Origin of the sequence: uncultured Tessaracoccus sp. (genome assembly GCF_947286155.1) — a bacterium.
GTDB lineage: Bacteria > Actinomycetota > Actinomycetes > Propionibacteriales > Propionibacteriaceae > Arachnia.
Genome location: NZ_CAMYPD010000007.1, coordinates 1 through 57671, shown reverse-complemented (window position 1 = coordinate 57671; position 57671 = coordinate 1). Strand labels below are relative to the sequence as shown.

The window sequence follows — 57671 nt, the reverse complement described above, 5'->3', positions numbered from 1 at the left end:
ACCATCTCCGGCGGCGCCAGCTCCTACACCTTCGAGCAGTGGCAGCAGGCCATGTGGGTGCAGATTCCGATGTTCGCCTTCGGGCTGCTCGGCATCTACATCACCCGCACGCGCCTCCGTCGCCAAATGCGGGCCCAAGGCGTGACCGTGCCCACGTGGCGGGAGGCGATCGGCCGGCAGTGGCGCAACCGGCGGCAGCGCCGTCGGTGATAACGCGCCAGATCTCGTACCGGCGGCCGGGACAGGCTGACCTCCAGGCACCACGTCGCTAGACTGACCGCGTGCTGACGATGCAAGATGCCCTCCGCAAGCTTTCGGACTACTGGACTTCCAAGGGATGCCTCACGTGGCAGCCCTTCAACACGGAGGTCGGTGCCGGCACCATGAACCAGGCGACGGTGCTGCGCGTGCTCGGCCCTGAGCCGTGGGACGTGGCGTACGTCGAGCCTTCGGTGCGCCCCGACGACTCCCGCTACGGCGAGAACCCGAACCGGCTCCAGACGCACACGCAGTTCCAGGTGATCCTGAAGCCCGAGCCGGGCAACCCGCAGGAACTGTATCTCGGCTCGCTCGAGGCGCTCGGCATCGACCTCGACGCCCACGACGTGCGCTTCGTCGAAGACAACTGGCAGCAGCCGGCCATCGGCGCGTGGGGGCTGGGCTGGGAGGTCTGGCTCGACGGCATGGAGATCACGCAGTTCACCTACTTCCAGCAGGTGGGCGGGCAGAACCTCGACCCGATCCCCGTCGAACTCACCTACGGCATCGAGCGCATTTTGATGGCCCTACAAGGCAAAACGCACTTCAAGGACATCGTCTACGCCGTCGCAGCCGACGGTCGTGAGGTTACCTACGGCGAGGCGTACGGCCAGCAAGAGTACGAGATGAGCCGGTACTATCTCGACGACGCCAACGTCGACGCGAACCGCTCGCTGTACGAGGCGTACGTCTCGGAGGCGACGCGCATGGTCGAGGCTCGCCTCCCCGTGCCGGCGCACATCTACATTCTGAAATCGTCGCACGCGTTCAACGTGCTCGACGCTCGCGGCGCCATCTCCACGACGGAGCGTGCCAAGGCGTTCGCGACGATGCGCCGCCTCATGCGCGACACCGCCGCGCTCTGGGTCGAGCGGCGCGAGGAGCTCGGCTTCCCACTGCTACGCGAGGCGCAGCCCGTCGAGGCTCAGCCCGTTGTCGAGGGCGATCTGCCGACGTCCGCGCAGACCCTTGCCGTGGAGATCGGCGTCGAAGAGCTGCCCCCGCATGTGGTGGCGCCCACCGTCGATTTCGTGCGCTCGCAGCTCACCGAGAAGCTGGCGGGCACGCGCTTGGAGCACGGCGAGGTACGGGTTGAGGGCACGCCGCGACGCATCGTCGCCACCGTGGCCGACGTCGCCCCCGCCGAGCCGGACGCGAAGCAGCTGCGCAAGGGCCCGAAGTGGGCGGCGGCGTTCGACGGCGACGGCAACCCGACGAAGGCGCTGCAGGGCTTCGCTCGCGGGCAAGGTGTGGACGTCGATGCCGTAGTCAAGGCTGAGATCGGCGGGAACGAGCACGCTGCCGTCGAGGTCGAGGTGACCGGGCGCGACGTGCGCACCGTCGTGGCTGAGATCGTCGCCGATATTGTCTCAGGGTTGCGCGCCGAGAAGAACATGCGCTGGTGCGACGAGAAGCTGTCATTCTCGCGCGCTATCCGCTGGCTGGTGGCGCTGTGGGGCACCGCGGTGGTGCCGGTGGAGGTCTCGGGCGTGCGCGCAGGCCGCACCACCTACCTGCAGCGGGTGACGGCGAGCACCGCTGAGTCCAGCACGCGCGCCGACGGGGTCCCCGTCGGGTTCCGCGACGTCGCCTCCGCTGACGAGCTCATCCCCACCCTCGCTGCGGGCAAGGTGTTGCTCGCGCCGGATGAGCGCCGGGCGAGTGTCGTCGAGCAGGCTGAGCGGCTGGCGACGTCGGTGGGCGGCGTCATCGACTTCGACGCGAACGCCGCGCTGGTGGATGAGATCACCAACCTCGTGGAGGAGCCCGTCGGCATTCTCGGCACCTTCGACGAGCGGTATCTGGAGTTGCCAGAGCGCATTTTGACCTCCGTCATGGCGAAGCACCAGCGCTACCTGCCGGTGCGCGATGCCGACGGCAAACTCATGGCCTACTTCGTCACGATGGCCAACGGCACCTGCGACGAGCAGCTCGTCGCGGCCGGCAATGAGTCGGTGCTGCGCGCCCGCTACGAGGACGCGCTGTTCTTCTGGAACCAAGACCTGGCCGAGGAGCGCGTCGACGCCTTCGTGCCCGGTCTCGACAAGCTCACCTTCGAGGATCGACTCGGCTCGGTGGGCCAACGCGCGCGTCGCATCGCCGACGTCGCAGGGGGGCTGGCGGACATCGTCGGGCTGGAAGATCGAGCGACGCTGCAGCGCGCCGGCGAGCTCGCAAAGTTCGACCTGGCTACCAATCTTGTTGTGGAGATGAGCTCCCTGGCGGGCTTCGTCGCGCGCGAATATGCGGTGCGCAAGGGCGAGACGCAGGCCGTCGCCGATGCCCTGTACGAGATGGAGCAGCCGCACACGTCCGCCGACGATGTGCCCTCGACGGTGCCCGGCGCGCTGCTGGCGTTGGGCGACCGCCTCGACCTCCTGGCCGCCATGTTCGCGCTCGGCGTGAAACCGACTGGTTCGTCAGACCCGTTCGGGCTGCGACGCGCCGCGCTCGGCGTCGTGCGGGTCCTGCGTGAGGTGCCCGGCGTCGAAGCAATAACGATCCGACAAGGCCTCGAGGCGGCCGTCGCGCGCATCGCCGAGCAGGGCGTTGACGTGGTCGACGGCGCAGTCGATGCCGCGGAGGAGTTCACCGTTGGACGCTTCGCGCAGCTGCTGCGCGACGAGGGCCACTCGGCTGAGATCGTCGCCGCGGTGCTGCCTGCGGCGAATGCCCCTGGCCGCGCCGCGCGTCTGCTGCGCGAGATCGTTGATGCCGGCGACTCGGTGAAACCCCTTGTCGCGGCGCTCGTGCGCATTCAGCGGATCCTCCCCGACGACGCACCCGCCAGCTACGACGCGGCCCTGCTCACCGAGCCAGCCGAGGTGGCGCTGCGCGAACAGCTCGAGGCACTGCCCGACGGACTCCCCGACGTGCCGCTGGCGGAACTCGTGCAGTGCACGGCACCGCTCGTCGACGCCGCGCAGCGGTTCTTCGATGACATCCTCGTGAACGCCGACGACGACGCCGTCCGCGCGTCGCGCCAGGGGCTGCTCGCCAGCGTGCTGGCAGTGGCACCGTCGGATATCGACTGGAAAGCCCTCGACGTCGCGCTGGGCTGATGAAGCGTGTGTGGGGGGCAACTGTCGTTCCTGGCCCCATATCTATGTGGGGGCACCGACCTTCGTGTCATGCAGACTTCGACGCACCCACGGAAATGATGGTCGCCGCCTCCAACGACCCTGAGTTTCGCCCTGTCCGTACCTGCCGAGATCATGACCCCAAAATTTGAAGATTCCTTTGAGCCACGCATTGAAATGGGTTGGAACAGTGCTCGCAGATGCCACGCCGGCCAATGTGTTGTAAGCGAGACGGGCAGCCATTGAGCACTCACGTGAAACGAGGAAACAGCGCGGAGTCCAGATCGGACTGTAGTACCTGGATCGCTCTCCCTGGGAAGGCCTTAGACGAGCTCCACAACGAAAAAGGGTAGCCATGAGCACAAGCAACCATGAGCACAGGTATCTGATCCTATGCGAATACGAGTATGAGACAGCCCTCGAGCTCTGGCTGGACAAGGGCTTGTAGAGGCGCTGGCATTGTTGGCTTGCCGCCGATGCCGGCTGAAGCTTGACAGGACGAGACCTAAGTCAGTGCAAAGATTCCGCACATGCATTCGAGAGTATGTCCGAGCCTGCCTCAGCGCCAACCCGGGCACGAATGGATTGACTGCCCGACCTATGCGGGCAGCACGGCCAGGAGGCTCGGAAGGTACAGCGAAATGGCCCAATCCGAGCCACTCGCCTCTTCGCTGACGTCGTGTGACACGCTCCGTTCTATGCACTCCCCGCCCACCATTTGGTGCCCTCTGCGCTATTCTCAGATGAGGTAACGTTCCTACAAGGAGGACAAGGTTGTTCGCAGCATATCTCCCCGGCGGAAGCCGAGTTGAGCTCAAGGAAGTTCCAGACCCCACCCCCGGCCCAGGTCAGGTTCGCATCGCCATGCGCGCTTCGACCATTTGCGGTAGCGACCTCAGGGCGATCTACCGAGAGCATCTCGGCGAAGGACCAGAGGCATACCAAGGCGTCATCAGCGGCCACGAGCCATCGGGCCGTGTCGAGTCCGTCGGCGAAGGCGTCGACCGGATCAAGCCGGGCGACCGTGTGGTGGTCTATCACATCAGCGGCTGCGGCCAATGCGCCGAATGCCGCAAGGGCTACCAGATCTCGTGTCTCTCCCCAAAGCGCGCAGCATACGGCTGGCAGCGTGACGGTGGCCACTCCGACTATCTCATCGCCGACGAAGCCGACTGCCTCACCCTACCCGATAGCCTGACGTTCGTCGACGGTGCCTGCATCGCCTGCGGCTTCGGGACTGCTTATGAGGCACTCCGTCGCATCGACATCAGCGGCCGCGACTATGTGCTGATCACTGGTCTCGGCCCGGTCGGTCTGGCTGCAGGGCTCTTGGCCAAGAGGCTCGGCGCCGCGCGGATTGTCGGTGTTGACCTCAACCCGGACCGTCGCGAACTCGCCGAACAGCTCGGTGCGGTCGACTTTGCCATCGAGGCGGGATCACCCCGACTGGCCGAGTTGCTGCCCGATGGTGCCGACGCCGGCATCGACTGCTCGGGGAGCAGCGCCGGGCAGGTTGCGACGATCCATGCCACCAGGGCGTGGGGCCGCGTCGCACTCGTCGGCGAGGGCAGCATCATAAACGACCTCGATGTGAGCCACGCGTTGATCCACAAGCAGCTCACTGTCTATGGCTCGTGGGTGACGTCCACCGGCCACATGATGGAGCTCCTGCAGCTGTTGGACCGCTGGGGGCTGCATCCCGAGCGAGTCGTCACGGAGCGATTCCTGATCACGGAAGCGGCCAAGGCCTACGCGACAGCAGATGCTGCCCAGGCAGGCAAGGTGGCCATTGTTTGGGAGGACTGAGCCAGACGGTATAAAGACGCTGTGAGGGGGAGGCTGATCGTCCTCCTCCTCACTTTTCGCCACCACCGTGAGTCAACGCTCACGGAGCATTCTCAACAGATTCTCGGTCGACGTCACCGCCATCCGCTCCACGGCCTCACCCGTGAAGGCACCCAAATGCGGCGTCAACACGAAGTTCGGCAACTGCAGCAGCGGGTGATCCGCCGATGGCGGTTCCTGCGAGAAGACGTCCTGACCGGCAAACCCGAGTGCGCCTTCCCGAAGCGCGCAGTGCAGCGCGTCCTCGTCCACAAGCTCGCCACGCGCCGTATTGATGAGTATCGCAGTGGGCTTCATCGTCGCTAAGCGTTCGGCATTGACGAGGTGTCGCGTCTCGTCGGTCACCGGCAGGTGCAGGCTCACGACGTCGGACTCCGAAAATAGCGCGTCGAGGTCTTCCGTACAAGTGGCACCGATGGCACGGATCGATGCGTCGTCGGGCAAGAACGGATCATAGACTTGCACGTCCATCGCGAGCCCAACACACCGCTCAGCCACCGCTCGGCCAATCTGTCCACCGCCAACAATCCCGACCCGTTTCCCGGTCAGCTCGGCACCCATCGTGCGTCCCCACCCGCCGTTCCGCACGACACGGATATGCTCGGACATACGTCGCGCACCCTCGAACATGAGTCCTACTGCCAATTCAGCCACGGAGATGCTGTTCGTGCCACGGGCATTGTCGACGGCGATTCCCTTGGCCTTGCATGCGGGAAGATCGATGTTATCCATCCCCACGCCGTACTTGGACACGGCGCGAAGGTCCGCACAGGCGTCGACAACAGCCTGACTGATGGGATCTACTCCGACGATGATCCCGACAACCCCATTGCTTGCCCGCTCGATGAGCTCCTCTGCGCTCAGGGTGTGGCCGGTCTCATTGAATTCAATGTCATATCCCGCGTCTTCGAGCATCTGAACTGGCACGGCCTTGTACTTTGTGAATGACTTGGGCGTGATGAGAATTCTTTGGTTCATTGGCGTTCCTTGTCCTGAAAGAGGGGCTACTTGACAGCACCACGTGCTCCCGTGGCGGGCGAATATGCGGGGTCGGGGTTAATCAGATCAGCGCTCGGCATCGCCTAAATCGACGTAGACCTTCATGAGGCTGTTCCGCTCGGTATCTGCGATGCGGTAGGCATCGGGATACTGCTCGAACGGCACTACCCGCGACACCAGGACCTTGAGGTTGACCTTTCCCTCAGCCACCAGCTTCGATGCGGCAACGAAATCTTGGTCCTGATACATGGCGCTGCCGAAGATCGTCAGTTCGTGGTCTTGGACAAAGCCCATGTTCATGGGCACCAGTTCTCCCACGACTCCGACAACGACGACCGTGCCGCCCTTGCGCACCAGATCGAGAGTTCCTGCGACGGTGGGCATGGCTCCCACACATTCGAACACGATGTCTGCGAGTACTCCGCCAAAGGCGTCACGCACCTGATCCGGGGTGGCTGGCGCCGAACCATCACCAACGAGAGCGATGTCGCATTCCGCCGCCTTATCACGACGATAGGGGCTCAGCTCGCTAAGAATGACTTTGCTCGCGCCCATAGCTCGGGCGACCTGGGCTGTGAGATTGCCCACAGGTCCGCCACCGATCACCAACACTGCCTTGCCTTCCACCGTCAGGACACGGTCAACGGCATGCACGGCGACTGCGAGCGGCTCCAGTGCTGCTGCCTCGAATCTGTCGGTGCCTTCGGGCACGACAGTGACTCGTTGGGCGGGGAGCACGTAGAAATCGCTGCCGAGACCAACGGTCTGGAAACCCATCACCTTAAGCTCATCACAGATGTGATAGAGCCCTGCCACGCACTGCTCACACGTGCCGCACGCAACCTGGGGCTGGACGACCACACGGTCGCCCACCTTGGGCCCGCGCACGTCGGGGGCCACCTCGACGATGTCGCCGCAGACCTCGTGGCCTTGAACCACGGGGTAGCCCGTGTACGGGTGGGTGCCGTGGAAGACGTGGATGTCCGAGCCGCAGATGCCCAGGGCACGAATGCGGAGCTTGACCTCTCCGGGGCCCACGGATGGGATCTCCGCCTCGCGGAATTCAACCTTGCCCGGCTCGGGCATGATCATCTGACGCATGGTCATGTGCTGAGTCCTTTCAGTGCTCGAACTTGAAAATGATCTTCTTCTGGGTGCCTCCGGTCAGGTACTGCTGCTGGAGGTAGGTGGGGGCGTCGGCGATCGGCACCACCGCAGAAACGAAGTCCTCGAGCTGCAGGCGCCCCTCGCGGATCCACTGGATGACCTGTTCGTGGCAGGCACCTTCTTCGTCCTTGCGGGGCATCTGCTGGAACTTGAGGGTCCAGTTGTAGGGGGCGGCACTCCAGTCGAGCTGCATGGCGTTGCTCTTGGGCACCCCGTAGGCGAAGACGACACCGCGGTCACGGATCAGGCCGAGGGCCTCGTTGATGATCTCCGGCTTGCCCACGGCGTCGACCACACCACCCAGCCCATCGGGAGTAGCAGTACGGATGGCCTCCGCGAGATCCTCGACGGACGTGTCGATGCAGCGATCGGCACCGAAGCTGCTCATCAGCTCCGCCTTGGCTTGGCTCCGCACGACGACGGTGACGTCCTCGGCACCCAACAGCTTCAGCAACTTGGTGAAGGTCATGGCGACCGGCCCCGAGCCGTACACACACAGCGGTGCGTCGAGTGGCAGGCCACTGACCTGGATGCTGCTCAGCACCTCACGGAGGGTGACCATCACCGGAGCGAGCACCGGGTCGATGTCCGCGGGCACGATGGACTGCGCCGGCGCCACCTCGGCAGCGCCCGGCACGGCAGCGTCGTCGACGAGCCCGTACTCACTGAAGGCGCCCCACGCTGACCCGAGTACTTGGTCGTTGGCCACCGGCTCGCCAACGACGGGCAGCATGACGACGTCGCCCACCTGGTAGGACACCACTTGATCGCCGACCTCGACGACGCGGCCGACGGACTCATGTCCGATCACCAACGGATACTGGTCGGGGTCAACGCCCTTGAAGCACTGGTGGACCAACGTGTTGTCCGTGCCGCAGACACCACCGCTGATGATCTGCACGAGTGCCTGCCAAGGCTGCGGCTTGGGCACGTCGACATCCCAGAGTTCGAGAGTGCCGTCGGGTTGGACGACGAGTGACTGCATGGTGCGACTCATTGCTGCTCCTGTTGGATGTGGGCGGTCTAGACGGTTCGTTCTTGCTTGCTGGTCATGACCTGGAGAAGCACGGCGGCGATGATGATGACGCCCTTGATGATGTCCTGAGGGTACGAGGGCACCGCCATGAGGTTCATGATGTTGCCGATGAGGCCGAGGATGAGCGCGCCGGCGACGGTGTTCATGACGAAGCCACGACCACCGGCAAGGCTCGCTCCACCGATGACGACGGCGGCGATGGCGTCGAGCTCCTGTCCGAGACCCACCGTCGCGCTACCCGTCGACGACCGGGCTGCGACGTAGACGCCGGCCATGGCCGCGAGCACACCGGAGAGGGCGTACGTCGACAAGACGTAGCGCTTCGTGGGCACGCCAGCGAGCTGGAGAGCGGTCTCGTTGCTGCCGATGGCGATGACCTTGCGGCCATAGCCGGTGAAGCGATGGACGATCATGAGCAGGACGATCACGATGAGGGTGATCCAGATGATCGGGTAGAAGAGGTGTGCCGAGACGAGCTCGCTCAGGGTCCCGGACGTCACCTTGATCGGCCGGCCGTTGGTGATGACGAAGGCCACGCCTCTCGCGATGGTCATGGTCGCCAACGTCGCGACGAAGCCTTGGATCCCGAAATAGGCCACGAACACACCGGACATGACGCCGAAAGCCAGACCGATGAAGAGCGTCACGAGGATGGACACCGAATAGTGCATCCCGAACTCCATGATCATGGTGGCGGACACCGTCGCACCGACCGCCATCACGGACCCGACCGAGAGGTCGATGCCGCCAGTGAGGATGACGAACAGCAGACCGAGGGCCACCATGATGGGGCCTGCCTGCTGCAACAGGATGTTGCGGAAGTTCATCGCGGTCAGGAAGTTGTCCGAAAGGAATGCGCTCACGATCACCAAAATCAGGAGGATGATGAACGTGTTGTTGCGAATCAACGCGCCCTTCCAGTTGAAGGACCGTGCTGCAGACTCTGTAGCCATGTGGATCACACACCCATAGAAAGCTTGATGAGGTTGTCTTCGGTGAGGTCTTCCTTCGCGACTTCACCGGCGATCGCGCCATCCCGCATGACGATCGTCCGATCGCAGATGCCGATGATCTCGATCATTTCCGACGAGATCACGATGACCCCGACGCCCGCCTCCGCCAGCTGGTTGATGAGGCGATAGATCTCCACCTTTGCCCCGACGTCAACGCCGCGGGTGGGCTCGTCGAGGATGATGAGCTCGGTGTCGACAGCGAGCCACTTGGCGAGGGAGACCTTCTGCTGGTTGCCACCGCTGAGGCTGTTGACCGGGTCGTCGACCTTGCCGTACTTGGTGGTCAGGCTGTCGAGCAGTTCGGTGACGAACGCCCGCTCCTTCTTGGCATTGATGAACCCATCGCCCACCTGCGACACCAGCGTCGAGTTGATACGGATGGGTTCGGGCAGCACCAGCCCTTGGGACTTCCGATCCTCCGGCAAGAGGCCGATGCCCATTCGGATGGCTGCGCGGGGGTTCTTGGGCGCGATTTCCTTGCCCTTCCAGATCACGGTGCCGCCGGTACGCCTATCCGCGCCGAACAGGGCGCGCATCGTCTCCGTGCGGCCGGAACCGACGAGGCCGCTGAAGCCGACGACTTCCCCGCGTCGCACGTTGAAGCTTACGTCGTGGATGCGATCACCAGCGCACAGACCTTCAACCTTGAGCAGTTCATCGCCGATCTCCGCATGCCGTTCGGGGAACATCTGCATGATGTCGCGCCCAACCATCAGTTTCACGAGTTGGGCTTGCGTGATGTCGTCGACGTTGACGGTGTCGACGTAGGCACCGTCCTTGAGGACGGTGATGCGGTCCGCGATCGCGAACAGCTCCTCGAGACGGTGCGAGATGTAGAGGATGGTGACGCCCTCGTCGCGCAGCTTCCTGATGAGTTCGAGGAGCACCTGGGTCTCGTTGTGCGTCAGCACGGCCGTGGGCTCGTCGAAGACGATGATCTTGGAGTTGCGGGCGATGGACTTGGAGATCTCGACGATCTGCTGGTAGCCGACGCTGAGATCACGGACGGTGGTGGTGGGGCGGATCTGCCCGAAACCGAGCCGCTCGAGCTGCTCGGCTGCCTGACGGTTGAGTTCCCGCCAGTTGATGAAGATGCTCTTCTTCGAGCCCAGCGTGTCGATGAAGATGTTCTCGGCGACGGTGAGATCTGGAGCGAGCATGAACTCCTGGTAGATCACGGAGACGCCACGATCGAGGATATCGCGAGGCGAGCTGGGCTCGACCTGCTCACCGTCGATGGTGATCGTTCCCGAATCCTTCATGTAAGCGCCCGCGAGGATCTTCATGAGCGTGGACTTGCCAGCGCCGTTCTCGCCGATGAGTGCGTGGACCTCGCCGCGACGCACGTCGAGTGACACGTCCTTGAGCGCATGCACACCGCCAAATCGCTTGGAGATGTTGCGCATCTGGATGATCGAGTCCTCGGTCACGTTGACCTCACTTCACTTCGTGGTTGCTCTGGGGGGAATGTGGGGTGGGCCCGTCACTCAGTGGCGGGCCCACCCGCGCGGTCAGAAGCCGAACTCGTAGTACTTGTCGACGTTGTCCTTCACGACGGCAACGGGCTCGGTCAGCGTGATCCGGTCGTAGCTCTCCGGGTCCTTGCCATCGACCAGGATCTCCTTGGCGATCTCGACGCCCTTCTCAGCGACGAGCGACGGGCTGTTCAGGCCGGTGCCGAAGTACTTGTCCTCCTTGATGAGGTCCATGGCACGGTGGGCACCATCGGCAGCGGCGACGAGTTCGACCTTGTCGAGACCGGAGTTCGCAAGCGCAGTCATGGCGCCGAACAGCATCTGATCGTTCTCACCGAGCACGGCGGTCAAATCGGGGTTCGCGGTGATGAGGTCCTCGGCAGCGGCCAGGCCGTCGGCCTCGGTCCACGAGCCCCAGCCCTGACCGACGACGCTGAACTTCGCGTCGGCGTTGGAGGCCTTGCCCTTCGAGGTGAGCTCCTGCTCGAACTCCTCAGCCTTCTTCCAGGCCTCCTCGGCGCTCAGGCCGGTCTTGCCCTCGATGATGCCGGCGAAGAGGCCGGTACGACGCTCGAGGCCAGCGACGTTGCCCTGCATGCCGCTGAGGATCACGGACTTGATCTGCTTGTCACCGACGTGCTTCGCGTAGGCGAGCCCGACGAGACGGCCGTTCCCCTTGTTGTCGGAGTACACGGTGGTGATGTCCTGAGCTTCCTCGCCCACACCGGAGTCGAGGTTGATGACCGGGATGCCGGCTTCATGAGCCTTGTTGATGCTGGGCACGATGGCGTCGGGCTCGACCGAGTCGACGAAGATAAGGTCCTTGCCCTGGGCGATGAAGGTCTCCATATTCTCGGCTTCCTTGGCGGTATCGCCGTTGGCGTCGAGAATCGTGAGCTCCCAGCCGTTCGCCTCCGAGAACTTGGTCACGTTCTCTGCGAGCGAGATGAAGTACGGGGAGTCCTGGACCTTGAGCGCGAAGCCGACGGAGATCTTCTCGCCGGCCTTGTCGCCACCGGCCTTGTCGCCTCCGTCGCCGCAACCGGTGAGAGCGATGGCGCTGACCGCGGTCAGAGTGATGACCTTGAGTGCCTTTGACTTGATTGACATTGTGCTTCCTTGTCATTTGTCGGCCGTAGCCACTCCATGCGGGTACGGGTCAGTGGATCGTTGGTCGGGAGCGGCATCGGTGCCGATCCCCATATGTGGCGGTGGCCGGCAGCCACCGCGGTTGTTCTTTGCCGGGACCAGCACTGGCTGGCTCGGCTGAATCTTGGGTCAGACGATGGTGAAGCCACCGTCGATCACGAGCTCAGCGCCCGTGGTGAAGCTGGCGGAGTCGGAGAGCAGGTAAAGGACGCCACTGGCGAGTTCCTCGGGACGTCCCAGACGCTTCATCGGCGTCCAATCCGCCCACTTGTCGCGCCAATCCTCACGGACGAACGACGTGAGCTCGGTGAAGATGTAGCCGGGGCTGATGCAGTTCACCCGGATGCCGTATTCGGCCCACTCGTAGGCGAGGCTCTTGGTCAGGTGCACGACACCGGCCTTGGACGTGTTGTATGAGGCCTGCAGCTGCGGGTAGTTGACGATGATCGCGGACATGGAACCCGTGTTGACGATCGACCCCTTGAGTCTGCCCTTGATCAACTTGCGGCCGAAGGCTTGGGCGACGTTGAACACACCGTGGAGGTTGACGTCGATGACACGCCGCCACTCCTCGGGCTCGAGATCGATCACCGGCTTCTGCAGGACGATACCGGCGTTGTTGTGCAGCAGGGTGATGGGGCGATCGTCCTCCCACACGGAGTCGAGTGCGGCGGTCACGGCTGCAGGGTCGGTCACGTCGACCTCACGAGCGACGACGTCCTTGCCCGTGCTTGCTGTCAATTCCTTTGCAGTGGCCTGTACGGCATCACCTTGGATGTCGAACAAGACGAGGTCTGCCCCGGCCTTGCCAAGGACCTCGGCAACTGCCCGGCCGATGCCACGAGCCGAGCCGGTGATGAGGGCTCGCTTGCCCTGCAACGAGAAGAGCTCTTCCAACATGTGTATTCCTTCTGTGTCTTGCCTGAGACGGCTCGTGTGTCGTCGGGGCGTTTGTCCGTCAAGCGTGCTGTGCGTAGACCGGTCGCAGCGCGTGGTAGAAGTCGTCAAACCGCTCGCGGGCGCGACGGTAGGTGTCGGCATTGCCCGCGTCCGGCCCGAGCGTCGTTTCGATGTCGATGAAGCGGTCGATCACGCTGAAGTCCTCGAAGACTCCAGCACCGACGCCGGCGATGATGGCGGCGCCCATCGAACCGGCTTCCTCCAGCAACCGCGGGACCCTGATGGTGATGCCGAGAACGTCGGCGACGATGTGCTGCCACGGCACCGACTTCGATCCGCCGCCCACCATGGTGAGCTCGGTCAGGGGGAGGTCAGCGGCCAGGATGTCGAATCCGATCGCAAGATTGAAGATGACGCCCTCCATGACCGCCCGGAAGATGTCGCCAGCCGAGGTATTCGGTTCGATACCCAAGAGGCTGCCTCGCGAATGCACATCCCAACGGGGGGCTCGTTCGCCGAGCAGGTAGGGCAGGAAGATGGCACCGTTGGCGCCGGCCGGGCTGGCCTCGATGAGCTCGTTGATGCGGTCGTAGACCCCATCCGCAGGCTCGTGGCCCAGCAGCGCCGCATTGCAGAGTGCTTGCTTGGACCAAGCTAGCGAGCCGCCTGCGTACTGCATGGTGCCATTGGGCGCGTACTTGCCGGGGATCGCGTGCGCCCACGTCACCGTGCGCATCTCGGGGTCGAACACCGGCTGGTCCGCCGTCGCGGTGATCCACGCCGACGTGCCGAGGCAGCAGTACGCCTGCCCATGTTCGACCGCGCCCGCGCCGATGTTGGCGGTAACGCCGTCCCCAGCACCGACAACCACCTTGGTGGCGGGGTGCAGGCCCAGCTCGTCGCAGACCGCGGGGAGCACGGTCCCGGCGACGTGAGTCGAGGGCATGGCGTCGGGGAACAGATCGACGTCGATGCCGGCAGCATCGAGGATCCGGGTCGACCACTGCCGAGAGGTGATGTCGAAGCAGCCCATCGAGTTGGCGTCGGAGTGGTCCGTCACAAACGCTCCGGTGAGCTTGTAGATCACGTAGTCCTTGGCGTTGAGCACCTTGTGGGTCCGCTCGAACGTCTCCGGCTCGTGGTCGCGGATCCACATGAGCTTCTGGATGCCATAGGACGGGGTGTTCCGGTGGCCGACGATCCGGTAGAACTCCTCCAAGGGGATGGCATCCCCCAGCTCGGCGCTCTGTTCCTCGGAGCGTTGGTCAGCCCAGATGATCGAGTTGCGCAGGGGCTGGCCCTGCGCATCGACGCAGAGGCAACCCATCATCTGGCCACTGAAGCTGATGGCCACGACGGCAGCCGGGTCGATCTGGCAGGCGGCCATCAACTCCGTGGTCGAGTCCTTCACGGCAGTCCACCAGTCGTTCGCATCCTGCTCGACGCGGTTGTCGCCTTGGTAGAAGGTGGGGTATCCGACGGTCCTGCTGGCCACGAGCGCGCCATCGGTGGAGAACAAGGTCGCCTTGTTTCCCGAGGTGCCCAGATCATGGGCGATGATGTATCGCTGCATTGTCCCTACTCCAACACCGGTGTTGCACAATTGATCGAGTCCATGGCCGAGTCATCAGACCCGGAGGAACCACTCCTGAACCAGCTGCATCGTTGCTCCATCGCGCTGCTTCCTACAGGTGGGACGTCGCGCAGTCCGTCAGGCCACCCTGCCTTGTTGTAGTGATACTACCACTTTGATTCGGCGCATCGTCAACAGGGCCCATGAATGGGCCTGGAGTGGGCGGCAACCGTGATGGCTCGAGTGCTACGGGTGCGGGGGGTGGGGGTGGGCGGACTTCCCGACGCGGAAGTCGGCCAGATGGCGCTTCATGGCGCGAAGGCGATCAAGGTGATCCGAGCCGCGCTTGGCGGCCACGGCAGTGGCCAGCACGTCGATCATGACCAGCCCGGCGAGGCGACTCACCATGGGGGTGAAGAGCTGGGTGTCCTCATAGGTCTTGGAGATGAGCACGATGTCACAGTCTTCGGCCAAGGGCGTCTGATCGCCCATAAGGCCAATCACCGTGGCGCCGTTGCGACGTGCGAGCTGGGCGACTTCGCGCACGGTGGCGGAGGTACCGGTGTTGGAGATCACGAAGAACACCGCGCCGGGGCGCGCCATCGACGCAGCCATGATCTGCTGATGGGCGTCCTGGGGCGCAGCGCACGGCACGCCGAACAGGCCGCTCTTCTGCTCGGCATCCTGCGCGATGATACCCGAAGCACCGAAGCCGATGAAGGTGAGGCTGTCGGCTGCGGCCATGCACTCCACGGCTCGCTCAATGGCCTGCTCCGAGTGCGTGCGGCGCGCCAACGCCAAGCTGCTGATGCTGTGGTCGAAGACCTTCTTGGTCATCACGCCGACAGAGTCGCCTTGCTGGATACCGGAAAACGTCATCGGTACGCCGAGCGCAAGCACTTGGGTGAGTTCGAACTTGAACGCCTGGAACCCGTCGTAGCACAGCCGCAGCGCAAACCGCATCACGGTTGGTTCCGAGACGCCGGCGGCCTCCGCGACGGAGGCCATGGTGCCGGAGACGACCGTCTCGGGCTTCTCGAGGACGAGGGTCGCGACCTTCTTCTCCGAGTTGCGCAGCTCAGGGATGGCGGCTCGCACTCGTTCCATGAGTGGCACGACACCGCGCTGTCCGGACGTTGCGGTGTCGTTCATGTCATCTCCTCGTGGTTGGCGCGCCTTTGCGCATCGGCTACCGGCATCGTACTGCACCGTGCCTAGTGGTTGCGCAGCCTGCACTGCGCAACCACTAGGCACGGTGCCGCTTCGCTCAGGCGTTGGCCCTCGGCGCCAGCACGGCCATCATGTCGGCGGCGAGCCCCTCGATCACGCCCCAGTCACCGGCCTGGATGGCTGCGTCCGGGGTGAGCCAGGAGCCGCCGACACACGGCACGTTGGGCAGCGCCAGATAGTCGGGAGCGTTCTTCAGATTGATTCCGCCGGTGGGGCAGAACTGGATGTCCGGGAGCGGGCCACGCACGCTCGACAGGTACTTCGTCCCGCCAGCGGCCTCTGCCGGGAAGAACTTGAGTGTCTTCCACCCAGCGTTGGCGAGCGCCATCATCTCTGAGACCGTGCCTGCGCCGAGCAGCGCGGGGGCACCCGTCGCGTGCACGGCGCGGACGAGTTCTGCAGGCGCGCCGGGGGTGACGATGAACTGCGCGCCCGCATCGAGTGCACCATTCACCTGTTCCGGCTTGGTGACGGTACCTGCACCGACGGCCATCTCGGGCACGTCGCTTGCGATGGCACGAATGGCGTCCATGCCGGCCGGAGTGCGGAGCGTCAGCTCGATGATGCGTACCCCACCGCGCAGCAACGCACGGGCCACCTCGACCGCAGCGTCGGCGCTGGGGACCTTGACGACGGGAATGACGGGGCTCAACGCAATGAGCGAGTCCATGGGCTTCGGGCTCGTGCTGAACATACGATTCTCCATTCTTAGAGTTGATCTTCGCCCAAGCTCCAAGTGAGCCAGCGGGCGGGATTGGTGATGGTCATGGCGGTGGCGGCGTCGTCGCCGACGACTGCGCGCACCCTCGGCAGGAATCGACGGTAGGTGTAGGCAAGGCCCGGCATGCCTCCGTAGGCCAAGTACCGGGTGCTCCTGGCGACGTCGCCGCCGAGCAGGATGCTCGAGCCGCCTCCACCGTCGACGACTCGAGCCATACAGTCGATCAGCACGCTGTCGGGCCAGGATTTCGTCCGGGCACAGCCGTCGTAGCCCAGATAGGCACCACGAGCTGCCAGCTCGCAGTGGAGGCCCGGATCCGGGTTGCGGTCGATGTGGGCCAAGGCCACGCGCTCCGGGGGACACCCGTGGGACTCAAGGAGGTCGAGCACTTCGTGCGTCGCGGTGCCGTATTCGAGGTGGACCATGACGGGAGCACCCACCTCACGGCTCGTCGACCCGACGGCCTCCAGCGCCCGGCGTTCGAACGGCGTCAGCGACCAGTATCCGATGCCGAACTTGATGAGGCCCGCACGGACCCCGCCCGTTTCACCCGCCGCAAGAGGAGGCTCCGGAGTGAAACCCGCGGTGAGGTCCGTGCGGAAGCGTTCAGCCATCCACGCGGTCGAGAGCGACGTGATGTCGGGCCGCGATCGGTAGTGGGCCTCACGATGCACGCCCGTCGTGTGGACGACGTGCAGGCCACGGGCACGTGCGATCCTCGCCACGGCGAATGGCTCGGCACCAAGCCCCATCGGTGTGGCTTCTACGAGGCATGAGACCCCTGTATCGACGAGATCGGCAGCCTCTTCACTGCTGCGTACCTCGTCGTCGAGCTCATCACCGGGCAACAGATCGGTGATCTGGAACAGGTGATCGTGGTAGTCGACGACGCCCAACGAACCGGGGTCGACGTCACCCAACACCGTGCGGACGAAAGGCGTGCTCATCGGATCGTCATTGCTCAGCGGACGTCTCGAGCGATGTCGGCGAGCCGGTCGAAGCCGGGACCAGACGTCGGGATACCGATTTCGAACACGTCCTTGATGACCTGCGTCCAGCCGTGGATGAAGTACACCCAACCGTCCTCGACGTGCAGGTCGCGCTCGGCCTGCTGTGCCCGGGCCTGATCGAGGAAGAGGAGGTCGCCACGGTAGTTGAGGTCCCAGACCCGCGCACGCTCCGGGAAGACGGCCGCGTTCGTGAGTGGCGATCCGGGGGCATCCTTGCCGAGGCCGGTGGCGTTGATGACGATGGCTCCGGGCGCCAGCTCGGCGACAATGGCATCGCTGTCGGTGGGATCCGGCGTGTGGATCGTCTCGAGCTCGGTCACGTTGCCGGCCTGGCCGTGAATCGCGCGCAGCGCATCGAGTCGGCCGGAGCTGCGGTTGGCGACGATCACTCGCGACGGGATGTCCGCGCCCCGCTCGGGGCGGCTCAGGTGCCAGTCGATGGCGATCGCCGAGCCTCCGGCACCCATGATGAAGACGGGAGCCCCCGTATCTTCGAAGTAGCCGGCGGGAATGAAGGCGTCGAGTGCGAGGCCGGACGAGTAGGGGTCCTTGGCGGTTGCCACGAACTTGCCGTCGTGCTTCGCCAAGCAGCTCACTTCACCCATCAGTTCGGCCAAGGGGCCCACCTCGTCGAACAGGTCGTGGGCCTCGCGGAAGAGGTCAATCTTGTGCGTGGTGACGAGCGCTCCGAGGCTCAACGGGTCGTCCTTGAGGAAGGACACCACTCGACGGTAGTGCTCTCGTGGGGCGTGCAGCGTCAGGTCGATGCCAACCATCTCGACGTCGCCGAGTTGCAGTTCCTTCGCCCACGCGGGGAAGACCCGGCGGATGGAGGACTTGCCGGTCGTCACGCCGACGAAGTAGAAGGTGGGCTTCTCAGCCGGCACGAGCTGATCTTGGGTATAGGTCTTGGGCATGAGTCGTTCCTTGCGGGGTCAGTCTTGGCGGTAGCCGGTGTGATCGGGGTTGGGGACCTGAGCCCACCCGCCGTCGGACTTGACGATGAGTGTCCGCATACCGCCGGCTTCGGCGATGATCCCGTAGTCCTGGCCGGAATCGGCGCAGTAGCAAAACAGTGTCACGAAGGGCTCGTCGCCGACGTTGACGCTGCGGTGGACCCAATGTCCGGGCACGTTGACCGCCTTGCCGGGGGTCAGCTCCGCCGCGACGGATTCACCGTCGAGGCTGTCCATGAGCAGCAATCCGTGTCCGCTGAGGCAGTAGTACAGCTCAGCGCGATTCGCGATCGCGTGGAGGTGCCCGCGGGTCATCGCGTACTCCTCACCCACGGTGCCGGGCAGCAGGATGCTGGTTCCGACGATCAGGGAGCCCTCGTTGTTGTCGTAGCGCTGATCGTTGACGTAGTAGACAAGCTCGTCGGCCCCACGCCGCGCGACTTCTGCGTTGAACGCGGCTTGGTCCCGGTACAGTCCCTCCAGATCGCCCAGCTTCTTCTCATAGCGGCGGGTGGCGCCACCGATGGCGCCGTCGCTCGCGATGTCAATGACGTTTGGTCGTTGCATGTTCATCACGCTTCCTCACATTGAGTTGTAGTAATACTACAGGATTACATCCGGGGTTGCGCAGAGGGGCCGGGCTAAACAGGATCCCCCGGTCGGCGCTGAGCGGACCGTTTTCACAGCACCGACCGGGGAGGAACCGTTCTACTTGACGACATCCAAGCGGGAACGGTCGATCGAGATGGCCACCGAGACGATCACCAGCAGGCCGTAGACGATCTGCTCATAGGCCGGAAGTACACCGAGGATGCTCATGCCGACGCGGAGCACGCCGATGATCAAGGCACCCACGAGCACCTGGAAGGGGCCTCCGACGCCGCCGGTGATCGCACAGCCGCCCACGACGACGGATGCGATGGCCACCATCTGCAGTGCGTCGGCGAGGGTTGGGGCGCCGCTGTACTGCGACGACACCAAGACGATGGCCGCCAATGCGGAGAAGAAGTCGGACAACGTGAGGGCAAGGATTCTGACGGCGCGAGTACGCATACCGGACATGAGTGAAGCCCGCTCGGCGAGGACCAAGGCATGAATGCTGTTGCCCTTCGTCAGGAAGCGCATAGCCACCCAGACCAGTACCATCAAACCCACAGCCACGTAGACCGACAGGGCCACGTCCGCGAAACGGGTACTCGTGAGCCAGCCAATGAGGTCATAGTTGCTGGTCACCGAGATCGTCGAGGCACCGGAGATGCCGAGCGCGACACCGGACCAGAGGCCCATCGACCCGAGCGTCACAACGAATGCCGGGACCTGTGCGACGGACGCCACAACACCGTTGAGGGTGCCGGCCAGCGAGATGACCACCACCATGGCGATGATCCCCAGCACACCCAGATCCTTGATCCAGAGAGCCAGCAGGACGGTACCGAGTGAGGTCAGGGTCGCCGACGACAAGTCGATCCCGCCGGTGAGGATGACGAACATCTGCGCGAGCGCCAGCAACATGATCGGCGCCGAACTCTCGAGCAGCGTGCGCAGGCTCATCGGGCCAAGAAACGAGGGCTGGCTGATGCCAATCGCTACAACGAGGACAACGAGGATCACCACTGGCAGGAAGGACGTCAGCCGCTGCCGGTTGCTGCCGAGGCCCTTGGCCTTGGGCTTTGCTTCGGTGGTCGTGCTCATACCATTGCCTCCACTAGGTCCACCTGGGTGGGCTTTGTTCCCCGGTTGGGCGTCGAATTCGGCCGTGACCGCGCCGTCGCGGAAGACGACGATGCGGTGGCTGAGCGAGATGGTCTCCTCGAGCGTGTCGGCGAGCAGGATGATGCCGAGACCCTGCTTGGCGATGTCACGGATGAAGGCGAAGACGTCCTGCTTCGCGCCGACGTCGAGGCCGGGGGTGGGGTGGTCGAGGATCAGCAGCTTGAGCTTGGGGGACCCCATCCACTTGGCAGGGGCCACCTTCTGCTGGTTGCCGCCACTGAGTTTGCCGACGTCGGTGTGCACCGAGGGTGTCTTGACCTTGAGCCGCTCCACCCACTTGCGGATGAAGGAGTCTCGCTTCTTCGGCGAGATGAACGGCCCGGAGCGAATCGGATCCTGATCGGCCAAGAGGATGTTCTCCCCGACCGAGAGCCCGATCGCCACGCCTTCGAGACGTCGCTCCGCCGGGATGAAGCCGATGCCGTCCCGAACTGCGTCCGCGGGTGCGCCGTACTTGCGGGGCTTGCCGTTGAATGTGATGGTGCCCGTGTCGAACGGCTCGGCTCCGAAGATGGCCCGACACAGGTCCTCGCGACCGGAACCGACGACGCCGGCGAGACCGACCACTTCTCCCTCGCGAACCGTGAGGTCGATGTCGTGGTACTTCTCGGCAGTGGTCAGGCCGGAGATCTCGAGCACCGGCTTGGCATCGTCGGGGATGGCGAGCTGGTCTTCTTCGCGGTAGTAGCCACCGCTCGATTCGCGGCCGACCATGAGTCGGTAGAGCTCGGGGACGTCGATCTCGTCCTTCGAGCGCTCGGCCATCACAGCGCCGTCCTTCATGACGTAGACCCGGTCCGAGACGCGGATTACCTCATCGAGTCGGTGCGAGACGAAGATCACTGATGCAATCTGCCGCAGGCGCTCGACCTGCTGGAAGAGGACTTCGAGGTCCTCGCCTTCCAGCACGGACGAGGGCTCGTCGAGGATGATGACCGGCATGCGGGAGGAGCGTTCCTCCACGTAGAGGGCCTTGGCGAGCTCAGCCATCTGCCGCTGGGCGAACGTGAGGTGCTCGGTCTTCTCCTGCGGGCGGATCTTCGAGCCAATCTTGTCCAACTGGCGTTGGGCGTTGGCGTACATCTTTGGCCAGTTGAAGAAGCCGGCACGAACCGCGTTGCCCTCGGCACCGAGGAGAATGTTCTCGGCGACGGAGACGGTGCCGATGAGCGACTGCTCCTGGTGGACCATGCCGATGCCGAGCTTTGCGGCATGCCCGGGGTCTCCGATACGGACCGGCTCGCCGCCGATGAGTACCTCACCAGAGTCGAGTTTGTTGATGCCGACGAGCACCTTGAGGACGGTGGACTTGCCGGCGCCGTTCTCACCAATAAGGCCGACGACCTCGTTGGGCCGGATCTCGAGGGAGACATCGTCGAGGGCCTTCACACCGGGGAAGGTCTTGGTGGCGTTGCGTACTTCCAGCAATGGCGTGGTCACTTGATCACCCTCACTCGTTCACGAAGCTGCCAGCCGGCGGCGGCCACGGCGACGACGATGACGACGCCCTGCATCGAGATCTGCACGTGCGGCGGCACCCTGGCCAGGATGAGTCCATTGGCCAACGAGGCAATGATGAGCGTGCCGATGAGCGTCTTGAACACGCCACCTCGGCCGCCGGAGAGGAGCGTGCCACCGATGACGACGGCAGCGATGGCTTGGAACGTCATCCCTGCGCCGATTTGCACGTCGCCGACACCGAGGCGGGTAGCTGCCATCGCGCCAGCCAAGCCGAAGAGCGCGCCGGCGAAGACGAAGGTGAGGGTCTTGTACAGACGGATGTTGATGCCCGAGTACTGGGCGATGCCCTCGTCACCGCCGTTGACGAATGCGTAGCGGCCGAGCTTGGTGAAGTACTGGATCACCGCGCCGATGGCGAAGATGACGACGGCGAGAAGGATGAGTCTGGAGATGCCGTGCCAACGGTCGAGCCCGCAGCCTCGCAAGGACTGGTCGAGCACGCGTGGTGCGCGGCCGGCGAAGAGCACGGTCGCCACACCGACGCCAATGGCGCCGGCGCCCAGGGCGACCATGAAGGACGGCACCTTGAACACCGTGTTGACGATGCCGTTGACCAGGCCGAAGGTGGCGCCCACGAGGATGCCCGCGAGCACCGCCCACAGGCCCAGTTGCATCTCGTTGCGGTCATTGGTGGCGAGGAGGACGACGACCAGCGAGCTGGTGGCCATCACACCCTCCAAGGAGAGGTCGATGCCGCCCAGGGGGATCACGAAAGTCATGCCCACGGCCAGCACGACGAGGATCGCGGCATTCTCGGCGATGCCGAGCAGGTTGGAGACCGACAGGAATCGTGGGTTGAGCACCCCGAACACGATCATGACTGCGGCCAATGCGAGTAGCGGGCCGAGCTCGACGAGACGACTCGTCCACTTGACCGCAGGCGGCTGGGCCGCCACGTCGGGGGAGGCGGAGCGCCTTCGACCACTGGTTGTGACATCTTCCCTACTCCTTCATGGTTGGGGGCCCATCGGGCCTCCCAACTGCGTGTTTGCTGGCTGTTACTCGATGGCTCCGGTCGACCGCTTGAACGGATCGTCGAGGTCGGGCTTCAGCTGATCGAAGGTCGGGGCCTTGCTGTACTCATTGACGTTGTCCTTGGTCACGAGGAACTGCGTGCCGTAGAACGCCCGCTGAGCATGGTCGGCCGCATCGACGTCGTACTCGCCGATGGCTGCCTGGTAGCCGAGTGCCAGCGCCGCAGCGCCCTGCCACCACGGGTCGGTGGTCACCGTCGCGAGGTAGCCGTTGGCTCCCGACTTGATCTCGTCGAGGGCCTCCGGGACAGCGTCGCCGCCGACGATCGGCACCTTGCCAGCCTTGCCTGCTGCGCGGAGCGCTTCGAGCGCGCCGAGGGCCATGTTGTCGTTGGCAGCCCAAACGCCCTTGATGTCATCGCCATGGGCGGTGAGGAGGGTCTGCATCACCTGGAAGCCCTCGTTGCGGTCTCAGTTGGCGGTCTGGGTGTCGAGCAGCTTGATGTTCGGGTTCTCGGCAAGCGCCTTCTCGAGGCCCTCGTAGCGCTGCTGTGCGGGGACGTTGTCCAAGATGCCCTGCAGAGCGACGATACCGCCCTAGCCGTCCATGGTCTCGAAGAGCTTGTCGGCGATGTTGTAACCGCTCTCGGTGCCGTCGAAGGAGATGTGTGCGACCCAGTTCGGACCGACATCCCACGGCTTGAAGTCATCGGGCTTGTTCCACTACGTGACGACGTAGCCGCCTGCGTCGGCGACCGCGCGCGCGATGGCCTGCGTGTCGGACGAGGTGTTCGGATCGACGTTGAGCACGATCTTCTTGCCACCGGCGAGCGTCGACCGGATCTGGGCGAGCTGCTTCTGCGAGTCGCCCTCGTCGCTCAGGATGGTCAGCTCCTTGCCGATCGAGTCGGCGTACATCTGTGCGCCCTCGGCCCAGTTGGCGTGGTACGGGTTCGACAGCGAGCGAATCGCGAGCACGAGCTGGATGTCGCCATCCTTGGCGGGAGCGTCGCGGCCTTGGATTCTGCGGGCTTGTCCTTGCCGTCGGCGGGGACGCTGGTGCCCTGCGTGGGGGTGCCGGAGCTGCAGGCAGCCATGGTGAGTGCCACCGAGGCCTCAGCCAACGCCGCTGACGCCCGACGGATCGATGTGAACAGTTGCATGGTGGTTGGTTCCTCCATCAACTCTGATGTGTGGTTGGTTTGTTGGGGGTTCTTGGGGTACCGGTGACCCGGCCGAATCGTCAGAAGATGCTGTAGCCGCCGTCGGTGACGAGGATTTCGCCAGTGACGAAAGACGACGCTTCCGAGGCGAGGTAGAGCACCGCCGGAGCGATCTCCTCAGGCTCGGCAGCGCGCAGCATCGGCGCATCGTCGATCCAGCGGACGCGGAAGTGCGGCTCGTGGAGCGGCGACATGTCGGTGTGCACGTAGCCGGGTGCGACGGCGTTGACCCGCACACCCGACGGAGCCCATTCCGCGGCCAAGCTTCGGGTGAGTTGGTGGACGGCGGCCTTGGATGCGTTGTAGGCCGGCTGCCACTGGGGACGGTTGACGATGATGCCGGACATGGAACCGACGTTGACGATGCGCCCCCCGCCCCGCGAGACCATCGTCTCGCCGATGACCTGGGACATCAGCCAAACGCCATCGACGTTGACGTTGAACACTGCGCGCCAGTCGTCGAACGTGACCTTGAGTGAATCTTCATGGATGCAGATGCCGGCGTTGTTGACGAGCACATCGATGCGCCCGAAGGCGGCGATGGCCTCGTCGCGAATGCGTTCGCAGTCCTCCCGCACCGTGACATCGGCGGCGACGAAGATCGAACGCTGTCCACGCTCCTCGATCTCCTTCATCACCTGCGAGGCGGCGGCCTCGTCCCGTCCGACGATCACGATCGATGCTCCGGCCTCGGCAAGGCCATGGGCGAGCGCCCGGCCGATGCCGCGGGTGGAGCCCGTGACGATGGCGGTCTGACCGTCGAGCCTGAACTTCTCCAGAATGTTCATCGTGACTTGCTCATCCTTCCGCCGTGAAGTGCCGGCGGCAGGGACCTCAGCGCAGAGGTGGCCCCGCCCGTCGTACTCGGGTGGCGCTGGAGGGCGTCCTCGCCCTCGTTCGACTCCGTAGTATAACTACAACTTGTCGGAGTATGCAGCCTTCTTACGGAATTGGTTCGGTCAGTGAAGTCGGATGCTGTCGACGGCCACGAGCTTGTTGCGAATGAACTCGTTGGCGTGTGCGCCGAGCTCGTCGTTGTCCTGCCAGAGGTTGCGCCAGATGCCCAACATGCGGCTCAGGTCAGGTGCCACAACGGCCGAGGAGAACGACTCAAAGGTGATAGGGCCGTCGTATCCGACGCGGGCCAGCGCCTTGAAGTAGGTGTCGAAATCGACGGAGCCCGTGCCGAGATAGCCGCGATGGCTCTCACCGATATGAACGTAGCGGAGCTTCGGGGCAGCATCCATCACGGGAGCGAACATGTCCGACTCCTCGATGTTCATATGGTAAGAGTCGAGGTGTACGCCGAGGTTGGGGCGATCGACCTGCGCGAGGTACACCATGGCTTGCCGGGCTGTGTTGAGGACGTTGGTCTCGTAGCGGTTGACCACCTCGAGCGAGACCGAAACGCCCCGCTCAGCAGCATGATCAGCCACGGTGCCGATCACGCGCTGACTGTTGGCCAAACCCTCGCTGGTCATGGGTTCCATGTACTTTCTCATGGCAGAGTAGATAACGCCGCAGAAGTGGGTGCCGCCAAGATCGGCCAGCACGTCGACCGCCTTGAGGAGCAGCGCCTCACCGGCAGCGACGACCGTCGGATCCTCGCTCGTGACGTCCGTGGCGTCCGAAAGCCCCAGCGACGCGCTCACTTCGAGCCCGTACTCTGCCAGGGCTTCACGGGCGGCCCCGACGTCGAAGGTGGATGGGTCCATGAGCGGGTACTCAATCAGGTCGAAACCTGCTTGCTTGGTCTTCTCCGCGGCGAAGCGGATCCCTTGCGCATCGAACGTCCCCGTCCACACGAGTCCGTGGCAGCCAATCTTGTTCATGAGGTTCCTCCGCGTTTCCTAACACAGGGTGCGGGTGCGACGAGGTGGTGGTCCAGCGGGCAGCGACCCCGCGTCCATGCATCTCCGCGCGGCGCGGCAGCGTCAAAATACGGGCTCCCTGTCAGCCCGAAGCTGCTCCCTGGACGTCAGCCGTGGCACCCACTGGGTAGTAGTTTCACTACAGACTAGCAGAGGTTGTTGATTCCCAGGTATTCTGACCGCTCGATTATTGCGGCATCTGACCCTGGTCACGTCCCGGACATTCCTCCCTGACAGGTGATCAGATGGACTAGGTTTGGACACTATTTACCGTGCATCTACGCAGCAAAGCGTTGTTATGCTGAAGACGCGGACCTACCCCCTCCCTTCAGGGATGACCCGCTGATCAGGGTGACTGCCGCAGTGTTCCCCGCGAAAGCGGGGATTGCACAATTCAGGATGAACCTGATAAGTGCTCCCCGCGCGAGCGGGGAGAGTACTCAGAATTTGAAATTGAGCAGAACCGAACCCGACCGTTTGCGGAACTGGCTGGCGGCTGTTACCTGTGGACCAAACACGACATCTTCTACCCGCACTACCATGGCAATACTCGCGAACGAATCATCAACAACGCAATGTTGGTTCGATCTCGCCGAGATTACACCGGCTCTTCAAAGATGACAGTGAAGATCGGTTACGGTGCCCGGTGGTAACGGAGATCGAACTCCTGGAATGATGAAAGTTCTCACACAGCCATCGCCAAAGACCTTGACATGGACAACGCTATCTTCACCACGCCTGATCTGTGAGGAGCCTGTATCCCCTCACGTGGAGATGAATAAAGAATGCTGGAGTCGATGCCCACTGCCGCAACTCTCTTCGCCTTCGACACGCCCGACGCGTGCTCAGTAGACGTGATCACCTGGAAGATGCTCTTAGGGCAACGTGGTGCATCTGTTGAGCGGTGAACGTATCCGCTCCGTCACAGAAGGGGGTGTCAAATGGTTTGGATCGCCCCGGGTGTGGTGAGGGTTTGATCTAGCCAAGATGACAGGAACATGTCCGCACCGAGTCAGTATCCTGCAGAAGTGCGTGGCCGTGCTGTGGGTTTGATCAACGAGAAGCTAATCAACGAACCCGCGCTGGCTGTGAGTACCGCGGATCGGTTGGACGTTGCCGTGCCATGGATTTCGAACACCACCGCTGCGATCCATTCAAGGGCTGTGATGATCAGCATGGCAACGTCTGACAATCCCATGGTGATCACAAATCTTTCTCATCGGGTATCGGAACGAATTCAACCTTGCGCTTAAGCTTGTGGCCCCACGCGAAATCACCCGTGGCTCGCTGGGCTTGCCCGAGCACGATGCTCGGCGCAATACCCAATTCGTCGGCAAGCGATTGGATGGCATCAAGGTTGCGGGATCGCGGCAGATCATCACGTCGCTCGGGTGGGACCAGAAGATCGGATGCGAAGGCATTCGCCTCGTGCTCCGCGTCGGCTTCCATGTTCTGGCTCTCAACGAACAAGGCAGTCTTGCTGTGCAGAAGGACGTGCCCGATCTCGTGGAAGACGGTGAACCAGACTTGATCGTCGCTCTTGCCCAAGAGGGACAGCTGGATGATGGGGTGGTCGTTGAGCCAGCGGGTGGCCCCATGCACACCCAGACCGGGAACGGCGGGGGTGAGCTCCAGCGCCACTCCACACTCGCGCAGGATATCTCGCGCCTGGCTAACCCCTGCCACCGGATCCTTGCGAGTCTGTGCTCGGAGCCGCGGCAAGGCGTCACACAGCGTCTCCTCATCAAAGGGCGGGAGGTTGGTGAACACCTCGTTGGTCTCGGCGAGAGCGAGCCAAGTGGCCAACGCGTGCGACTTGTCTCCGAGTACAGCAACCCGTCGATACGCGACACTGCCCTCTGCCCACGTCGTCTGGAAGGCATCCAAGCTCGCGACTCGTAGGAGATTCAGCAATTCGCGAACGGTGCCTGCCTTGTCACGTGCTGGCGACTGGATGAAACCCCACTTCCGAAGGTAGGACAGCGGGAACTCCTTTGCCTTGTCGTACTGCTCAGCGAACGCTGCCTTCTCGTCCTGACGAGCGAGAGCACTGCGATAGCCAGCCTCGTACTGGTTCCAGACGCGAGCAGGGATGCCAGTGACGCGCTCGAGAGCCAGAGCCTTGGAATGCGAGAGCGAAACCTTGCCGTTGAGGAGCTGACTCACATGCTTGCGCGAAGTGCCCAGGCGGCGCGAGAGCTCCGCTGCGTTGACCTGCTCGTTCTCCATCCACTCTTTGATGAAATCGCCGGTGGTCACGATGAAGTCAGGAAACACGACGTCCACGCTTAGTCCTCCTATCTGCATTTCCATCCCTACTTTCGGTGATAGTCGACGATCTCAACGACCAAGACCACGACTCCTCCGGCTTCGAGTGGCTCGACGATCAGTCGCCAATTGGCGGTCAATCTCGCAGACCACTGTCCTTGCCGGTCTCCGTGGAGGCGTTCCCACCGGCCGGCGCCGAGAAGCAGGTCGTCCATGGCGATCGCGCTCATGAGTTCCGCGATGCGGAGCCTCAGTTTCTTGGCCGTTGGTGCGCCGAGCTGCTTCTGCATGTAACGCGATTCAGTGCAGATTCGTTGGACCTCCCTAGACGAGTAGCGAACCTCCACGTCGAACATGTTACCAAATTGGTAACATGTGAGCAAGGGGACGACGATACTCGCATATGGCCCCCGGAGGTTAAGGGCCGTGCCTCACAGGTTTATCTCCGCGAAATGGCTGGACCGGGGAACATGCCCGGCAGCAGCTTCGAGCCCGGTTGCGCCAACCCAAGGGCTGCACACTACGGAGCTTGTCAAGTTGTTTGCGTGAGTGGTCGGTTTTTAGGTGGTTTGGGGGAATCGTTCGGGGTAGCGTAGTGCGAGTTCGTTGAGGGCTTTGGTCCAGCCTTGGATGGTGGCGCCTTCGACGAGCTTGCCGGGGGCCTTCCGGTTGGTGCCGTTAGGCAGGCCTGCTTCCTTGGCTCGTTCACGGGCTCGTTTGTCCTCGATGTTGCGGATCGCGAGCCAGAGCAGCTTGACCACCAAGGCGTCGTTGGGGAACTGGCCGCGGCTTTTGATGATTTTGCGCATCTGGTAGTTCAACGACTCGATCTGGTTGGTGGTGTAGATCACTTTGCGGGTTGCGGGCCCAAAATCGAGGAACGAGATGAACCCTTCCCAGGTTTTGACCGCCATCGGATATTTCCGGCCCAGGACCGAATCAGCGAGCGCGGTCAGTGCCATCAAGGCGTCGTCGTAGACGGCGGTGTAGATCGGTTTGAGTATCGCGGCCACGGCCTTACGCTCCAAATAGGACACGCAGCGCATCGAGGCGCGGATCAGACAACCTGTCAGGTCAGTGCAACTAGAGCACGCAGGATCGTCCCTCCAGTTAGCGCCTAACCTTGGTGAACCCTGCTCCTGGATCAACTTTAACCCCTTAAACTTGATTCAGCCGGGGTGATCATCAAGGATAAGCAGTATGGGTAGCTGGGTTGCGCAGCATTGGGAGTCGACGATTGAGTCAGGCACGCGACGGGCTGCCCGCCGCTCCGGACTGTACCTGGCGTACCTGCCCGATCCGCTCCTGGAGACGCCGCTCGTGCTGTCCGCCGAGAACGAGCGCCTCGCAGCGTCAGCCGAGCGAGCAGTTCGCGAGGTGGCGGGTGACGCTCACGATCTTGCGGGCATTGCCCGTTTCCTGCTCCGCTCCGAAGCCATAGCGTCATCTCGCATCGAAGGCATCGCCCCATCCGTGAAGCAGGTTGCGATGGCCGAGCTCGGGTCCGACGAGCCCATGCCCGACGTCAAGGAGATGGCACAGCTCGTCGCGAACAACATCACCGTCGTCGAACGCGCCCGAACTGAGCTCGTGCACTCCACCCAGATCATGGTCGCTCATCTGACAGCACTGCAGGCAGCACTCCTCAACGACGAGCCGCGAAAGCACGGCATCCGACAGGTGCAGAACTGGATCGGCGTCTCGGATTCACCGATCGATGCCACGTTCGTTCCCCCGCCACCCGATGCCGTGCCCGCGCTGATGGAAGACTTGGTGCACTATCTCGCCACCGCATCGCATGCACCGCTCATCCAGGCCGCGCTGGCGCATGCACAGTTTGAGACCATCCACCCCTTCATCGATGGCAACGGCCGCGTGGGGCGTTCACTGATCCACACGGTGCTCACGCGACGAGGCCTCACCCCCGGCGCGGTACTTCCCGTGAGTATGGTGCTTTCGACATTGAGTGACGAGTATGTTCGCGGGCTGACTGCCTACCGGCAAGTGACGGCCGTCGGCTCGCCCGAGTTCCACGCCGGCAGAGCAGAATGGATCACCGTGTTCCTGCACGCCGTCGAAGAGGCCGCTCAGCAGGCTTCGTCGCTTGGTTCGTCGCTGGCGAACCTGCGTGAGGAATGGGACACCCGGTTTCACGAGTGGCGAACAAGCGAGGGCCGGACGCGAGCGCTCCGCTCCGACTCCGCTGCGTCCCTCATCATCAAGGATCTCCCCTCAACCCCGGTACTCACCTCTACGAGCGTTCGCCGGATTCACGATGTGTCGGCCCAGGCCGCATCCACTGCCCTGGAAGAACTGTGCCGCGCGGGCATACTGCAACGCTCCCGCAGGCAACGGATCGTGTTGTACCAATGCAACGACGTGCTCGACCTGGTCACCCTGGCCGAACGTCGTCTCGCCAGCACACGGTTCGACACACGCGTGAGCACCCCGACGAAGCCCGTTCCCGCATATCTGGCGGAGCAGCGATAACCACAGCGGGAGCTAATGCACTTGCCCCATCGCCGTCTGTGCCCCAATCCAGCGAGGATGTCGGCATCACCCTGATGGCGTCGCTCTTCCTTCATATGAAGAACCGTGCACTGCTCGGCGCACCAAAAATGTCAGAGGTGCCTGCGACGCTGGGGACACCTCGAGAACAGGAGCGTACGCATGTCCACCATGACGTTGAACCAGACCATGATTGATGAGCTCACTCAGATTTTGGCTGTACCAGATCCGCAACCGTCGGAACCTTGGAAGTATCTCATCGCTAGCCAGAAGTCTTCAGCAAAGCGCGACGGGATGCTGCAGTCCGTCGGGCAGTTACGAGACCTCCTCGCGTCGCTGGCAGACGAGGCGTTCATCATTGTCAGCAAGCCATCTCAGCCTGGCGTGTTCACGCAAGCGCTGCACGAAGGCTCGCGGTTTGTGACGGAGTGCAGCATCCCCAACGAGATGGGAAATTTACTGCACCAGTACCATGACGGCGACGGGAACCTACCGCTCGAGCTCGCGCACCTCGTCATGGGCGCCTACATCATGCGCGGAGGCCGACTCCCCCTCGACTGGCAGGGCAAGCCCCCGGCCACCATGCAGTACTAACTGTAGTTGGTCATGACGTTGTCGACGCCGATGTGATCGTGCCTCAGAGATTGCTGGAGGCTCCGCCGAGGGTTTTGCTGCCATCGCGAATAAAGGCGACATCGCTCGACGACTTCCTAATTGGGCCACCTCGGTCTGGCTCCGGCCCGGTCTCTGTGCATTCCAGTGAGCTAGCGCCTCGACGACGATCCCTGCGGGGGCTGACCTGGACCTTGCTGGGGATACTGCGGACCCCTCTGCGGAGGATATTGCTGCTGAGGATAGGGCTGCTGCCCCTGCCACTGCTGGTATTGGAGGGTGTTGTCGGGTTTGCGACGGCGCACCAGCCACACAATGCCCACAGCGACTCCAATAAGTACCAGGAAGCCGCCGCCGATCCACAGCAGGATAATCGAGAGGTCAGGAGCGGACTTTTCATTGCCGGAGTCGTCGGTCGAGTCTCCGGAGGGGGATGCGCTGGCCGAAGAGTCGGACTCCGAGGGCGTTTGCGTCACTTCCGCCGACGATGAGCTGCCAGGCTGTTGAGGCTTGTCGCTGTGGCCGGTGCGCGTCGTCGGGGTCGCGACCTGGATTACGACATCGGTGCCCGTCGGTGCCTCACCTCCCGAGAACGTCACAGATGTTTCTTTCTCTTCGGTGTGGCAGGTCTCCTTGCCGTTGACTGTGCAGTGCACCTGATCGATCTGCCAAGGCGTGGTAATCGTCGCCTCCCAGCGCCTGATCAGTGGGTTGTCAGGCGAGAGATTGCGCCACGTGAAGGCGGTCTGATCCTGGTACTCGACGAGCAGGTTGCTGAGCGTGTACTCGACGGTCCACGGCCCCGATTCGATGGGGAAGTCCTTGGCAAGGATCTCGTAGCGGCGGACGCGCTTGCCCTCGGGGCCCGTCTCCTCATTCATCTGGGTTTTGGGCTCTCGCCCGTTCGGCGCCACAATCCGCACACCACTCAGCTCGTTCTCGCCCGGGATGCCACGAGGAACGGTGAAGTAGATGCTCTCCATCTCACCCTTGAAGCGCCACGACATCGTCGACTTCACACTCACGCTGCCATCAGCATGGATCTCGTACGTCGTGACGTGATTGGAGATATCGTCGACGTCGTCGGCGAATGCCGATCCCGGCATAAGGCTGAGCGTCATCGCGATGGCACCAAGGAGCGCAAGCAGTCGGGTACGCATGCACGAACTGTACCGGCATCCTGGATCATGCAAAACGTGATAGCGGGCACCACAGGATCCGCCTCTGAGCATCGAAAACGCGCAGGAACCTTTGGCATGGTGTATGCGAACAGCACGCTGATCCTTACGTCAGCTACTTCCGCGAAGGGACCACCGTCGCCAATTTCAAGCCGAGTTCCGCGATCACACGCAGACCGTGTCACTTGTCCACGATCGGGATTGAAGACGCAAGGTCATTTACATACCGTTGAGATATGAACAATAAGATTGCCATCACAGCTATCGCGGTCCTCGCCGTCTCGACGCTCGCCGCGTGTGGAGGCGATACAGAACAGTCCACCACCGGTGAGCGCACTACACCACAGACGACGGCTCCAGCCTCCACCGCCGAGAGCCCCGCACAAGGAGAGACGCCGTCGGCTTCGCCATCCTCCGGCGAACCCGCAGAGGAGAAAACTCCTGCGCAGCCCCAGCCTGAGCCCGGTTCCCCCGAGGACGCCGCCCTCGCCCGCAGCATCGCAGTGAAGCAAGTAGCAGCAGAAGGCCACGACGGTGGGGTGGTCGTCGCACAGGATTTGGAAGAGAGCAACGACCGGTGGGAGGTTGACGTTCTCGCCGCGAATAAGTGTTACGAAGTGCAAGTAAATACCGCCCATTCCTCTGCAAAAATCGACGAAATTGAAGATGCCGACGATGAAGATCGGGCCGCTGCGAAGGCTGCTGTCACCATCGCTGCTGCCATCGACGCCGCCGTTGCACACACCGCAGGCATCATCGAAAACGTGGACTGGGAAGACGACGGGCATTGGCAGGTAGAGATCCGTCCTGATGGATCCAACGACGAGGTGGAGCTCACCGTCGACCCGAAATCTGGGTCCGTGTCTACAGACGACGACTAGTTGTACTACCCCCGGCAGCGGAAGCAATTAAGGAATGCTGGAACCCACCCAACACCGTGGGTTCCAGCATTCCTTAATGCTCCAATCCACATTGCCGCGGTGTAGAGCGTCAAGAACAACGACGGAGCCCGGCCCTCCGCGTAGGAAGGGCCGGGCTCAGCGTCGACGAGGTGGTCAGGCCGTCAGCACGTAACCGGTCTTCGGCAGGCCAGGCGTCGGGCGAACAGGCTTGTCAGATCCCTGGTCATCCGAGTCGCCGGGCTGCGCCGGCTTGGGAGCTCCCGGATCCGAGATCCCGTCGTCGGAGTCGTCCTCACCAGGCCCCGGCTCACCCGGTCCCGGCTCGTCCGGCTGTTCGCGAGCAGGCGCCAGGTTGACGAAGGTCACGTCGAAGGCCGAAGCGACGGTGCCACCCGAGGCATTGCGCGCCACAGCGATCCACGCGACGGGCACCCCGTCTTCCTGCGGCAGGCCGAGCTTGGCGTCGCTGAAGTCGACGTCGAGCGTCGCAGCCTTGTTTGTCGTCGCCTTAGCCTTGCCCAGCTCGTGCTCGGTCGGCGTAATCACCTGGAAGGTGTCCGTAGCCAGCGACGTGGTGCGGCTGCTGAGCTGCAGCGGAACCCGCAACTCATCGGAGCGACCGTCGTAGCGCTTCTCCTTGTCGTACTGCTCAGCACCAAACTCGTCGAAGAACGGCGAGTAGGCGTTGATGACGAGCTCACCGCGCTTCACGTCGAACTGCAGGAGACGGAAGAACGCGGCCCCGAAGCGGAGCGTCTGATCGTCCTTGTAGTTGCCACGCAGGTCAGCGAGCTTCTCATGCGTCACAGGAACCTCGTAGAACTGGTAGTCAGCCAGCATTTCGACGACGTGGTTGCCCACCTCGCCAGCGTCGTTGCGCACGTTCAAACCGACGCCGTGGTGATGTCCGCTGAGCGTCATCACGACGTTGGGGTTGGCGTCGACGATCTTACGAGCCTGCTCGCGCCCCTGGGCGTTCGAGTAGGGCGCATCACGCCCGTCGACATCCTTCGACGTGGTCAGGTACGCGTGGCTGAACAGCAGCCCGTTGCGGTTGGGGAACTGGCGGAAGATCTCGTTCGCCCAGTCGATTTCTTCCTGATCCACACCGTAGGAGAGGTGCACTGCGACGAAGTCCAGGCCGCCTGCGCTGAACAGGTCGTAGTGGTTCTGGTTGTCGCCTTCCTTCCAAGGCCCGCCGTACTGGGCGTCCTCGCGCCACTGCTTGCTGGCTTCCTCGTATCGCTTCGGGCCGAAGTGCTCGTTGTACTGCGCGCCGTCAGTGCCCATGCGGTTGTCGTGGTTACCTGCCAGCACGCCGTTCGGGATGCCGCTGTCGTCGAGTCGCTTCTGAATCTCGGATGCAATCTCGAATTCGCGCTGCACCTGGTCCAGCATGTTCTGGTCGGTGTGCTTCGTGATGTTGTTCTCGATGATGTCACCCGTGTGTGCCGCGTAGGCGATCTTGCGCTCGTCGGCGTTGTCGATGATCCACTTGATGGTGTCTTCGTACGCGTCACGCCAAAGCTTGCGCTCGGCCTCCGGGTGCAGATCCTTGTTGTCGTCGCGGTAGTCACCAGCCGCACCTTCCGAGAGGTACTGCGTGTCGGTGAAGTGCGCGATGGAGAAGTCGTAGCTATCCCGATCCTGGAACTTGCGGTCGACGCTCTTGTTCATGTCGTCGGCAAACGGATCCGTGGCAGCCACCATCGCGTTCACGACGCCCGCCTTCACGTGGTCTGCGCGCACGGAGCCACGCAGCGCCGTCTGACGATTCACGTTGCCGCGCTGTGCGGCGAGCTCATCCCAGGCGTTCGTCTTGTGGTTCCACACCAGGAGGGTTGCAGTGCGCTGCGGGTCGACGTCGCCCACCCACTGCACGAGGGAGCCCTCAGTAAACTCGCCGACCTTCACGTCGAAACGCTGCCAGCTGGTGTTCTTCGCAGCCGGGCTGCGGTCAGACTTGTCGTCGGTGTTCGCCACATCGGCGAGGTTCACCTTGCCCTCCGACTTCGGGTTCAGCTCCGTCGGAATCTCCACGCTCGTGCCCTCAAACCCAGCGGAAGGCTGGTTGGCCTTGGCCAGGTGGAAGGTGGTCTCGTACTCAGCGTCGCCCTCGTCGTGCACGGTGGCGGACAGCTGCTTCTTGGGCTTGCCGTCGTCGGCAGCCTTGGTGGACACATGGCCACCAGGGATCGCTGCGCTGGTGAAGGTCACCGTCGACTCGGACTCGATACCGAGCTTGTCTTTCGCCTTCACGACGAGGGTGTGCTCACCTTCCTTGAAGCCGGCGCCAATCTTGTCGCCCACCTTGACGGGGGTTCCGTCGAGAGTGATCTGCGTCGCGGACTCGTCAACGCCCACAACGTCTTCCAGCTCGATGGTGAGCTCGGTGGCCTTGGTGAGCTCCGAGCCCCCAGCCGGCGTGCTGCTCACGAGCTGCGGGCCGATGTTGTTGAACATCACTGTGCGGGTGATGCGCTTGCCACCAGTCGTCACGGCTGAGACGGTGTGCGCACCGTCGGGGTACTTTGCAGTGTCGAGCGACAGGGCGAGGCCGGTCGTCGAAGATTCGAGATCAAACTCGAAGGTGGCCTCGCGCAGCTTCTTAGAGTTCACGTCGCAGTTACCGTCGCCCATGGCGTACTTGTCCTTGATATCGACGGGGGTGACGCTGCCCTTGGGGAACTCCAGACCAATCTTGGTCAGGTCGAAGTCGTCGTGATTCGTGCCACAACCGCTTTGAATCGTGCCGGTGACCATCGTGATCTTGTTGCGGCCGGGCTTCAGGTACGCGTTCGGAATCTCGATCGCGACGTCTTCATCGGCATAGTTGCGGTCGGTCAGCGGGTAGCGGATGTCGTTGAAGTACAGCGCGTTCCCGTAGCGGGCTTCGCTCGAGTTCTTGCCAATGTGGAACTTGAACTTCGACGTCCCCTCGCCCATCGTCTCGATGGCATCGACGGGCTTGCCGTCCAGCTCGTACCGGGCGACGGGTTCGCTCCCCTCGCGGGCGACGTCATACAAGATCGTCTGCCCGTGAGCGATATCGCCATCCTTGACGTTCAGGTCGGGCGTGCCGGGCTCACCGTTGTTCACGATGATGGTGTGCTCGGTCTGACCACCCTGGGCGGTCTTGGCGAGTAGCGTGTGCTCGCCATCTGCGAGTGTGGTGGTGTCCAGCTCAGTGTTCAAACCGACGGTGGCGTTGGGGTCGTCGCCCAGGATGAAGGCGACGTCGAGTTCCTTCAGCGAGGTGGAGTTGGGGTTACACAGGCCATCGCCCATGTTGTAGCTGATCTTGTTGCTCTTAGCCGGCTCCGACGGGCCGCCGGTGATGAGCTCCATATCGAAAATCTCGAAGTCGTCATAGTTCAAGCCGCAGCTCTCGTTGAGGGCGCCCACCTGCAGATGCACGGTGTTCTCGCCCTTCTTCAGCCACGCGTTCGGCACCTCAACGTCGTAGGTGGAGCTCACGTACACGGGGTCCGAGAGATCGATGCGTTGAGCCTTCTTGCCGTTGATCGTGAAGTAGCTGCCGAAGCGGCCCTCGATGGAGTTATCACCCACGCTGAAGCGCAGCTTCGACGAGCCGGCGTCAGCCTTCGCGTCGAGCTTCTCGCCATCGACGGTGATCGACGTCACCTTGTCACCCCGCGTCGTGGGGAATGACTCGACGGGGACACTGCCGGAAACGGTGGCTCCGTCCTTCGGCGTGAGGGTGGGTTCAGAGGCTGCATTCGCCGGCGTGGGCGAGAGCAACAGCGTCGAAGCTGTGAGTGCCACAGCGGTCAGTGCGCTGAGCATTCTGGAGGTGGCCATGAACTTCCTTCCGAGGATAAACGACAACAGCCGGCCTCGAATTAACCAGCAGCTCAGGTCACTCGCTAGCTCAGAAGTGACAGTTCGCTCACTGTTCACCAAGTGTTCTTTTGTCTTGCCAAACGAATACTGGGACGAGTTCGTTCACCCCGAGTCGTCACTGCGTGGCAGGTGCTTCGTCGTGCAGCACACGCTCGCGGGCGTGCTTCGGATCCTTGATCGGGATGAGCGCGACGAGGCCCAGCCCCAGCACGACGACGATGCCCAATATGCCCGCGTACTGCGCCGATTCCTCATTGCCGCCGCTCAGCATGACGGCGAGCGAAATGGACACCGCCCACGCCGTCGACGACAGGAAGCTCACGGCGCGACCCGTCGTCGCATACAAGCCGAAAATCTCACCGGTCTGCCCCTCGGGCGCGAGCCTCGCGAGGTAGGAGCGCGACGCCGACTGCGCCGGCCCGACGAACAGCGTCAGCAGCAACCCGCACACCCAGAACACGATCTTCCCTTGCGCGTGCAGGAAGAACACCAGCAGCCCCAGCACCACCATCGACACCAGTGAGAACGTGATGACGGCCTTCGGCCCGAGCTTGTCGTCGAGCATGCCGAACAGCAGCGTCGAGAGCCCCGCGACGAGGTTGGCGGCCACGCCGAAGATCAGCACCTCGGTGAACTCGAACTGGAACGTGCCTTGGGCGAGAATGGCGCCGAACGTGAACACGCCAGCCAAGCCGTCGCGGAACACCGCGGATGCCACGAGGAAGTACAGCGTCGCGCGTGAACTGTGCCACAGCCGCTTGATCGACCGGCCCAGCTCCACATACGCACCTACCACACCGACGCGCTCCTGCGGCGTGGCTGGTTTGCGGTCTTTCAGCATGACGAAGATCGGAATCGAAAACACCACGGTCCACAGGCCGCACAGCAGCATGGCGGTGCGGATCCCGTCGGGTTTGGTCACCGGCAAGGTGGCGACGATGAGCACCATGATGGTGATGCCACCCAAGTACCCCATGCCCCAGCCAAGCCCCGAGACGCGCCCCACGTTCTCGGGCGTCGAGACTTGATCGATGGCCGAGTAGTAGTTGACGTTCGCGATTTCTGCGACGATGTTGCCCACCCCCAGCAGCGCCACGCCGAGCCAGAAATACTCCGGCGACGGAGCGACGAACCACAGTGACGCCGAGATCACCGCGAGGAGCACCGTCGTGATGAGGAGGTTGCGCATGCGGTGGCCGGAACGGTCGGATCCTTGGCCCAGCACCGGTGCGAGCAGCGCGATGAGCACGCCGACGGCGGCCATCGCCCAGCCGTAGTCGATGGAGAGTTTGTCGGTGTCGGCACCGAACGCGGAGCTCGTGATGTAGACACCAAACACGAAGGTGGTAATCACCGTCGCGAAGGGCTGCGTCGCCCAATCCCACAACGCCCACGACACCACTTTGGCTTTGCTAGCTTTCGTGGAGCGTAGGGCTTCCCCTGGAACCATCTCGGCATTTGTCAAAACTTCCGGCACCCGCAACACGCTAACCCGTCCAGATGAACATTGGGTGCAGTCGGAGGAATTCCGCGCGCCATGGTGGGGCAGCCTTCAACCAACGCCTTTCTGGAAGCCCCCAGTGGCGCTAGTATCGGTGCGAACGAAGCCCCAGACGGCGCCATCGATGCTGCTGAACTCCAAGAAGGGAATGACAGATGACCAACGCGGTCCTAAAAATCGACGAAACCGAGGTAGAACTGCCGGTAGTAGAAGCCACCGACGGCAGTAGCGGCGTCAACATCGGAAAGGTGCTCGCCGAGACCGGCTACACCACGCTCGACACCGGGTTCGTCAACACCGCTTCGTGCCAGTCGTCTATTACCTACATCGACGGCGCCAACGGCGTGCTGCGCTACCGCGGCTACCCCATCGAGCAGCTCGCGGAGAAGTCGAGCTTCCTCGAAGTGTCGTACCTCCTGCTGTACGGCGAGCTGCCCACCAAGGAGCAGTACGACAAGTTCACCGAAGAAGTACACGACCGCATGATGCTCGACGAGCGCCTGCGCGAGCTGTACCGCTCGTTCCCGCGCGGCGCCCACCCGATGATGGTGCTCTCCGCCGGCATCATGGCGCTCGGTGCCTACAACCGCAAATACGTCGACCCGCACAACCCCGAGCACGTGCATGAAGCGTCGATGCGTCTCCTCGGCTCTATGCCGGCGCTGGCCGCGTCGGCCTACAAGTCGTCGGTGGGCGAACCCTTCCTCTATCCGAAGAAGAAGCTCGGCTACGTCGAGAACTACCTGCGGCTGTCGTTCGGTACCCCCATGGAGGACTACGAGATCGACCCGGCCATCGTGAGCGCGTTCGAGACGCTGTTTATCCTGCACGCCGACCACGAGCAGAACTGCTCCACCGCGACGGTGCGCATGGTGGGTTCCTCCGACGCGAACCTCTACGCGTCGATTTCTTCCGGCGTCAACGCGCTGTCCGGCCCGCTGCACGGCGGCGCGAACCAGGCGGTGCTCGAGATGCTCGCGAATATCCGCGACAACGGCATGGACATCAAGGACTTCGTCGCCAAGGTGAAGGACAAGAAGTCGGGCGTGAAGCTCATGGGCTTCGGGCACCGCGTGTACAAGAACTATGACCCGCGCGCGAAGATCATCAAGGGCCACGCCGACCGCCTCCTGCGCGGCTCGGGCCAAAACAATGCGCTGCTCGACATGGCGCTCGAGCTCGAAGAAGCCGCGCTGAACGACGAGTACTTCATCGAGCGCAAGCTCTACCCGAACGTCGACTTCTACACCGGCCTCATCTACGAAGCCATGGGCTTCCCGGCGCAGTACTTCACCGCCCTGTTCGCGCTCGGCCGTCTCCCCGGCTGGATCGCCCAGTGGCAGGAAGAGCACGCCGACCCGGCCCGCAAGATCGGCCGCCCGCGCCAGGTCTACATCGGTGCCGGCGAGCGCGACTACGTGCCGCTCGAACAGCGCTGAGTCTGACGTAATCGTTGGGGGGCCCGAACCGATCGGTTCGGGCCCCCCAACGATTAGAAGCGCAACTCAATGCAGTTGCACACGAGCTACAGCTACCGGAGCATTGCGCAACTGGGCCGGTACTTCGATTCCTGAGCGATCAGCCCCAAGCCACTGGATTGGCCTTCCTTGGAGATCGCTTGGTAGATCAAGTCGATCCCCTTCCAGAACATGCACGTATGCCACGCTGTCTTTCTCGACGATCCGCTGCTGCCCGAACACTCCCTCACGCCACGGCCTGGTGCCGTAGACGGCTTCGCCATTGACTCGTAGCCAGTCCCCCATGACGTTCATCGCCTCAGCTTGCACGTCGGGGATGCTTCCGTCGGGGCGTGGGCCCACGTTGATGAGCAGGTTCCCATTCTTCGCGACGACATCGACGAGAAGCTGTACGAGGTCCCCACCTGACATGGAGTCCGTGTCTGTTTCGTTCCGGTTGTATCCAAATGAACGTCCAAGCCCGCGCGTCGCCTCCCATGGGTAATCAAGCAAGGCATCAATCCGACGGTACTCCCGAGTTGAGAATCCACGATAAGGAATACCCCAGCGATCATTGATGGCACCGGCTGGAACTCTTTGTAGATAGCGGGAGAATACCGCTGAAAGCCCGAAGTTGTCGTCTTTCTTACCGGCGTCGGGCCATTCGATATCGTTCCACAAAATATCAGGATCGAAGCGTGCGATGAGCTCCTCAAGCTGTGTCGTCGCATAGCGTGCAAACGATTCGTCATTACGCCGAAAGAGGAAGAGCTCACGGTCAGATTGGATCGGAGGAAAATCACTGACATGCCAATCGAGTGCGCCCGAGAAATAGACGCCAAATCGAGCCCCTGCGGCCCTGGTTGCGTCGTGAAGTTCCTGGATGAAGTCTCGCCTTGGGCCCCTCACGACGGAGTTGAACGGCGTTGTAGCAGTTCCCCACAAGCAAAACCCGTCATGATGTTTCGTCGTTGGCACAATGTACTGCGCGCCCGCGTCTACCAGACTGTCGACCAGCGCAGTTGCATCGAATGCACTCGCATCCCAATGGTCGGCAAGATCCTCATACGAGGTACCGATGCCGTAGCTCTCATCATGCCACTTTCTTGTAGGCGACCCTTCGATACGAACTGTATTTCCGTACCATTCCGCATAGCGGTGGTATTTATATTCATCTTCGACTGGTGTGGCGGCGTCGCCTGTCAACGCCCATGCGGGCACCGAAAAAATACCTAGATGGATAAAGAAACCAAGTTTGGCATCCATCCACCAGCGAGGCGCCCCAGATTCGGGATAGCTCGAAGCGGGCTCACCAAAACTAGGGCCCGTGCGTTCGTCAAAATTAAGCATGATTCCTTTCATAGGAGGTTTGAGCTATTCCGAGCGTCGCTGCCCCCACCACCACGGCATGGGCACCGAGCACGGCCTGTCGGACTTCAAGCTTGGCGCCAGAGATAAGGGGATAACGGTGCAACATAGCCTGAATGCCTGGTTCAAGGAGGTCCCACGATTGCGCCACACCACCTCCGATGATGGCGGTGTCCAAGTCGAACAGCGTCGCTGCCTGCACCATGGCGAGGCCCAGTGCTTCCCCCGCCTCAAGAAACACCCGACGGGCATCCTCGTCGCCTGCTTCGGCGAGCGCCGCGACAGCACCGGCTCCACCGATGAACTCGCCACGTATACCTTCGGTGACCCGATAGCGTCGGGCAATGGAACGTCCGGCCGCCAACGACTCGAGGTGCCCCGGTGTGCCACAGCTACAAGGCTCATCGCCCATCACGGGCATATGCCCTAGCTCGGCCGCTGCGCCCCGTTGCCCAGGCCAGATGCGCCCATCCAGCACGACGGCAGCCCCCACCCCAGTGCCGAGCATGACGCCAAGGCAGTCACGACGACCAGCTGCTGCGCCGAAGCGTTGCTCACCTAGCAGGAACGCGTTGACGTCGTTTTCTACTCGAACCGGAATCCCTAATGCATCTTCCAGCGCCCTCCTCAGCGGAAAGCCCTGCCAGCCATGAAACGAATCTGACGCTGCCAAGATTGTGCCCGTCACGGGGTCAACCACGCCGGCCGTGCCAATGCCCAACCCAGATGCGTTCGGCCATCGCTCACCAATGATCTCTCTGAGTGCAGCGACGACCGCTTCACCGTGGGCTCGCGCAGGGCTGGGGGTTTCGACGACGTCCTCGACGCGCCCATCTCGCCCTACTTGCGCCACGCTCATCGTCGTTCCCCCGATATCGACGCCGATCATGGGAGCGTCCGACGCAAGATCTGTGTTGTGGAACATCGCTCCATCACTCCAAGGGGAAATGGCAGGCGACCTGATGACCATCACCTACGAGTGGGGGCTCCGTGTCACACAGATCTGTCGCCAACGGGCATCTATTTTTAAAGCGACACCCGGGGGGTGGATCAATCGCGTTCGCAGGTTCGCCCTCGAGTCGGACCTTCTCCTCAGGCTGATGGGCGGGATCCGCCACGGGAATGGCGTCGATCAAGGCTTGGGTGTATGGGTGACGAGCGTGCTCAACGACCTCTTCTGCCGGGCCGATCTCCACAATCTTTCCGAGGTACATCACCGCAATCCGGTCAGACATGTACCTCACTACGGAAAGGTCATGCGAAATGAACACATAGGTGAGGTCCCGCTGCTGCTGGATGCGACGCATGAGGTTCAACACTTGCGCTTGCACCGAGACGTCAAGCGCGCTGACGGGTTCGTCACACACGATGAGACGTGGTTCCAGTACGAGTGACCGAGCTAAGCCCACCCTCTGCAGCTGGCCACCAGAGAACTCATGCGGGTACTTTGCCAGTGCTTCCTCAGAAAGACCGATCTGATCGACCATATCTTCCGTCGTCGCCGCCCTGGTGCGTTTGTCCCCCACCTTCTGAATGACTAACGGTTCGGCGAGGATCTCATCCACGCGCATTCTGGGATCCATTGCTGCATACGAATCTTGAAACATCATCTGCACGTCGCGGTGCAGACGTTTACGTTCCTTCTTCGACAACGTCGCGATATCTTTACCGCCGACGACGATGGACCCCGACGTCGCCCCTTCCAGCGCCGAGATCACGCGACCCAATGTCGATTTCCCACAGCCTGATTCCCCGACGATGCCCAGCGTCTCACCGGCATGCACATCGAAGCTGACGCCACTGACTGCTCGCACCCATCCGATGCGCCGACGTACGACGCCGTTACTCATCGCGGGATAGTCTTTGTGAAGATCCCGAACGGAGCACACCACTTCGTTATCGGTGAGGTCCCGTTCCGGGCGCAAATCGTGGCGGCGCTCCAGCGGCGGGCCTGCTGGGTGGAAGCACGCGTGACGATGTCTCTCGAACCCCACGTCGCTGTCTTCGACGAGCTGTACCTGGGGAGTTTCAGTGCGACAGCGCTCGTCAGCCCGGGGGCACCTCGGCGCGAAAGGACATCCGACGATCGTGTCCCGCAGATTGGGTGGCATGCCGGGGATCGTGTACAGCTCTTCCCGGGAATCCTTCGTCTGTTCTGGGAGAGCAGCGATCAGTGATCGCGTGTATTGGTGCTGGGGGTTGTCGAAGATTTCCGCGGTCTCGGCTACCTCGACGATGCGCCCGGCATACATCACCGCGACTCGATCAGCACGACTTGCGACAACACCGAGGTCGTGAGTCACCAAGATCACCGCCGTTTGGAACTCCTGTTTGAGGCTATCGATGAGATCCAAGATCTGGCGTTGGGTGGTCACGTCGAGAGCTGTGGTTGGCTCGTCGGCGATGAGCAGGCTCGGAGAACAGATCAGTGCCATCGCGATCATCACGCGCTGACGCATTCCTCCAGAGAGTTGGTGCGGATAGTCATCGACCACTTTCTCCGGCCGTGGCATGCCCACCTTGCGTAGCATTTCAATCGCCGCAGCTCGTGCGTCCTTCTTTGACACATTCTTGTGAACTCGGAGCACCTCGCCGACCTGATACCCGATACGCATTGTGGGGTTCAGCGAAGTAAGAGGATCTTGGAAGATCATGCCGATTTTTGTTCCACGGATCCGTCGAACGGCAGCGGGATCCATCGTCGTCAGGTCATCGCCCTCAAATTGGATACTGCCGCCGGTGATACTTCCTTGCTTTGGCAAGAGCCCCATGATGGACAATGCGGTCATCGTCTTGCCGGAGCCGGACTCGCCCACCAGACCCAGGGTCTCCCCGGGGGCAACTTCGAAGCTACATCCTTGTAAAGGACGTACCTGCCCTCGTCGGACGTCAATCGTCACTTCGAGGTCTCTCAGGGTCAGCAAAGGTTGCTGTTGGTTGCCTGTCAGCGTCATTTCATCGGCTCCTCAGTCGAACCTCAAACGCGTCACGCAACCCGTCGCCGACGAAGTTGAACGCAACTACGAGGATGATGATCAAAATGCCCGGGGGATATAGCAGCCACCAGTGTCCCGAATACACCTCGGCGAGACCTTGGGAAAGCATGCCGCCCCAGTTGGCGGCCGGCGGCGGAACCCCGAGCCCAAGGAACGAGAGATAGGCCACATAGAGAATGGCGTCGGCAACCTGGAAGGTGGCATTCACGATAACGGTGCCGATGGCGTTTCGCACAATGTGGGTTCGCACGGCACGCAGTGATCCGCCGCCCATGCCTTTCATCGCGACGATGTACTCGCGGCTACGCAGAGCCAACGACTCCCCACGAATAAGACGAGCAGGGTTGAGCCAAGCGAATGCTCCAATGATGAGCACCAGCAGTGGCACTGTGGGGGTGACAAGCGTAGCGATGAGCATGAATAAGAAGAGGGCCGGGATGGCCATGAGCGCATCCACCACCCGCATCATCGCCGCATCGACCCAACCGCCGACGAAACCTGCGATGGCACCCCAGATGGTGCCGATAGTGGTGGCCAGGAGACCAGCAGCCAAACCGACGATGATGGATGTCTGCCCACCCACCATGAGTCGCCCGAGTTGGTCATACCCGACCCCGTCGGTACCCAACGGGTGCTCTGATGATGGCTGAAAGTACGCCTCTGTCAGGTTGGTGTGCACCTGATCTGTGACCCAAATGTATGGGCCGACGAAGCAGAACAAGGCGAAGAAGACCAAGATCCCCAGTCCAACGACCGCCAGTTTGTTGTGCATGAACACTTCGACACCCTGGCGCAGCAAGCCCGTCCGTTTGGTCCGACGCGAGTTCCGGGCCTCGTTTGCGGGAGAAGACGTGAGTTCGGTGTTCACTGGTCACCACCTCCGTATCGGATTCGTGGATCGGCGATGGCGTACAAAATGTCGGCGATGAGAGCCCCCACCACCGTGGCCATAGAGATAATCATTGTGATAGCGAGCAGTACCGGGTAGTCGCGGAACTGTGCAGACTGCCAAAACAGCAGCCCCATGCCCGGGTAGTTAAACAACGACTCCACCACTAGTGCTCCAGAGAAGAGCGCCGGCAGGTACATGCCAAGCAACGTGATGATGGGAAACAACGAATTGCGTAGAGCATGAACGAACACCACGCGAGATTCTGAGAGACCTTTGCTGCGTGCCGTTCGAATGTAATTCTCTTCCAGATTGTCAATCATCGACGAGCGCATGTACCGCGCGTAGGCAGCCATAGTTACGATGGCGAGCGTCACTGCCGGCAGCACCAAACCCTGCCATTGGCTCAGCACTTCAGCGAGAGAGAAACCTTGCGGCGCTTCGGGAGGCAGAATCGGCCAGACCTGGGAGAACAAGATGATGAGCACCAGGCCCATAAAGAACAGGGGTGTGGAGTAGGCGAGCATGGCGAACGCAGTCAGCACGTAGTCGGCACGCCGATTGCGACGGACTGCTTGAATCACGCCCATAGGAATGGCAATCACCACAGCAATAATGATCGCGATGAGGCTGAGCACCACTGTCTTAGGGAGCCTCTGCCCGATCGCGTCGGCCACAGGCATGTTGAGTCGGAAGGAACGCCCAAAGTCTCCCTGCAGCAGCTGTCCGATGTAGTGGAAGTATTGCTCCCACAGTGGTCGGTCGTAACCCATCTCACGGTTGTAGGCCTCAATCTGGGCCTGCGTCGCGTCGAGTCCCAACGCTGATCGAGCGGCCCCGCCCGGTAGGGCGTGCAGAATCGTGAAGGTGATGAGTGTCACGAGGAATAGCACCACGATCGCTTGGAGCACGCGTCTCAAAATGAAGCGAGCCAAGGTTGCATCCTTCCTTTGCAGTGGCTGAGGGCCCCGATGTAGAGGCCCTCAGCCACCAAATTGGATCAGGAAATCTTCCACTCCTGAGGGTTCACGTACAGCATCGGATCCTGCGGAGAGATCCCCTGAATGTTGGACTTCCAGGCTGACACGCGGTTCACGGGATTTGGCATCCACAGCACCGGCAGGTCTTCGGCCAAGTAGTCGTTGTACTCCTTCAACGCCGACGGGTCTTCGGAGCGCATGGAGGCTTCAATCAGTTCGTCAGCCTTTACGTCGGAATAGCTACCCAGGTTGACAGGTGCACCCGTCTGGAAGAGGCGCTCCCCTGAGGCGTAGACCGGGTAGTACCACGACGACTGGGATCCGAAGAACGAGAGGTCCCAGGCACAGCTAGTATCCCCTTCCTCACAGGCTTGTGATTCGGCCACCGAATCCGGAACTTCACGAATATCTAGATTGATACCCACGCTGGAAAAACTCGACTTGATCTCAGCGAACATCCGAGAAGTGGCGGTGAAGCCAGACTGCGAGATCACGGTGAAGGAGAGCTTCTCTCCGGCTTCAATGCCAGCACCGCACTGCCCCTCCCCAGATCCAGGTTTAGCGCACGTGGTGACGCCGTCTTTCTTTACGTCCCAACCGTGATCCTTGAGAAGCTTCTCAGCCTTCGCCTGATCAAAGTCATAGACGCACCCCTCGGAGGTCCCAGCCGATCCAGGTTCCTGTGGCACAGGCCCACAGGTAGGCGCAGCCATGTTGTTCCAGACCACCTTCGAGATTCCTTCTTGGTCAATCAGGTGCTGCATAGCCTGTCGAATGTACTTCTGCTTGAAGATATGCCCGGACTTCGGGTTATTAAAGTTCATGGGCATGTAGGTGATAGACCAGCCATACCAAGGCTCGACGGTGTACCCCTGCTTCTCGATTTGGGCCTGCTGGTTGATAGAGCTGGCAGGGATGAAACCGTAGTCGATGCCTCCGGAGCGAAGCACGTTGAACTGAGCATCATCGCTCGTGAAGGGCCGCGTGATGAAGCGTTCAATACTGGGCTTGTCATCGCCATCGTAATCCTTGTTGGCGATCATCTTTACCTCGCCGCCAGGCGTGTACGACTCCACCTTGAACGGGCCTAGGACAGTCTTCCAAAGGTCATTGCTGTCGTAGCTCTGCAGGTCCTCCGATGCTTTCATGAGGTAGGCAAAGATTGCTTTCGCGCCTTCGGCTGTACGGTCCTTTTCGCCAGGCTTTTCGTCATCGGCTGCTTTCGCCCATACGTGAGCGGGCAGTGGCGTCACACGATTGAGCTGGTTGTTGATGAACCACGCCGGGTTGTATTTTTCGGTGGTGGTGAAGCTGACGGTGGTGTCGTCGACGACCTTAAACTCTTTGATGTTGTCGGGGAACTGGCCTTCACGATAGGAAGCCCAGTCTTCCTTGTTGTTCGTGACGAGGTTCCACCAAAACTCAATGTCACGCGACGAGAGCTTCGTCCCGTCGCTCCAAGAGCGATCCTTGAGTTTGATCGTGAACGTCAGCGAGTTCTCGGAGACCTCCGGAATCTCAGCGACTGAATGTCTCTCATCGATGTTGAAGGGATTGTCTGCGTCTAATGCATACGCAAATGCCCCGGGGTACATGAGATCGATGAATAGAGCATTCTCACCTTGGGTCTTCCCAGGAGCGGAGATAGGCAAGATCCAGGTCGGGGTAGGCGTGGCGAACGTCACATCGCCACCAGATGCACCACCGCTGGATCCAGTTCCACCGGTAGATGCCGGCTCACCGCTGCCGAACGAACAGGCTGCCAGCGTCAACACTGCCGTGACCCCAGCCAAGAACTTCGACATGGTACGCGTACGTCGTTTCATTGCTCTCCTCCTCAGCCACCACTGCTCAGCGGGGCGGCGTCGTTGCCGATTGACAGAATCGTACACTCTCAACGTGACTTCTAGAAGTTAAATCTCGATTTTTGTGTACTTCAGTGACTTTCGATCTATTCTTTGGTGTGACAGACCCGGGAACCTCCTGGGCGTATCATTCTTAAGGATCTGCATTGCCTGCTACCTCGGAGGAGAGGAGTCTCATGGACGAGAGCCTGCAGCAAACGGGAGACACGGCTCTAGTTCCTGCTGCCTCCCCCATGACGGAAGCAAACAATGCCACGCCTGCAGACGCTGTCTTAGCAGCCTTGGAACATGCCGAAGGGCTCACCCGCTCCGAGCTGTCCTCGAACACAGGGCTGCCGCACTCAACCGTCAACACTGTCGTTCGTCGGCTCTTGAAATCAGGCTCAGTCGAGGAGTTCAAACATGCCACCTCGACGGGAGGCCGTCGCCCGTCGCTACTCAGAGTTACGTCACACGGCAACGCTGCCTTTGTTGCCGAACTCGGCCAACACCATGCCCGCACGGGCGTCGTAGGTCTCGACGGCGAGCTGCTGGCGGTCGAGGATCTGTCGCTCGATATCGCTGCCGGCCAGGACGCCACCCTCGAGCTTCTCGCCGACGTGTGGAAGAACATGGCGGCGAACATCCCGGTTCCGATTGTTGCAGCCGGCCTGGCGGTGCCAGGCCCAGTTGACGAGCACGGGTGCGTCCGTGGTGCGGCCAGAATGCCTGGCTGGAACGATCTCGACCTGCCACAGGCCCTCGGGGAAGCAACCGGCCTGCCTGCCATTATCGAAAACGATGCGCGAGCATCCGCGATTGGTGAGTGGGCGGTACGCGGCGAGCACAACGACTCATGCATTTACGTCAAAGCAGGAGCCGGCATCGGCTGCGGATGGATCAGTGGCGGCGTCGTGCATCGAGGCACCCTGGGTTTCGCCGGCGACATCACCCACGTCCGAGTGCAAACTGAAGACGCAAAACCATGTTCGTGCGGTAATTCCGGATGCCTTGAAACGTTGGCATCTGGAGCGGCAATCGTCAGGCAACTACGAACACTCGGAGTGGATATCACCAGGCCCGAGGATATGGTGGCCCTAGCAAAAAATGGCGACCCACAAGTCACCGCACTGGTTCGTTCCGCAGGTGCTCGTCTCGGCGAAGTGTTGTCGGGGCTGGTCAACTTCCTCAACCCGAAACGCCTGGTCATAGGCGGATCGATGTCGCAAATGAGTGCGCTACTGGCAGGGCTGCGTACTGAGCTGTACGACCGTTGCCTACCGATGTGCACCGCTCAACTCTCTATAGAAACCTCCCAGGCTGGAGCCGACGCGCCCCTCATTGGGCTGTCAGTTCTTGCCCGCCAACTCACCAACCAACGTCGCAGGAGAAGCGAGTGAAACGTATAGCAATCTGTGGCATTCACATCGAGTCGAGCACGTTCACGCCGTACCTGAGCCGCGAGAGCGACTTCACCGTCCGCCGAGGGGACGACTTGCTTGCTCGTTACCCCTGGCTCACCCACTCCCCCATTCCTGGGAGAGAACACGTTCCTGATGACCTGGCGGCACTAGACGGGAACACACAGCTCGTGCGGCCCTGGTCCGAAGAAGTGGAATGGGTTCCGGTGCTCCACTGTTCAGCGCTGCCCGGTGGACCCGTCGAGCGCGAAACCTACGAAACCTGGCGCGACGAAATCTGCGCAGGGCTGAACGAGGCGGGGCATCTCGACGGCATCTTCTTCGACATTCACGGCGCCATGAGTGTGCCTGGCTACGACGACGCTGAGGGAGACCTCATCAACGCAATCCGGCAAGCGGTTGGCCCTGACCCCATAGTCAGCGCCTCGATGGACCTCCATGGCAATGTGTCGAAGGCACTATTCGAAGGCTGCGACATGCTCACCTGCTACCGCATGGCCCCGCATGAGGATGCGTGGGTGTCCCGAGAGCGCGCCGCCCGCAACCTGGCCGAACGACTACTCGCTGGCAAGGGAAAACCTGTCAAAGCACTGTCCTATGTCCCCGTGCTGCTTCCGGGAGAGAAGACGTCGACGAGGCTCGAACCAGCCCGTTCCTTGTACGGCATGATCCCTGAGATCGAGCAGATGGAAGGTGTCACCGACATCAGCATCTGGATCGGTTTCGCTTGGGCAGATCAGCCTCGTTGTAAGGCCGCGATCGCCGCATTTGGCGATGATGAAATGGCTATCACGGAAGGTGTGCGCACCATTGCGCAGGCATTCTGGGAGGCACGACATGAGTTCTCCTTCGTGGCACCCACCGCCAGCTTTGACGACGCGCTGGCGACCGCAGTGCAATCCGATCAGCGGCCCTTCGTGATCTCGGACTCCGGCGATAATCCCGGGGCAGGCGGGGCCGACGACGTGACCGTGACGCTCTCCGCCCTCCTCAACGAAACCACCATCACGCAAGGCTCACTCACCGCCGTGCTGGCCTCCATCTATGACCCGGCGGCCGTTGCCGTGGCGGATGCTGCAGGAGTGGGTGCCACCATCGACGTCTCTCTGGGAGGCAAGGTGGACACACGGGCTCCCGGCCCCGTGCCTATTCAAGCCACAGTGGAGGCCGTCGTCGATGACCCCCAGGGGCTGCGTACCGCTGTACTCACAGTGGGCGGTCTCCACGTCATCGTCACCAGTCGACGAAACCAGTACACGACCCTGTCTCAGTTTGCGCGGGTCGGCATCGATCCACACCAAGCCGACATCCTCGTCGTGATAATCGGGTACCTCGAACCGGATCTGCATGCTTTGGCCGCGGATTGGATCCTCGCGCTCACACCTGGTGGAGTCGATCAGGACATCGTCCGACTAGGGCATACACAGATCGACCGGCCAATGTTTCCATTCGATCCCGACATGACCGACCCTGATCTCACCACGGTGATCGGCTGAGCCTGTGCAACCCTGGCAATGGGATTACAGGCCGAGCACCCGGCGTATAGCGTCGCGCCCGGCGGCGGTGTCGTCGACGTTGTAGCGCTGCGCTGACTGCGATGGGGCAAGGGCGTCGTCGGTGAGTGGCGCGACGCACACCGCCGCGCCCGCGAGGGTGAGCATGCCCTTGTCGTTCTCGCCGTCACCCATGGCGACGACGCGCTCCCATTCGACGCCGAGGGCGCGGCGGATGTGGTCGCCGCCCTTGTCGTGGTGCGCATCCTCCGTCACCAAATCCAGGTGCCGCGCCCCTGACTTCACGAGCACGGTTCCCGGCACGTCGAGGCGTTCCCGGATGGGGCCAGCCGCAGTCGAATCTGGCAGCAGGAACAGCACCTTGGCAACGGTGTCTGCCTCGGCACGCAGGTCGGTGATGCGGGGGGCATCGCCGACGGCGCGCGTCTCCTGGCTTGCGCCCTCGGTGTCGCTGTCGATCAGCCACTCGTTCGCGGTGAAGCACCACGGCTCGATGCCCAGCTCGTCCGCCACGTCAAGCGCGCGGTGCACCGCGTCGGCAGGCAGGAGACTGTGATCGATCACGTCCCACGTCGCCCCGTTTCGACGAAGCACCGCCCCGCCTGAACAGCTCGCGAGGTACTCGATCTCGGGATGATCCTGCACGAGTTCGATCATCGAACCCGTGGGGCGCCCTGAGCACAGCGCGACGTGGAGCCCGGCGTCGTGCAGGTCGCCAATGAGTTCGAGCGCGCCGGGATTCCAGCGGTTGCGCGTTCGGAGCGTGCCGTCGACGTCGAGCAACGCAAGTTCGTAAGACATCAGCTACTCCCAGGGGCGAGGTGCATCGAATGCGAGCGGTAAGCCCACGCTGCCCGAGTGTAGCCAGCCCGCTCCGCGCCCGGCGATCTACCTGCGGTTGCGCGACTGAGCGCACACTAGATCGAACAAACCTGCCCTGGGACCCCGAAATTCCCATCTGGAGTGCGCTCAGTCGACTTCTCCGAAGTAGCCTCAACCTCTGTGGGAGCGTCCCTACTGACCGCAGCCATGGTGCGGATGAACAGCACCATCCACACCAGCACGGTGCTGACCGCGAGCATCTCGAAGCCCGTGGTGCCTAGATAGCGCACGCCCTTAAACAGGTATCCGAGCAACGCGACAAACACCACGACGAGTAACGACGCCACGCGAAACCCCCAAGGAATGCCCCTCAGAATCACCGGCGCCACCAGCGCGAGCGCGAAGAACGCACCCACCGCCACGTACGTCGTGAACAGGTGGCCTCCGTGCGAGACATTCACCGGGATGAGGCCGATACCGCCCAGCGCGAGGCCCATGATCATGAGCCCGATGCTCACCACACTGGACTTCCATCGCCCTTGACCGGTGGCGGCGAGCCACCGTCGCATGTCAAAGGCGAGGATGTCGGCCATCGTGGCGATCACGACGCCGGTCAGAATGAGTGTGTAGTTAAACGTGAACCCGGCAAGCCCCGACGCCATCCCAAGGCTCGAGAAGTGAATCTGCCACCAAAACTGATCCGACGCGTTCACCGCGCTCATCATCGCGCCCATCACAAGGAACGCTGACACCACGACAGACAGCGACTCCAACGTCAATCGCGCCGCGATGCTCGCCGCGAAGTAGGCACTCACGCCACACGCGAGCGCGATAAAGGTGGTGCCCGACCACACGTCGAAGTGCAAACCGATGAACGCGGCATCGACGACGCGATTGAAGGCGCGCATCATCAAGAATGTGAGCGACCCCACCAGCAACGTCAGCCCGACGGTGTGCACCGCCCGACGTACCACACCCGTCCCTTGGTACCACGACGGATGCACGAACCACAGCCAAGACAGAAGGAACACCACCCCAGCCACCACGCCCGAGGTGATGTCGGAGATCGACGACACGCTCGCCCATCCGCTGCCCTGGAATGCGGTGAAATCTTTCAGCACTACAAGACCGACGGCTGCCCCGACGGCAAGCCCGCCCGCGCCCAGAAATAGGGCAACGTTTTCGAGATGTCCGCTGTGGCGTTCTACTGATTCGACGTTGCGGGTCTCGACTTCGGTCAAGGTCCGTCCCTCCTGCGTCATGATCCTTCTCAATGCTAGTCAGCCAGGAGTGAACCTCAACCCACTGCCACAGCACCCGCAGCTATGGTGACTACACGTGAAGAACATTGTGCGGATCCTTACTGGCGCGCGTGAGCTGTGGCCGCTGTACCTGGGCATCATCCTCGGTGCGATTGCCACCACGGCCACCACGCTGCTGATGCCCTTCCTCATTGCCGACGCGACGCAGACCGTCGTCGATATGGCGACCAACAAGCGCGAGCCGTCCGCGACGCCGTTGATTCGCATCGCGATCCTGCTGCTCGTGGTCATGGCGACGAACTCCATCATCACGAACATCACGGGCTACCTGGGCGACCTCATGAGCACCCGGGTGCGCCAGATCCTCTCCCACAGCTACTTTGACAAGCTGCTTCGCATGCCGCAGCGTTACTTCGACACCGAGCTCACCGGCACGATCATCTCCAAACTGGACCGCTCGATCACGACGATCTCCCAGTTCCTCCAGGTGTTCTCCAACAGCTTCTTCACCACCATCTTGACCATCCTGGTGGTACTCGTCGTCGCCGCGATCCACTCCCCATGGCTGGCGCTGCTGCTGTTCATCATCTACCCCACCTTCGTCTGGCTCACGGCCCTGACAAGCCGGAAGTGGCAGGTGTGGGAGAAGCAAAAGAACGAGCACTACGACATCGCGGGCGGGCGCTTCGCGGAGGTCGTCGGGCAGCTGCGCGTCGTGAAGTCGTTCACCGCCGAACGCGCCGAACTCGACAGCTTCGACGATCACTACCGCGAGGCCGTGAAGCTCACCACCGGGCAGTCCAGGTATTGGCACAAGATGGACGTGACTAGGCGCGGCGCCCTCGACGTCGTGTTCTTCCTCGTCTACCTCATTATTTTTGTGGCGACCGCGCAGGGAACCTTCTCGATCGGGTCGATGGTGCTGCTCATCCAGCTCATCGAGCTCGCGAAGGCGCCCGTCACGTCGATGAGCTACTACGTCGACACCATGCAGCGCGCAATCACCGGCAGCGCCGAGTACTACAAGGTGATGGACCAGCCCGACGAGCCATTCAACGCCCTCGACGATGCCCCCTCGGCGCCGATCGAGTGGAGCTCAGCCGACCCGGTGATTGAGTTCCGCGACGTCGACTTCGGTTACGACGACGACCAGCTCGTGTTGCGCGACATCAACCTCGCCGTGCGACGCGGCGAGCGCATCGCCCTCGTCGGTGAGTCCGGCGGTGGGAAGTCGACGATGGTGAACCTGCTGATGAAGCTCTACTCCCCCACCTCCGGGCAGGTGCTGGTGCGCGGCAACGATGTGACGACAACGCCGACGAAGGCGCTGCGCGAGCAGATCGGCGTCGTGTTCCAGGACGCGAGCCTGTTCTCCGGCACCGTCCGGGAGAATCTGCACTACGGCGACCCTTCCGCCTCCGACGAGCAACTCCACGAGGTCATCCGACGGGCGAATGCGAACATGTTCGTGCGCAACCTGCCCGAAGGCCTCGACACCCAGATCGGCGAGCGGGGCGTGAAGCTCTCCGGCGGGCAGAAACAGCGCCTCGCTGTCGCGCGCGCCATGCTGAAGGACGCACCGATCCTCGTCCTCGACGAGGCCACCTCCGCCCTCGACACGAAGGCGGAGCGTCAGGTGCAGGCCGGGCTCGACGAGCTCATGACCGGCCGAACCGCGATCATCATCGCGCACCGGCTCTCGACGATCTCCTCCGTCGACCGCATCGTCACGCTGCGCGGCGGCACCATCGACGAGGTGGGTTCCCCTGCGGAACTCGCGAAGACCAACGGCATCTACGCGCAGCTGCTGGCGCTGCAGGCGTCGGATTCCGCCACCGGGCGGAAGATCCTCAAACGGTTCGGGCTCATCGGCTAGTCCCCGAATGTGCGACTGAGCGCACTCCAGTTGCTGATTTTCGCCCCTCAGAGGGCATTTTCATGATCTGGAGTGCGCTCAGTCGCGCATCTGCGTTGACACGCTGCGCTGCAGCAGTGATTGCTCGACGCCGAGTTGCGGCCGCCGGGGTTTAGAACGCAACCACAAGCTGGACGAACACGATCTTCGCGATAATCCCCAGCGCGAACAGAGCGGTGTAACCGGCGTCGGTGCGGTCGTCGTCGATGAGGGAATTGGCGTGGTTCAAGATGGCCGGCTGTCCGACGAGGCCCGCCATCGCTCCGGCGACGCGCGCCGTCGAGTGCCCGAGGAAATAGCCGAGCACCCAGAAGATTCCGAGCAGGATCACCAAGGCGACGGCAGCGGTGAGGCCCACTTTGAGGCCGGTGAGCGAAAACGCGGTGGACGCGAAGGCCTGCCCGCTGGAGAGGCCGACGCACGCGAGGAAGAGCACGAGGCCGAGCTGGCGGATGGTGAGGTTGGCGGCGTTTGGGATGGTCCACACGAGCGGACCGGAGCGATCGAGGTAGCCCAGGATGAGGCCGACGACGAGCGGTCCTGCGGCGCTGCCGAGCGCGATGGCGCCCGCGCCGAAGGGGATCGAGATCAGCCCGAGCGCGATGCCCAGCGCCATGCCAAGACCCATCGAGAAGAAGTCGACTTCCGTGACTTTCCGCTCGCTGTCGCCGAACACGCCGGCCAATTCGTCGAGGCGCCCTGAGGGGGCGACGGCCAGCACGCGGTCGCCCAGCTGGAGGCGCATCTCGGCGTGGGCGAGCAGTTCGGTGTCGCCGCGGCGTACGCGGGTGATGATGCCGTCGAAGCGGGCGGGAATGCGCAGTTCGTTCACGGTGCGGCCCGCGGTGCGCGGATTGGAGACGACGAAGTGGCGGAAGTCGACGGCGCGACGGTCGTGGAGGAGATGCTCCTCCACTTCGTCGCCGACCTGTTCCGCCGCGCGGTGCACACCGTCGGAGGTGCCGACGAGCACCACGCGGTCGCCGCGGTGGAGGAGCTGGTCGGGGCGGGCGACGGTCATCTCACCGTCGCGCATCATGTAGGAGATGCGTACCTCGCCGCCCACTTTGCCGGGGACCTCCGCGATGCCGGGCACGTCGTGGACGTAGATGTCGTCGTGCAGTTCAACGGTGATGGCTTCGAGGCGGGCGCGTGCGGCGCGGTCGGGGTCGTTGCGGGCGGGGAGCCGGACGCGGGTCACGAACGTGACCATGATCATGGTGATGATCACGCCCACGGGATAGGTGATGGCGTAGCCCACGGCGGGTGCCGGGGAGCCGCCCGATGCGCTTTGTGCCGCGGCGAGCGCCGGGGTGGTGGTGAGCGAGCCTGCGAATAGTCCGCCACCCATGGCTGGATCGATGTCGAGCAGCGCATCGGCGCCGACGATCAGCGCCGCGTACCCGCCCAAGAGCACCACTGCGCCCAGCATGAGGGGGGCTTGTTTGGCGAAGTCACGGAAGAATGATTCGCCCGCGGCCAAACCGATGGTGTAGACGAACAGCCCGAGCCCGATGGCCTGCACCAAGCCGAGCCCCTCCCCCAGTGCGGGATCGAGCGCGCCCAGAGCCAGGCCGACGAACAATGCGCCGGCCGGACCAAATCTCAGGGGGCCGAAGGGGATCGCGCCGAGCAGCGTCCCCAGCGCCACTGCCAGGAACAGCGTCAGCAGTGGTGCCCCAGCAAGGATCTCAACCACATTGTCATCCTACGGCGACGAGATTGTGGCGCATCTCGGGCCTCGACTAACGATTCGCCTGGGTACCTCCATCTTGCCTCGACGAGGCTACTGCCGCAGCGCTTCCAGCCGAGGAAACACCCTCGACAATGCGTGATAGAGCTCTCCTTGGACGTCAGCGATTGATGCGTATTCCTCCACCAACTCTGGCTGAGGTTCGATGGTGTCTCCCGGCTCAGCCATCTGCCTCGACATTTCTGGCACCGAGCGTTCAACTACTGCACTCGCGGCCATCACGGCCGCGCCGAGGGCCGAGATTTCCTCACTCACACAGCGTTCCAGCGGTCGCGCCACGCACGCCGCCATGATGCGACACCATAGTTGTGAACGCTGTCCGCCACCCATGATCCTGAGCTTTCGCATCGGTGTTCCTGTCTCAGCGTCGAGGGCCGCAAGGTTGCGACCCGTCTCCAAGCAGATGCCTTCGAGTAGTGAGCGATACATGGCAGGCCTGCTGTGTGAGCCAGTGAAACCCACCATGGCTCCTCGGGCGAGCGGGTCCCAATGCGGCGACTGGACTGCATTCCAATACGGCAAGGTGAGCAGCCCATCAGCACCTGGGCGTACCTGTGCCGCCGCCTGCTCGAGTTCCGGGTCAGGCGCACCTTGGAGGGCTGGATCACCGAGCGCTGTGCGGAACCATTGCGCCAAGTGGGCACCCGAGTTCTGCACCACTTCCAACACATAGCTGCCTGGGATGCCTGCGACGTCGGTGCGATACACCTGGCTCCAGCGGTATTGGGAGGAATGAACCCCTGCGACAACGGCGGTGCCCATATTGAGATAGCCCTCATCGGCCTCGGTAACTCCAGCGCCGAGCGCTGCGGCCTGGCCATCTCCGCACCCTGCCACGACGGG

General features: G+C 62.5%; 43 protein-coding genes and 2 pseudogenes (1 of these 45 running past the window's edge). 10 read left to right on the top strand and 35 right to left on the bottom strand.

Annotation, left to right across the window (positions count from 1 at the left end; genetic code table 11):
• The 3 genes from Q0X68_RS03130 to Q0X68_RS03120 all read left to right on the top strand — a co-directional run.
• Positions 1–210: the final stretch of a nitrate/nitrite transporter gene (locus Q0X68_RS03130; protein ID WP_297747421.1), read on the top strand. It extends 1098 nt beyond the left edge of the window; only the last 210 of its 1308 coding nucleotides appear in the window; the start codon falls outside the window, past its left edge; the stop codon is at positions 208–210.
• An 80-nt stretch (positions 211–290) separates the two neighbouring features.
• Positions 291–3320 carry a glycine--tRNA ligase gene (locus Q0X68_RS03125; protein WP_297747468.1) on the top strand — a complete coding sequence of 1010 codons (3030 nt, stop codon included), beginning with the start codon at positions 291–293 and terminating at the stop codon, positions 3318–3320.
• Positions 3321–4112: 792 nt separating this feature from the next.
• Positions 4113–5144 carry a zinc-binding dehydrogenase gene (locus Q0X68_RS03120; RefSeq protein ID WP_297747418.1) on the top strand — a complete coding sequence of 344 codons (1032 nt, stop codon included), beginning with the start codon at positions 4113–4115 and terminating at the stop codon, positions 5142–5144.
• 72 nt (positions 5145–5216) lie between these two features.
• Here the strand turns inward: Q0X68_RS03120 and Q0X68_RS03115 are convergent, their stop codons facing one another.
• The 22 genes and pseudogenes from Q0X68_RS03115 to Q0X68_RS03010 form a co-directional block, all read right to left on the bottom strand.
• Positions 5217–6161, bottom strand: a complete 945-nt coding sequence (locus tag Q0X68_RS03115) for a phosphoglycerate dehydrogenase (protein ID WP_297747415.1) — start codon at positions 6159–6161, stop codon at positions 5217–5219.
• A gap of 87 nt (positions 6162–6248) precedes the next feature.
• Positions 6249–7289 (bottom strand): zinc-binding dehydrogenase, encoded by a 1041-nt coding sequence (locus Q0X68_RS03110; protein WP_297747412.1) that lies wholly within the window; start codon positions 7287–7289, stop codon positions 6249–6251.
• Between the two features lie 13 nt (positions 7290–7302).
• Positions 7303–8346, bottom strand: a complete 1044-nt coding sequence (locus Q0X68_RS03105; protein WP_297747409.1) for a zinc-binding dehydrogenase — start codon at positions 8344–8346, stop codon at positions 7303–7305.
• A 26-nt stretch (positions 8347–8372) separates the two neighbouring features.
• The gene (locus tag Q0X68_RS03100; RefSeq protein ID WP_297747406.1) at positions 8373–9338 is read right to left on the bottom strand and encodes an ABC transporter permease; all 966 of its coding nucleotides are present in this window, start codon (positions 9336–9338) and stop codon (positions 8373–8375) included.
• A 5-nt stretch (positions 9339–9343) separates the two neighbouring features.
• Complete coding sequence (locus Q0X68_RS03095) at positions 9344–10828, bottom strand: sugar ABC transporter ATP-binding protein (protein WP_297747403.1); 1485 nt, start codon at positions 10826–10828, stop codon at positions 9344–9346.
• A gap of 81 nt (positions 10829–10909) precedes the next feature.
• Positions 10910–11983 (bottom strand): substrate-binding domain-containing protein, encoded by a 1074-nt coding sequence (locus Q0X68_RS03090; protein WP_297747400.1) that lies wholly within the window; start codon positions 11981–11983, stop codon positions 10910–10912.
• A 168-nt stretch (positions 11984–12151) separates the two neighbouring features.
• Complete coding sequence (locus tag Q0X68_RS03085) at positions 12152–12922, bottom strand: SDR family oxidoreductase (RefSeq protein WP_297747397.1); 771 nt, start codon at positions 12920–12922, stop codon at positions 12152–12154.
• A 58-nt stretch (positions 12923–12980) separates the two neighbouring features.
• Positions 12981–14495, bottom strand: coding sequence for a xylulokinase (gene xylB, locus Q0X68_RS03080; RefSeq protein ID WP_297747395.1), 1515 nt, complete (start codon positions 14493–14495; stop codon positions 12981–12983).
• A gap of 246 nt (positions 14496–14741) precedes the next feature.
• Positions 14742–15647 (bottom strand): SIS domain-containing protein, encoded by a 906-nt coding sequence (locus Q0X68_RS03075; RefSeq protein WP_297747392.1) that lies wholly within the window; start codon positions 15645–15647, stop codon positions 14742–14744.
• Positions 15648–15762: 115 nt separating this feature from the next.
• Positions 15763–16419 carry a bifunctional 4-hydroxy-2-oxoglutarate aldolase/2-dehydro-3-deoxy-phosphogluconate aldolase gene (eda, locus tag Q0X68_RS03070; RefSeq protein WP_297747389.1) on the bottom strand — a complete coding sequence of 219 codons (657 nt, stop codon included), beginning with the start codon at positions 16417–16419 and terminating at the stop codon, positions 15763–15765.
• A gap of 14 nt (positions 16420–16433) precedes the next feature.
• The gene (locus Q0X68_RS03065) at positions 16434–17393 is read right to left on the bottom strand and encodes a phosphotriesterase (RefSeq protein WP_297747386.1); all 960 of its coding nucleotides are present in this window, start codon (positions 17391–17393) and stop codon (positions 16434–16436) included.
• A 14-nt stretch (positions 17394–17407) separates the two neighbouring features.
• A complete protein-coding gene (locus Q0X68_RS03060) occupies positions 17408–18373 on the bottom strand; it encodes a shikimate dehydrogenase (protein WP_297747383.1) in 966 nt (321 codons plus the stop codon).
• Positions 18374–18391: 18 nt separating this feature from the next.
• A complete protein-coding gene (locus Q0X68_RS03055) occupies positions 18392–18985 on the bottom strand; it encodes a glucose-6-phosphate isomerase family protein (RefSeq protein WP_297747381.1) in 594 nt (197 codons plus the stop codon).
• Positions 18986–19120: 135 nt separating this feature from the next.
• Entirely contained in the window at positions 19121–21625 is a 2505-nt protein-coding gene (locus Q0X68_RS03050; RefSeq protein ID WP_297747377.1) for an ATP-binding cassette domain-containing protein, read from the bottom strand.
• Positions 21622–22602 (bottom strand): ABC transporter permease, encoded by a 981-nt coding sequence (locus tag Q0X68_RS03045; RefSeq protein ID WP_297747375.1) that lies wholly within the window; start codon positions 22600–22602, stop codon positions 21622–21624. Before Q0X68_RS03045 ends, Q0X68_RS03050 begins: the two co-directional genes overlap by 4 nt.
• A 102-nt stretch (positions 22603–22704) precedes the next feature.
• Positions 22705–23139 (bottom strand): annotated as a pseudogene (locus Q0X68_RS03040) (sugar ABC transporter substrate-binding protein); the annotation flags it as partial.
• A gap of 264 nt (positions 23140–23403) precedes the next feature.
• Positions 23404–23658, bottom strand: a complete 255-nt coding sequence (locus Q0X68_RS03035; protein ID WP_297747372.1) for a hypothetical protein — start codon at positions 23656–23658, stop codon at positions 23404–23406.
• A 265-nt stretch (positions 23659–23923) separates the two neighbouring features.
• Positions 23924–24691: an SDR family NAD(P)-dependent oxidoreductase gene (locus Q0X68_RS03030; RefSeq protein WP_297747369.1), complete on the bottom strand. Its 768-nt coding sequence runs from the start codon at positions 24689–24691 to the stop codon at positions 23924–23926.
• Positions 24692–24862: 171 nt separating this feature from the next.
• A complete protein-coding gene (locus tag Q0X68_RS03025; RefSeq protein ID WP_297747366.1) occupies positions 24863–25735 on the bottom strand; it encodes a sugar phosphate isomerase/epimerase in 873 nt (290 codons plus the stop codon).
• Positions 25736–26977: 1242 nt separating this feature from the next.
• On the bottom strand, positions 26978–28060 hold the full coding sequence (locus tag Q0X68_RS03020) for an ImmA/IrrE family metallo-endopeptidase (RefSeq protein WP_297747363.1): 1083 nt from the start codon (positions 28058–28060) through the stop codon (positions 26978–26980).
• A 29-nt stretch (positions 28061–28089) separates the two neighbouring features.
• Entirely contained in the window at positions 28090–28332 is a 243-nt protein-coding gene (locus Q0X68_RS03015; protein WP_297747360.1) for a type II toxin-antitoxin system YoeB family toxin, read from the bottom strand.
• A gap of 270 nt (positions 28333–28602) precedes the next feature.
• A pseudogene (locus Q0X68_RS03010) lies at positions 28603–29103 on the bottom strand (transposase); the annotation flags it as partial.
• A gap of 139 nt (positions 29104–29242) precedes the next feature.
• Between Q0X68_RS03010 and Q0X68_RS03005 the strand changes: the two are divergent.
• Together Q0X68_RS03005 and Q0X68_RS03000 are read left to right on the top strand one after the other, a co-directional pair.
• On the top strand, positions 29243–30532 hold the full coding sequence (locus Q0X68_RS03005; protein ID WP_297747357.1) for a Fic family protein: 1290 nt from the start codon (positions 29243–29245) through the stop codon (positions 30530–30532).
• Positions 30533–30712: 180 nt separating this feature from the next.
• The gene (locus Q0X68_RS03000) at positions 30713–31144 is read left to right on the top strand and encodes a hypothetical protein (protein ID WP_297747354.1); all 432 of its coding nucleotides are present in this window, start codon (positions 30713–30715) and stop codon (positions 31142–31144) included.
• Positions 31145–31314: 170 nt separating this feature from the next.
• Here the strand turns inward: Q0X68_RS03000 and Q0X68_RS02995 are convergent, their stop codons facing one another.
• Positions 31315–32322 carry a DUF2207 domain-containing protein gene (locus tag Q0X68_RS02995; RefSeq protein ID WP_297747351.1) on the bottom strand — a complete coding sequence of 336 codons (1008 nt, stop codon included), beginning with the start codon at positions 32320–32322 and terminating at the stop codon, positions 31315–31317.
• 254 nt (positions 32323–32576) lie between these two features.
• Here Q0X68_RS02995 and Q0X68_RS02990 point away from each other — a divergent pair, with 254 nt between their 5' ends.
• A complete protein-coding gene (locus Q0X68_RS02990; protein ID WP_297747348.1) occupies positions 32577–33221 on the top strand; it encodes a hypothetical protein in 645 nt (214 codons plus the stop codon).
• Between the two features lie 174 nt (positions 33222–33395).
• On the opposite strand, the gene Q0X68_RS02985 is transcribed toward Q0X68_RS02990, so the two are convergent.
• Together Q0X68_RS02985 and Q0X68_RS02980 are read right to left on the bottom strand one after the other, a co-directional pair.
• Positions 33396–37064, bottom strand: coding sequence for a hypothetical protein (locus Q0X68_RS02985; RefSeq protein ID WP_297747345.1), 3669 nt, complete (start codon positions 37062–37064; stop codon positions 33396–33398).
• 157 nt (positions 37065–37221) lie between these two features.
• Positions 37222–38505: an MFS transporter gene (locus tag Q0X68_RS02980; protein WP_297747342.1), complete on the bottom strand. Its 1284-nt coding sequence runs from the start codon at positions 38503–38505 to the stop codon at positions 37222–37224.
• Positions 38506–38762: 257 nt separating this feature from the next.
• On the opposite strand from Q0X68_RS02980, the gene Q0X68_RS02975 reads away from it, so the two are divergent.
• A complete protein-coding gene (locus tag Q0X68_RS02975; protein ID WP_297747339.1) occupies positions 38763–40046 on the top strand; it encodes a citrate synthase in 1284 nt (427 codons plus the stop codon).
• A 66-nt stretch (positions 40047–40112) separates the two neighbouring features.
• Here Q0X68_RS02975 and Q0X68_RS02970 read toward each other — a convergent pair whose 3' ends face one another.
• The 6 genes from Q0X68_RS02970 to Q0X68_RS02945 all read right to left on the bottom strand — a co-directional run bounded on the left by Q0X68_RS02970 (position 40113) and on the right by Q0X68_RS02945 (position 48123).
• Positions 40113–41414, bottom strand: coding sequence for an alpha-L-fucosidase (locus Q0X68_RS02970; protein WP_297747336.1), 1302 nt, complete (start codon positions 41412–41414; stop codon positions 40113–40115).
• Positions 41407–42357: an ROK family protein gene (locus Q0X68_RS02965; RefSeq protein ID WP_297747334.1), complete on the bottom strand. Its 951-nt coding sequence runs from the start codon at positions 42355–42357 to the stop codon at positions 41407–41409. The genes Q0X68_RS02970 and Q0X68_RS02965 overlap by 8 nt, the downstream gene beginning before the upstream one ends.
• A gap of 7 nt (positions 42358–42364) precedes the next feature.
• Positions 42365–44386: an ABC transporter ATP-binding protein gene (locus Q0X68_RS02960; RefSeq protein ID WP_297747330.1), complete on the bottom strand. Its 2022-nt coding sequence runs from the start codon at positions 44384–44386 to the stop codon at positions 42365–42367.
• Position 44387: 1 nt separating this feature from the next.
• A complete protein-coding gene (locus tag Q0X68_RS02955) occupies positions 44388–45296 on the bottom strand; it encodes an ABC transporter permease (protein WP_297747327.1) in 909 nt (302 codons plus the stop codon).
• On the bottom strand, positions 45293–46252 hold the full coding sequence (locus Q0X68_RS02950; RefSeq protein WP_297747325.1) for an ABC transporter permease: 960 nt from the start codon (positions 46250–46252) through the stop codon (positions 45293–45295). The genes Q0X68_RS02955 and Q0X68_RS02950 overlap by 4 nt, the downstream gene beginning before the upstream one ends.
• Positions 46253–46317: 65 nt before the next feature.
• Positions 46318–48123, bottom strand: a complete 1806-nt coding sequence (locus tag Q0X68_RS02945; protein ID WP_297747322.1) for a peptide ABC transporter substrate-binding protein — start codon at positions 48121–48123, stop codon at positions 46318–46320.
• 215 nt (positions 48124–48338) lie between these two features.
• Between Q0X68_RS02945 and Q0X68_RS02940 the strand changes: the two genes are divergently transcribed.
• Positions 48339–49541: an ROK family transcriptional regulator gene (locus Q0X68_RS02940; RefSeq protein WP_366127606.1), complete on the top strand. Its 1203-nt coding sequence runs from the start codon at positions 48339–48341 to the stop codon at positions 49539–49541.
• Positions 49538–51058: a M81 family metallopeptidase gene (locus Q0X68_RS02935; RefSeq protein WP_297747319.1), complete on the top strand. Its 1521-nt coding sequence runs from the start codon at positions 49538–49540 to the stop codon at positions 51056–51058. Before Q0X68_RS02940 ends, Q0X68_RS02935 begins: the two co-directional genes overlap by 4 nt.
• Positions 51059–51082: 24 nt before the next feature.
• On the opposite strand, the gene Q0X68_RS02930 is transcribed toward Q0X68_RS02935, so the two are convergent.
• Both Q0X68_RS02930 and Q0X68_RS02925 read right to left on the bottom strand, forming a co-directional pair.
• Complete coding sequence (locus Q0X68_RS02930) at positions 51083–51877, bottom strand: HAD hydrolase family protein (RefSeq protein WP_297747316.1); 795 nt, start codon at positions 51875–51877, stop codon at positions 51083–51085.
• 116 nt (positions 51878–51993) lie between these two features.
• On the bottom strand, positions 51994–53139 hold the full coding sequence (locus Q0X68_RS02925; RefSeq protein ID WP_297747313.1) for a hypothetical protein: 1146 nt from the start codon (positions 53137–53139) through the stop codon (positions 51994–51996).
• 97 nt (positions 53140–53236) lie between these two features.
• On the opposite strand from Q0X68_RS02925, the gene Q0X68_RS02920 reads away from it, so the two are divergent.
• Positions 53237–55036, top strand: a complete 1800-nt coding sequence (locus Q0X68_RS02920) for an ABC transporter ATP-binding protein (protein ID WP_297747310.1) — start codon at positions 53237–53239, stop codon at positions 55034–55036.
• 151 nt (positions 55037–55187) lie between these two features.
• Here the strand turns inward: Q0X68_RS02920 and Q0X68_RS02915 are convergent, their stop codons facing one another.
• Together Q0X68_RS02915 and Q0X68_RS02910 are read right to left on the bottom strand one after the other, a co-directional pair.
• The gene (locus Q0X68_RS02915) at positions 55188–56774 is read right to left on the bottom strand and encodes an aspartate:alanine exchanger family transporter (RefSeq protein ID WP_297747308.1); all 1587 of its coding nucleotides are present in this window, start codon (positions 56772–56774) and stop codon (positions 55188–55190) included.
• 87 nt (positions 56775–56861) lie between these two features.
• The coding region (locus tag Q0X68_RS02910) for an FGGY-family carbohydrate kinase (protein WP_297747305.1) at positions 56862–57671 on the bottom strand (810 nt) is incomplete at its 5' end.

Coding starts and splice junctions, on each gene's coding strand:
- xylB (WP_297747395.1), bottom strand. CDS start 14,495: ATGCAGCGATACATCATCGCCCATGATCTGGGCACCTCGGGAAACAAG.
- Q0X68_RS03030 (WP_297747369.1), bottom strand. CDS start 24,691: ATGAACATTCTGGAGAAGTTCAGGCTCGACGGTCAGACCGCCATCGTC.
- Q0X68_RS03005 (WP_297747357.1), top strand. CDS start 29,243: ATGGGTAGCTGGGTTGCGCAGCATTGGGAGTCGACGATTGAGTCAGGC.
- Q0X68_RS03115 (WP_297747415.1), bottom strand. CDS start 6,161: ATGAACCAAAGAATTCTCATCACGCCCAAGTCATTCACAAAGTACAAG.
- Q0X68_RS03000 (WP_297747354.1), top strand. CDS start 30,713: ATGTCCACCATGACGTTGAACCAGACCATGATTGATGAGCTCACTCAG.
- Q0X68_RS03110 (WP_297747412.1), bottom strand. CDS start 7,289: ATGACCATGCGTCAGATGATCATGCCCGAGCCGGGCAAGGTTGAATTC.
- Q0X68_RS02985 (WP_297747345.1), bottom strand. CDS start 37,064: ATGGCCACCTCCAGAATGCTCAGCGCACTGACCGCTGTGGCACTCACA.
- Q0X68_RS03015 (WP_297747360.1), bottom strand. CDS start 28,332: ATGCAGAAGCAGCTCGGCGCACCAACGGCCAAGAAACTGAGGCTCCGC.
- Q0X68_RS02940 (WP_366127606.1), top strand. CDS start 48,339: ATGGACGAGAGCCTGCAGCAAACGGGAGACACGGCTCTAGTTCCTGCT.
- Q0X68_RS02930 (WP_297747316.1), bottom strand. CDS start 51,877: ATGTCTTACGAACTTGCGTTGCTCGACGTCGACGGCACGCTCCGAACG.
- Q0X68_RS03075 (WP_297747392.1), bottom strand. CDS start 15,647: ATGAACGACACCGCAACGTCCGGACAGCGCGGTGTCGTGCCACTCATG.
- Q0X68_RS03090 (WP_297747400.1), bottom strand. CDS start 11,983: ATGTCAATCAAGTCAAAGGCACTCAAGGTCATCACTCTGACCGCGGTC.
- Q0X68_RS02975 (WP_297747339.1), top strand. CDS start 38,763: ATGACCAACGCGGTCCTAAAAATCGACGAAACCGAGGTAGAACTGCCG.
- Q0X68_RS03125 (WP_297747468.1), top strand. CDS start 291: ATGCAAGATGCCCTCCGCAAGCTTTCGGACTACTGGACTTCCAAGGGA.
- Q0X68_RS02995 (WP_297747351.1), bottom strand. CDS start 32,322: ATGCGTACCCGACTGCTTGCGCTCCTTGGTGCCATCGCGATGACGCTC.
- Q0X68_RS03055 (WP_297747381.1), bottom strand. CDS start 18,985: ATGAACATGCAACGACCAAACGTCATTGACATCGCGAGCGACGGCGCC.
- Q0X68_RS03100 (WP_297747406.1), bottom strand. CDS start 9,338: ATGGCTACAGAGTCTGCAGCACGGTCCTTCAACTGGAAGGGCGCGTTG.
- Q0X68_RS02960 (WP_297747330.1), bottom strand. CDS start 44,386: ATGACGCTGACAGGCAACCAACAGCAACCTTTGCTGACCCTGAGAGAC.
- Q0X68_RS03025 (WP_297747366.1), bottom strand. CDS start 25,735: ATGAACAAGATTGGCTGCCACGGACTCGTGTGGACGGGGACGTTCGAT.
- eda (WP_297747389.1), bottom strand. CDS start 16,419: ATGTTCAGCACGAGCCCGAAGCCCATGGACTCGCTCATTGCGTTGAGC.
- Q0X68_RS02970 (WP_297747336.1), bottom strand. CDS start 41,414: ATGCTTAATTTTGACGAACGCACGGGCCCTAGTTTTGGTGAGCCCGCT.
- Q0X68_RS03065 (WP_297747386.1), bottom strand. CDS start 17,393: ATGAGCACGCCTTTCGTCCGCACGGTGTTGGGTGACGTCGACCCCGGT.
- Q0X68_RS02990 (WP_297747348.1), top strand. CDS start 32,577: ATGAACAATAAGATTGCCATCACAGCTATCGCGGTCCTCGCCGTCTCG.
- Q0X68_RS03085 (WP_297747397.1), bottom strand. CDS start 12,922: ATGTTGGAAGAGCTCTTCTCGTTGCAGGGCAAGCGAGCCCTCATCACC.
- Q0X68_RS02945 (WP_297747322.1), bottom strand. CDS start 48,123: ATGAAACGACGTACGCGTACCATGTCGAAGTTCTTGGCTGGGGTCACG.
- Q0X68_RS03060 (WP_297747383.1), bottom strand. CDS start 18,373: ATGCCCAAGACCTATACCCAAGATCAGCTCGTGCCGGCTGAGAAGCCC.
- Q0X68_RS02965 (WP_297747334.1), bottom strand. CDS start 42,357: ATGTTCCACAACACAGATCTTGCGTCGGACGCTCCCATGATCGGCGTC.
- Q0X68_RS03105 (WP_297747409.1), bottom strand. CDS start 8,346: ATGAGTCGCACCATGCAGTCACTCGTCGTCCAACCCGACGGCACTCTC.